We start from the raw sequence: 57,671 nt of genomic DNA, 5'->3' as shown, positions 1-57,671 counted from the left end.
CATGGTCAGGGAGGAGCCGCTGAGCGTGCCGTTTTCATCTACGCACAGTCCATTGCGGTAGTATATTGTTTTCCCGGCAAAAATGAACTGGTCAATATTCGCCCCCGCCGGCGCGGTGGCGTCGGTGACCAGGCACAGTTTGTCGCCTTTCAGGCGCTTGGCGTTACGTACGTTGGCATAATCGACATGCATCCCGTCGACAATAATACCGCAGTAGACATCCGGCTCGTCAAAAATCGCCCCGGCCAGGCCGGGTTCGCGGCCGGTAATGTACGGCATCGCGTTATAGAGGTGAGTGGCGAAGGTAATGCCGGCGCGGAAGCCCACTTTCGCCTCTTTCAGCGTGGCGTTGGAGTGACCGGCGGAGACGACGATCCCGGCGGCAACCAGTTTACGGATCACTTCCGGCTCAACGCGTTCAGGGGCGAGGGTCACCTTGGTGATCACATCGGCGTTATCGCAGAGGAAATCGACCAGCGCGGCGTCCGGTTTACGCACGTAGTCCGGGTTGTGGGTGCCTTTCTTGACGATATTCAGCCACGGTCCTTCCAGATGCAGACCCAGCGCCTGGTTCGGGTGTTTTTGCAGGTATTCACGCATCACGCGGATACCTTGCTTCATCAGATCGTCACTGGAGGTAATCAGCGTCGGCAGGAAGCTGGTGCAGCCTGAACGTTCGTTCGCCTTCTGCATGATCTCCAGCGTTTCAACGGTGACCGCTTCTGGGCTGTCGTTAAACTGCACGCCGCCGCAGCCGTTCAGCTGAACGTCGATAAAACCGGGGGCAATTATTGCGCCGTTGACCGAGCGCTGCTCCATGTCAGACGGCAAATCCGCCAGCGGACAGAGACGTTCGATTAGGCCATTGGCGATAACAACCGCATGGTCATCGAGAATTTCATGACCGGTATAAACCCGGCCCTGGGTTAATGCATACATTACGACCCCCGGTATATACGCCCCATCAGGTCAGCAATCGTTCATTTGCCGCCGGCCTGATGATGCATACAAAGAAAAAGAGGGTCCCGCGCAAGTCGCGGGACACGACTACATTACAGACCTTTAATATTTTCAGCTTCTAATTCGTTGAAATATTTCAGGGTTTTCACTTTCAGCTCCATGGTGGACGGCTCGTCGCAGACAATCACTGCTTTCGGATGCAACTGCAGACAGGTAATGGTCCACATATGGTTGACGTTACCTTCTACCGCCGCCTGCAGCGCCAGCGCTTTCTGATGACCCAGCACCAGAATCATCACTTCTTCTGCATCCAGCAGGGTGCCTACGCCCACGGTCAACGCGTATTTCGGCACCAGATCCACATCACCATCGAAGAAGCGGGAGTTCGCCACACGGGTGTCATGAGTCAGGGTCTTAATACGGGTACGGGACGCCAGAGAAGAGGCCGGTTCGTTGAACGCGATGTGGCCATCGTTGCCCACGCCGCCCATGAACAGGTGGATTTTACCGTAGGAACGAATTTTTTCTTCATAGCGACGGCATTCCGCATCGATATCCGGCGCGTTACCATTCAGCAGGTTGATATTTTCTGCCGGAATATCAACGTGGTCAAAGAAATTACGGTGCATGAAGCTATGATAGCTTTCCGGATGCTCTTTTGGCAGGCCGACATATTCGTCCATATTAAAGGTGACGACGTGTTTGAAGCTAACCTGGCCTGCTTTATGCATTTCAACCAGCGCTTTGTAGGCGGTCAGAGGAGTGCCACCGGTTGGCAGACCCAGCACGAACGGGCGGTCCGCAGTCGGTTTGAATGCATTAATACGGTTAACGATGTGGCGGGCAGCCCATTTACCGACCTGCTCAGCGGTTACCAGGGGGATCAGTCTCATTCTTCACCTCTATAGTTAAAGTAGATTCTGGCGGATTGGCGCCAGCACTCTGAGGAGAGTATTGCAGCAACTGCGCCGACCGGGGTCAATCCGTGTTGATTTTTTGAATGATAAAATAAGTTTTCGATGTTAGCCAGTGAAAGGGAGGGGGGAATACGATATTTGGTGATAATTATCACAAAAAATACCCGTTTAATTTGCGATACGAATTAATTTTTCACACACTTTGCCGGTAAGTGATAAAACCGACCTTGTTACACAATAAAAAAGTGGCTTAGTAAATGAGCCTCATCGGGGTCTCATAGGGGGAATAAGATGAATATTTTAGGTTTCTTTCAGCGACTGGGTAGGGCGTTGCAGCTCCCTATCGCAGTGCTGCCGGTCGCGGCATTACTGCTGCGTTTCGGGCAACCAGACCTGTTGAATGTACCCTTCATCGCGCAAGCGGGTGGGGCAATCTTCGACAATCTGGCGCTGATCTTCGCGATTGGTGTGGCATCAAGCTGGTCCAAGGATAACGCCGGTTCTGCGGCGCTGGCTGGCGCAGTAGGGTATTTCGTGATGACCAAAGCGATGGTCACCATCAACCCGGAAATAAACATGGGCGTGCTGGCCGGTATCATTACCGGTCTGGTGGCAGGGGCGGTGTACAACCGCTGGGCCGGCATCAAGCTGCCGGACTTCCTGAGCTTCTTCGGCGGCAAACGCTTCGTGCCGATCGCCACCGGCTTCTTCTGTCTGATCCTCGCCGCACTCTTCGGTTACGTCTGGCCGCCGGTACAGCATGCTATCCACGCTGGTGGCGAATGGATCGTCTCCGCTGGCGCGCTGGGTTCCGGTATCTTTGGCTTCATCAACCGTCTGCTGATCCCAACCGGTCTGCATCAGGTGCTGAACACCATCGCCTGGTTCCAGATTGGTGAGTTCACTAACGCCGCAGGCGCTGTGTTCCACGGCGACATCAACCGCTTCTACGCCGGCGACGGCACCGCGGGGATGTTCATGTCTGGCTTCTTCCCGATCATGATGTTTGGTCTGCCGGGTGCGGCGCTGGCGATGTATCTGGCGGCGCCGAAAGCGCGTCGTCCGATGGTCGGCGGTATGCTGCTGTCTGTTGCCATCACTGCGTTCCTGACCGGGGTAACCGAGCCGCTGGAATTCCTGTTCATGTTCCTGGCTCCGCTGCTGTACCTCCTGCACGCGGTGCTGACCGGTATCAGCCTGTTCATTGCAACAGCGCTGGGGATCCACGCGGGCTTCTCCTTCTCCGCGGGTGCAATCGACTACGTGTTGATGTACAGCCTGCCGGCCGCCAGCAAAAACGTCTGGATGCTGCTGGTGATGGGCGTGGTGTTCTTCTTTGTCTACTTCCTGCTGTTCAGCGCGGTTATCCGCATGTTCAACCTGAAAACGCCGGGTCGTGAAGACAAAGCCGACGACGTCGTCACTGAAGAAGCCAACAGCAACACCGAAGAGGGGCTGACCCAGCTGGCGACCAGCTATATCGCCGCGGTGGGCGGCACTGACAACCTGAAAGCGATTGATGCCTGTATCACCCGTCTGCGTCTGACCGTGGGCGATTCGGCGAAAGTGAACGACGCCGCCTGTAAACGTCTCGGCGCATCCGGGGTGGTGAAACTGAATAAGCAAACCATCCAGGTTATCGTCGGTGCGAAAGCAGAGTCTATCGGCGATGAGATGAAAAAAGTGGTTACCCGTGGCCCGGTAGCGGCAGCGGCAGCCGCAACGGCTGGCAATGTCGCCACCGCAGCGCCAGCGGCAAAACCGCAGGCGGTAGCGAACGCGAAGACCGTTGAGTCGCTGGTTTCACCGATTACCGGTGACGTAGTGGCCCTCGAGCAGGTGCCGGACGAAGCCTTCGCCAGCAAAGCCGTCGGCGACGGTATCGCGGTGAAACCGACCAGCAATATCGTGGTGGCCCCGGCCGCCGGTACCGTGGTGAAAATTTTCAACACTAACCACGCGTTCTGCCTCGAAACCAACAACGGCGCGGAAATCGTCGTCCACATGGGTATCGATACCGTGGCGCTGGAAGGCAAGGGCTTCAAACGTCTGGTTGAAGAGGGCACGGACGTGAAGGCCGGTGAGCCGATTCTGGAAATGGATCTGGACTTCCTCAACGCCAACGCGCGCTCGATGATCAGTCCGGTCGTCTGCAGCAACAGCGATGACTACAGCGCGCTGGTGATACTGGCGAGCGGTAAGGTTGTTGCCGGCCAGACGCCGCTGTATGAGATTAAAGGCAAGTAAGGCTCCTGAGTCGAGTTTATGCCTCAGCGGCGAAGGGAAACCTTCGCCGCTTTTTTTTCCAGCAATCGGCCCCATAATCCTCTTCTGATACCCATTTTACGTAACTAATAGTTGTCACTACGTCCTGCTTGTAAGATCATGTGCCGTTATACGTTGTTTACGCTTTGAGGAACCCGTGATGAGTGAGGCAGAAGCCCGCCCGACTAACTTTATCCGTCAGATCATTGATGAAGATCTGGCTACCGGTAAACATACCACCGTTCACACCCGCTTCCCGCCGGAGCCGAACGGTTATCTGCACATTGGCCATGCGAAATCCATCTGCCTGAACTTCGGCATCGCGCAGGATTATCAGGGCCAATGCAACCTGCGTTTCGATGACACCAACCCGGTGAAAGAAGATATCGAATACGTTGAGTCGATTAAAAACGACGTGCAGTGGTTAGGTTTCCACTGGTCCGGGGACGTTTGCTACTCGTCTGATTACTTTGATCAGCTGCATCAATATGCGGTTGAGCTGATCAACAAAGGTCTGGCCTATGTTGATGAACTTTCTCCTGATGAAATTCGCGAATACCGCGGCACCCTGAAAGCGCCGGGTAAAAACAGCCCGTATCGCGACCGCAGCGTGGAAGAAAACCTGGCGCTGTTCGAAAAAATGCGCAGCGGCGGCTTCGAAGAGGGCAAAGCCTGCCTGCGCGCGAAGATCGATATGGCGTCGCCGTTCATCGTGATGCGCGACCCGGTGCTGTACCGCATTAAGTTCGCTGAGCATCATCAGACCGGCAACAAGTGGTGCATCTACCCGATGTACGACTTTACCCACTGCATCAGCGATGCGCTGGAAGGCATCACCCACTCGCTGTGTACCCTGGAGTTCCAGGATAACCGTCGTCTGTACGACTGGGTGCTCGACAACATCAGTATTCCGGTTCATCCGCGTCAGTATGAATTCTCGCGCCTGAATCTCGAATACACCGTGATGTCCAAGCGTAAGCTGAATCAGCTGGTGACGGAAAAGCATGTGGAAGGCTGGGATGACCCGCGTATGCCGACTATTTCCGGTCTGCGCCGTCGCGGCTATACCGCTGAATCCATCCGCGAGTTCTGCAAACGCATCGGCGTGACCAAGCAGGACAACACCATTGAGATGGCGTCGCTGGAGTCGTGCATTCGTGAAGATCTGAATGAAAACGCCCCGCGCGCGATGGCGGTGATCGATCCGGTGAAACTGGTTATCGAGAACTATCCGCAGGGCGAAAGCGAAATGGTGGCGATGCCGAACCATCCGAACAAGCCGGAAATGGGCAGCCGCGAAGTGCCGTTCAGCGCCGAAATCTGGATCGACCGCGCTGACTTCCGCGAAGAAGCCAACAAACAGTACAAGCGTCTGGTGCTGGGTAAAGAAGTGCGTCTGCGCAATGCCTACGTGATCAAAGCGGAACGCGTGGAGAAAGATGCCGAAGGCAATATCACCACTATTTTCTGCACCTACGATGCCGATACCCTGAGTAAAGATCCGGCCGACGGTCGCAAGGTCAAAGGCGTGATTCACTGGGTGAGTGCGGCGCATGCGCTGCCGGTGGAGATCCGTCTCTACGATCGCCTGTTCAGCGTACCGAACCCGGGTGCGGAGGAAGATTTCCTCGCGGTGATCAATCCGCAATCACTGGTGATCAAGCAGGGATATGCGGAGCCGAGCCTGGCGCAGGCCGAAGCGGGCAAAGCTTACCAGTTTGAACGTGAAGGTTACTTCTGCCTCGACAGTCGCTATGCAACCGCAACCAGTCTGGTGTTCAACCGCACTGTCGGGCTGCGTGATACCTGGGCGAAAGTCGGCGAATAAATTTCCCTTCCTGTAAAAGCGCCGCACCTTGCGGCGCTTTTTTTTGTTTCAGAATCAGCTAATTAAACTTTTTATTTTCGCGATGCGAATTAATCCTGTTGCTGCACGGTAATAAATAGCGCTTCTGATGTTTCCCGTCACATACAAAAAACCAATGTAATCGCTTTCAATTCTCGCTTTTTTCCCTGATTTTGCAATGACTTCCATAACAAAATCATCAGAGATAAGACTGTAACAAAAAGACATAAATTATGTGCGCTTTGTCATAATCTTAAGCTTTGCCTCACGAAAAACATTGATAATTCGCGTCACGAAAAATAGTCTATCTACAGTGGTTTCGCGGCCTTTTTCACCGCCCCACATTTTGCAGTTTTATTTATTTTTTTAGCGAATGACCGTTGGTCTTCGCCTTTTAAAACGTCAAAGAGGATATGCACATGCGTACGTTTAGTGGCAAACGTAGTACGCTGGCGCTGGCTATTGCCGCCGTCACCGCGATGTCGGGCTGGGTTGTGATTCCGCAGGCCAGTGCAGCAGGATTTATCGATGATTCAACCTTAACCGGCGGTATCTATTACTGGCAGCGTGAGCGTGACCGTAAAGATGTGACCGACGGCGACAAATATAAAACCAACCTTTCACACTCCACCTGGAACGCCAACCTGGACTTCCAGTCCGGCTATGCCGCCGATATGTTTGGCCTTGATATTGCTGCATTTACCGCGATTGAAATGGCTGAGAACGGCGATAGTGGCCACCCGAACGAAATCGCCTTCTCGTCGCGCAACAAAGCCTATGACGAAGATTACTCTGGCGATAAGAGCGGCATCAGCCTGTATAAGGCCGCAGCAAAATTCAAATACGGTCCGACGTGGGCGCGCGCGGGCTATATCCAGCCAACCGGCCAGACTCTGCTGGCGCCGCACTGGAGCTTTATGCCAGGTACCTATCAGGGGGCGGAAGCCGGGGCTAACTTCGACTACGGTACTGCGGGCGCATTAAGTTTCTCCTATATGTGGACGAACGAGTATAAAGCGCCATGGCATATCGAGATGGACGACTTCTATCAGAACGACAAGAAAACCAAAGTCGATTATCTCCACTCCGTCGGTGCCAAATATGATTTCAAAAATGACCTGGTGCTGGAAGCGGCATTTGGTCAGGCACAAGGCTATATCGATCAGTACTTTGCAAAAGCCAGCTACAAATTTGACGTCGCTGGCGCGCCGTTGAGCACCAGCTACCAGTTCTATGGCACCCGCGATAAGGTCAGCAACGGCGGCATCAACGATATCTATGACGGCACCGCATGGCTGCAGGCACTGACCTTTGGCTATAAAGTGGCGGATGTGCTGGACCTGCGTCTGGAAGGTACCTGGGTGAAGGCCGAAGGCCAGCAGGGCTACTTCCTGCAGCGTATGACCCCAACCTACGCCTCTTCCAACGGCCGTCTTGATATCTGGTGGGATAACCGCTCCGACTTCAACGCCAACGACGAAAAAGCGGTCTTCTTCGGCGCGATGTATGACATGAAAAACTGGGACATGCCGGGCTGGGCGTTTGGCGCGTCTTATGTGTACGCCTGGGATGCGAAGCCGGGGAGAATGTCCTCACCGGATGCGTACTACGATCCGAACTATCGCCTGAAAGAGTCAGCTTACAGCCTGGATGCACTGTATACCGTGCAGGAAGGCCGGGCGAAGGGCACCCTGTTCAAACTGCACTTTACCCAGTACGACAACCATTCCGATATTCCGAGCTGGAGCGGCGGCTACGGCAACATCTTCCAGGATGAGCGCGACGTGAAGTTCATGGTTATCGCCCCGTTCACTATTTTCTGATGCCTGCGCGGCGGGCGTGAGCCTGCCGCACCTCTGGGAGAACAATGATGAAAAAAATGCTGCTTATTGCCATGATGGCATCGGGTTTGGTGGCCTGCGCCACGTCGCCAGCGCCAAAAGAAGACACCAAACTCAAAGATGCCTATAGCGCCTGTATTAATACGGCGGAAGGGAATCCGGACAAGATTGAAGCCTGTCAGAGCGTACTGAATGTGCTGAAAGAGGATAAACAGCACCAGCAGTTTGCCAACCAGGAGAGCGTTCGCGTGCTGGATTACCAGCAGTGTATTCAGGCCACTCGTACCGGCAACGATCAGGCGGTGAAAGCACGCTGCGACCAGATCTGGAAAGAGATCCGCAGCAATAATAATACCCCCCATTAAGTCAGACGGCTGTGGCAAACGGGCGGAGCGCATCTCCGCCCGTTTGTTTTTTTAGCGTTGACTCTCCGCCGGTTGATAGCCGCGGCTCAGGCGTACAAACAGTAGCGCGGTGGCAACGAATCCGCACAGCGCGGCGCACATCAGCCACCAGCCCGGTGAACTTTTATCACCGGTAAGCTCGACCAGGGCGGTAGAGATAGCCGGCGTCAGGCCGCCGAAAATGGCAGTAGCGAGACTAAAGGCCAGAGAGAAGCCCACGGTGCGGACGTACACTGGCATCACTTCGGTGAGCGCCGCCACCATCGCGCCGTTATACATACCAAAGAAGAACGAGAACCACAGCAGGACCAGCGTCATACGGGTGAAATCGGGCGCGGCGGTGAGCCAGTGCATCACCGGCCAGGTGGTGAGCAGCGCCAGCAGCGTAATGCCCATCAGCACCGGGCGACGGCCGATCCGGTCAGAGATCGCCCCGCCAATCGGTAACCAGATAAAATTAGAGATGCCCACCAGCATGGTCACCAGCAGGCTGTCGCGAGCGCTGAGGTTCAGCACGGCTCTGCCGTAGGTCGGCGTATAGACGGTGATAAAATAGAAGGTGGTGGTGGTCATCGCCACCAGTAACGTCCCCGCGGTAATAATGCGCCAGTTGCTGGCGATGGTGGTCAGGATCTCTTTGGTATCCGGGCGGTGTTTACGCTGCAGGAACTCTTCTGTCTCCTGCAGCGAGCGGCGCAGCACGAAAATCAGCGGAATGATCAGACAGCCAATAAAGAAGGGAATGCGCCAGCCCCAGTCAGCGATCTCCTCATGCTCCAGCGTGGCGTTCAGCGCATAGCCAATCAGCGCCGCCATGACGATAGCCACCTGCTGGCTGGCGGACTGCCAGCTGGTATAGAACCCTTTATTGCCCGGTGTGGCGATTTCCGACAGATAGACCGACACCCCGCCAAGCTCGACACCCGCGGAGAACCCCTGCAGCAAGCGGCCCACTAACACCAGGATCGGCGCCAGCACGCCGATGGTGTGGTAGCCAGGGACCAGGGCTATCAGAAGCGTCCCGCAGCCCATGATCGCCAGGGTGACCATCAGCCCTTTGCGGCGCCCGATTCTGTCGATATAGGCACCGAGTACCACCGCACCGATGGGGCGCATCAGGAAGCCCGAACCAAACACCGCAAAGGTCAGCATCAGCGCTGCGAACTCGCTCTCCGCCGGAAAGAAGGTGCGGGCGATATAGGTGGCATAAAAGCCAAACAGGAAAAAGTCGAACTGTTCAAGAAAATTACCGCTGGTCACGCGGAGGATAGCGCCGACGGTGCCGGCGCGCGTGGGTTGTTGCGTCATAGGGTGTGCTCTCCATTGTCTTTATCTTGTTGTTATTGGGTTCAGAGGGAGTGGGTCAGTCGCCGGCGACGCCCACCTGTTTTCCGCGCCGCTTCTCAATCGCCCACTTGAGTAACGCCGCACAGCGGTAAAATCCGTGGGCAAATTTTCCGTAGGGAAGGGTTAAAAACAGCGCCATCACCACCCCGAGATGAACAGCGAGCAGGATGCCCATCCACGAGGTATCTCGTCCCGCCAGCAGGGCCAGGCCGGTGAAACTGGTCAGCAGCAGCAGCAGGATAAAGCCGCGGTCCATCGGTTTTTGTCGCGCATCGCCGTGCAGTGGCGACCGGCGCAGGTTCAGCCACAGCAGGCCAGCCGGGCCGACCAGCAGGCCGATGCCGCCGAGGGTCCCCAGCAGCACCGGGACGCTGAAGAACGGGTAGGGGGCTTCCAGGCCGGCGAAATAGTGATAGCCCGTGGCCACCACGGTGGCGGCGAAGCAGAGCATAAAGCCGTAGAAGGTGAAGTGGTGGAAACGGCGGCGCATCAGCGTGAAGGCGTCATCGGCTTCGTTGCAGCCTTTGCCGTGCCCGCCGTCGAGATATTTCAGCGTCAACGCATCCTGTGAGGCCTTTGCGATATCAACAGGCTGCGGCTGGCCCGGGGAGATCTCGCGCCAGAAGCGGATCACCCCGGTCATCAGTAAGCCAAAGGCCAGCACGAAGACCGAACCAAACATCCACGCCAGCAGGTTATGCGGGAATATCTGATAGAAATCGCCGGCCAGAGGAGAGTGAAGCAGCGAGCCTTTAAGTCCCATCGCCAGCAGCAGAAAGAAAATCAGTCCGCCGACCAGCGCCAGCACGGTGGTCACGCCAGCCCGGCGGTACAGGCTGCCAAAGGCCGGAGGCTGGGCGTAGTGTTGATAGGTCTCGAGCCGGACTTCGGCCATCGCCTTCGGAACATTAATGGCAAACTCGTGCGGCGGCGCGTACTGGCAGGCGTGCAGGCAAGCGCCGCAGTTATGACACAGGTTAGCCAGATAGTTAATATCCGCTTTGCCAAAGGCCAGGCGTTGGGTCATCGCCGGAAATACGGCGCAAAACCCTTCACAGTAGCGGCAGGCGTTACACACCTGCATCACCCGTTCGACTTCCGCCTCCGGCTCGGTGATGATCTGCGCGTCAATGATCAGCTTCTCAAGCGACTTCATGGTGTTTCTCCTGCTGTGCCGCCCGGGCGGCTTGCTGGCCGGCGATGCGGCCGAAGGTAGTGCCAATCGACATCCCGACGCCGGCGGTGTAGCCCTTGCCCAGCACGTTGCCGGCCATCATTTCCCCGGCGACAAACAGATTACGGCTGGGTTTGCCGGCGAAGTGGACGGCGGCGGTTTTGTCGACGTAGAGCCCGAGGTAGGTGAAGGTGATCCCCGGACGGAGGGCGTAGCCGTAGTAGGGCGGCGTATCGAGGGGCCGCGCCCAGTGGGTCTTTGGCGGCGTCAGGCCTGCCGTCGCGCAGTTATCCAGGCGGGTATGATCGAACTGGCCCGGCGCGCAGGCGGCATTATATTCGGCGATGGTTTGCGTCAAGCGTTCGCTGTCCAGGCCGAGCTGGCGGGCCAGCTCGGGAAGGGTGTTGGCCTGAGCGCCGGGAAAGACGGGCGGCATAAAGTGGCCGATGGCTTTGCTGTCGATGATCGAGTAGCCGATCTGTTCGGGCTGGTGGGCGACCAGCCGGCCCCAGATGGCATAGCGTTTGGGCCAGAAATCTTCCCCTTCATCGTAAAAGCGGTCGGCATCGCGGTTGACCACTACCCCCAGCGACACGCAGTCGACGCGGGTGCAGATCCCGCCATCGTAGAGCGGCGCCCGGGCGTCAATGGCGACGCAGTGGGACTGCGAGGGATCGCCGATGATATCTGCCCCGGCGTCGATCATAAACTTGAGCAGCACCCCCTGGTTGAAGCGGGTGCCGCGGATGAGGAAGTTATCGGCGGGCCATTCACCGCGGTCATTTTGCCCCCAGGCCTCGCGCAGCCATTCGCGGTTGGATTCAAATCCGCCGGCGGCGAGGACGCAGCTTTTCGCAACAATCCGTTCCTCGCCCGCCAGCGCGGCGACGAATTCGCCGTTGCGCAGCTCGAGAGCCTGTACCGGGGTGTTGTAACGGATCTGCACCCCCATCTGCTCCGCGCTGCGGTAATAGGCATTGACCAGCGCTTTGCCGCCGCCCATAAAAAAGGCGTTGGTGCGGGCCACGTGCAGGGCGCCGGAGAGCGGTGGCTGAAAGTTCACGCCGTGCTGGCGCATCCAGTCCCGGCATTGTGACGAGGTGCGGATCACCAGTCGGGCCAGCGCTTCGTTGGTATTCCCCTCGGTGACGCGCAGCAGATCTTGCCAGTACTCTTCTTCCGGGTAGCTCTCGACCAGCACGTCCTGCGGCGCATCGTGCATACAGCGCAGGTTACGCGTGTGCTGCGAGTTGCCGCCGCGCCACTCCCGCGGCGCCGCCTCCAGCAGCAGCACCGAGGCGCCAGCTTCCCGGGCGGTTAAGGCGGCGCATAGCGCGGCATTGCCGCCGCCAATCACCAGTACATCCACCATTATCGGCTCCCTTACAATTTAATTAATTGTTAAATTTGTAATGGGAATGTAGGTGGTAACGACGACGTGGCGCTATGGCGTAGCGTTAAAGAGGGGTTTAGCGAGTGTAAAGGGTAGCGCCCGGCCAGCGGTCAGACTCCACCAGCTGACGCATGACTTTGCTGAGTATCACTCGAGCCGCAAGGCCTGCCGGAGTGAGTTCATCATCGGACAGACTGACCAGAAAGTTGGGGCGACTGAGTACCGGATTAACGACGTCGATCACCCTTAGCGCCTGATGGTCAAGATGGGAAATGGCGGCTCCGGGCTGTAGGGTGGCCCCCAGTCCGCTGCGCACGGCCTGCATCAGCAGAGCCAGACCGTCAATGTCCGCCACCACCTCAACGCTGAGATTGTGTTGCTGGCAAACCGCCTCCAGCCTGCCGCGCAGGCCGTGGCCCTGGCTTGGCATAATCAACGGCAGGGAGGTGAGCTGGTCAGGAGAGATGTGGTCCTCCTGCAGGGGGGCCAACAGCGTATGGGTGCCTATCAGGAACAGGCGCTCTTCCAGCACCGGTCTGGCGCTCCAGCGCAGGATCTTCTCCTGCTGGAAGACGATAGCTAAATCGAGCTGGCGGGTGTTGATCATCCGCTCCAGATTACCGGAGAGGCTTTCCACCAGATGCAGGCGTACGTCGGGATAGCTTTCGCGCATCGCATTGATGAACGGGACGCCGAGAACGGAGGCGGTGCTGGGGGCCATGCCGACGCTAACGTGGCCTGACAGGCGCGCCTCGCGGGCGGCGAGGATGGCATCATCGGCATGGCGCAGCGCCAGCTGTGCCTGCGAGTAGAAGGCGAGCCCCGCGCTGGTGGGCGTGACCCCGCGGGAGGTCCGCTGCAGCAGGCGAATGGCCAGTTCGTTTTCCAGGCGCGCGATCTGCTGGCTGAGCGCCGAGACGCCGATATTAAGATCAAGCGCGGCGCGTCCCATGCTGCCGGTTTCAACAATGCGCACAAAATAGCGTAGCTGGCGAAGTTCCATATCAACTCTCCGGACAAAACGGGGACGCGGGAAGGTCACCTTTGGGACGAGAGCGGGAAGGGCGGCAGAGGCGCCCATAAAAAAGCCAACCGGCAGGTTGGCTTTTCAGTCTCAGCGAAGCGGGAAATTATTTTTCCACCGCGTCGTGGGCGTGTTCGTCCTCGCGGCAATCACCTTCCGCACAGTGACCGTACAGATACAGACTGTGGTTGGTCAGGCGGATGCCGTGGCGGGAGGCAATTTCACGCTGGCGCAATTCGATCGAGTCATCGCTGAATTCGATCACTTTGCCGCAGTCGAGGCAAATCAGGTGATCGTGGTGATGCTGCTGGGTCAGTTCGAAAACGGATTTACCGCCTTCAAAATTATGACGAGTCACGATACCGGCATCATCAAACTGGTTGAGTACGCGGTAAACAGTCGCCAGACCGATCTCCTCGCCCATGTCGATCAGGCGTTTATATAAGTCTTCCGCACTGACATGATGGTTATCCGGTTCCTGCAGCACTTCAAGGATTTTCAGTCGAGGAAGTGTGACTTTCAGGCCAGCCTTCTTTAATGCGGTATTGTTGTCAGTCATGCGGAATCTGTCCTGTTGCTAAACGATCTACTTCCTTCAACGGAAGTCATACAGAAATTAACCCGACGTAATGCGTCTCATTATAGAACTGCCACTGGTAAATGAAAACTGCAAGCATCAGGCCTGGTTTGCTGTCAAAAACGAGGCACCAGCTACAAACTGCGTCACGTGCCTCGTAGAATCAGAGGACATTGTACAGATATGTGATTAAAAGTTAAAAACTTGTAGCTATTAGTTTGATTGCTTTTGTCTATTAATGCGACGCAACTCAATGATTGCGCCGCTTAATCATCAGGCGTTTTTGATTTCTTCGAGGTGCAGCTCTTCGGCAACCTGCTTCACCCATTTCTCAACGCGCTCGTTGGTCAGCTCCGGCTGGCGGTCTTCATCGATGGCGAGGCCGACGAAGTGGTCGTCATCCGCCAGGCCTTTGGAGGCCTCAAAATGATACCCGGCTGTCGGCCAGTGACCGACGATGGTCGCGCCGCGCGGCTCAATGATGTCGCGGATGGTGCCCAGCGCGTCGCAGAAGTATTCTGCGTAGTCTTCCTGGTCGCCACAGCCGAACAGCGCCACCAGTTTACCATTGAAGTCGATCTCTTCCAGCGTCGGGAAGAAGTCGTCCCAGTCACACTGCGCTTCCCCGTAGTACCAGGTGGGGATACCGAGCAGCAGAATGTCATGGGCTTCCAGGTCTTCTTTGCTGCTTTTGGCAATGTCGTGAACATCAGCAACATCTTTACCAAGCTGCTTTTGAATCATTTTTGCAATATTTTCGGTGTTGCCGGTGTCGCTGCCAAAAAAGATGCCGATGATTGCCATGAGTAAAATAACCTCTTGAAACTTAAATGATGTGGTAGGGACGCGATGCCCATAGATAACGGCAATCATAGCAGAACAGGCAAGGGCGCGGAAACAGCAATCACGCCCGACTGCACACTCTGCTACACGAATGCGGATTTTTCGCGGAAAGTTAGACTTTTCCCTGGCTGTGCAGGGCGTGCAATTGCGTCATCAGCATCTCTTCAATGAGATCGCTGCGGCTCATATTACGCGCTTCCGCCAGTTCATTGAGCGCATCGACCGCCTCGGCGTTGAGTTTTAACTCGACGCGCTTCAGCCCGCGAACCTTATCGCGTTTCAGCTGGTTACGTTTGTTGATGCGCAGTTGTTCATCGCGCGACAGCGGATTGGTTTTCGGTCTTCCCGGGCGACGCTCGTTTGCGAACAAATCTAATGTCGTACGGTCCGTTTGTTCTTTTGCCATGATTCTGAGTGACTTCGGGGAAACAAGCAGCCGGGCTCTAGCCGGCGCAGATAGCGCGCCATCATACATCAGGCGAACGGCTGCGCCAACGACCGCGGGCATTCTGCGGCGCGGTCGGGCATATTTTAGCCAATCAGGCGGCGATGCTCGTCAGATAGCGGCGGATGGCGCGTAACACCGCTTCGGGTTTCTCGGCATGCACCCAGTGTCCGGCGCCGGCGATGACGTGCGCCCGGGCCTGCGGGAACTGCGCCAGCAGCGCGTCGCGGTAGGCGTCGGTCACATAGGGCGAGTTGCCGCCGGGAATAAACTGCGTCGGATGCGGCCAGGCCGGAATCGTTTCCCAGCCGACGATATGCGGGTACTGGTCCCACAGCACCGGCACGTTAAAGCGCCATTCGCCGTCGACAAAAGATTTCAGCAGAAACTGAATCACGCCTTCTTCCCGCAGATGCTCGCGCATCACCTGCGCCGCCTGCTGGCGGCTGCTGGCGGGGGATTCGCTGACGGCGCGGATAGCGGTGAAGATCTCGTCATGGCGACGCACATGATAATCCACCGGCGCGATATCGATCGCCACCAGTCCGCTGATGCGTTCCGGCGCCAGCGCGGTGAGCGCCATCACCGCTTTCCCGCCCATCGAATGGCCGATAAAGGTGGCGCGCTCGATCTGGTGCGCGTCGAGCGTATCGAGCAGATCCTGCGCCATCGCGGGGTAGGTCATCTCTGGCGATCGCGGCGACAAACCGTGGTTGCGCATATCGACCTGCACAATATCGTGGTCGGCGATCAGGTCGCGGGCGAGGATGCCCAGGTTGTCCAGGCTGCCAAAAAGACCGTGGACCAGCACGATCGGGGAGTGGTTGTGCGGATTCTGTGCAGATTGCGCTCGGCTATTTAATTTCATGGCAAAGTTCTTTTTTTCGCTCCGTCGGGTTAGGGTATTATGTTGGACATTCTGCCATCCGGCTGCAAGACCCAGAAGTTTTCTGAGTTTTACCGCCATCCTGGTTTGACGCTATCCGCGGTTGGGATTTGAACTTATAATCCCAACGATTTGTATTCAGAAAAGATATCGCACTGGATTAAGATGAAAACAATTGAAGTTGATGATGAACTCTATCGCTATATTGCCAGCCACACTCTGCATATCGGCGAGAGCGCATCCGACATTTTACGGCGCATGCTGAAATTTTCCGCCGTTTCCCAACCGGCTACACCGGTCAGCAAAGCCGCGCCGGCACTGGCGCCAGCGCCTGCCGTTGAGGTGAAACCCGTTAACCCGGCGAAAGATAAAGTCCGCGCCATGCGCGAGCTGCTGTTATCTGATGAATACGCCGAGCAGAAGCGCGCGGTGAACCGTTTTATGCTGGTGTTGACGACCCTCTATTCCCTGGACAATAAAGCATTTGCCGAGGCGACTGAGTCTCTGCATGGCCGCACGCGCGTCTACTTCGCAGAAGATGCGCGTACGCTGCTGAAAAGCGGTAATCAGACCAAACCAAAACAGGTTCCTGGTACACCGTGGTGGGTTATCACTAATACCAATACCGGCCGTAAATGCAGCATGATTGAGCACATCATGCAGTCGATGCAGTTCCCTGCGGAGCTAATCGAAAAGGTTTGCGGCACGATCTAGCTTTTTAACATTTGCACCAGAAGGATCAGGCAATGGCAATCGATAAACGTGCGGGGCAGCCTGCGCAACAGAGTGATTTGATTAACGTCGCCCAACTGACTGCTCAGTACTACGTGCTGAAGCCTGAAGTCGGTAATGCGGAGCATGCGGTAAAATTCGGCACCTCTGGCCATCGCGGTAGCGCGGCGCGCCACAACTTCAACGAACCGCATATCCTGGCCATCGCCCAGGCCATTGCGGAAGATCGTGCGAAGAACGGGATCACCGGTCCGTGCTATGTCGGCAAAGATACCCACGCTCTCTCCGAGCCGGCGTTTATTTCGGTGCTGGAAGTGTTAACCGCCAACGGCGTTGACGTGATCGTGCAGGAAAACAACGGCTTCACTCCGACGCCGGCGGTCTCCAATGCGATTCTGGTGCATAACAAGAAAGGCGGTCCGCTGGCAGACGGCATTGTGATCACCCCGTCACACAACCCGCCGGAAGATGGTGGTATTAAGTACAACCCGCCAAACGGCGGCCCGGCTGATACCAACGTCACCAAAGTGGTGGAAAACCGCGCCAACGAACTGCTGGCCGCGGGCCTGCAGGGCGTGAAACGCATTTCTCTGGACGCGGCGCTGGCTTCTGGTCACGTTAAAGAACAGGATCTGGTGCAGCCGTTCATTGAGGGGCTGGCGGACATCGTCGACATGGCGGCGATCCAGAAAGCGGGCCTGACGCTGGGCGTCGATCCGCTGGGCGGGTCCGGTATCGAATACTGGAAACGCATTGGCGAATACTACAAGCTCAATCTGACCATTGTGAACGATCAGGTTGACCAGACTTTCCGCTTTATGCACCTCGATAAAGACGGCGCCATCCGTATGGACTGCTCCTCAGAGTGTGCGATGGCGGGCCTGCTGGCGCTGCGCGATAAGTTCGATCTGGCGTTTGCTAACGATCCGGATTACGACCGCCACGGGATTGTCACCCCAGCCGGGCTGATGAACCCGAACCACTACCTGGCGGTAGCGATCAACTACCTGTTCCAGCATCGTCCGCAGTGGGGCAAAGAGGTGGCGGTGGGTAAAACGCTGGTCTCCTCCGCGATGATTGACCGCGTGGTGAACGATCTGGGCCGCAAGCTGGTGGAAGTGCCAGTGGGCTTTAAATGGTTTGTCGACGGCCTGTTCGACGGCAGCTTCGGCTTCGGCGGCGAAGAGAGCGCCGGGGCCTCCTTCCTGCGCTTCGACGGCACGCCGTGGTCCACCGATAAAGACGGCATCATCATGTGCCTGCTGGCGGCGGAAATCACCGCGGTGACCGGGAAAAACCCGCAGGAGCATTATAACGAACTGGCTGAACGCTTCGGTGCGCCGAGCTATAACCGTTTGCAGGCTTCCGCAACTTCCGCGCAGAAAGCGGCGCTGTCCAAGCTCTCTCCGGAAATGGTCAGCGCTGACACGCTGGCGGGCGATCCGATCACTGCCCGTCTGACCGCGGCGCCGGGCAACGGGGCGGCGATTGGCGGTCTGAAGGTGATGACCGACAACGGCTGGTTCGCGGCGCGTCCGTCAGGCACCGAAGACGCCTATAAGATCTACTGCGAAAGCTTCCTCGGCGAAGAGCATCGCAAGCTGATTGAAAAAGAAGCGGTAGAGATTGTGAGTGAAGTGCTGAAGAACGCGTAACGTAGCCAAACATCAGGCCCCTTGAGGGCCTGATTTTTTTCGCAAGGATAGCGATGAAAATACAACGGAAGACCCTGTTTTTATTCTGGGCGTGGATGGATCTCTTTTTCGTCCTGCAATTCTTATGGTGGAATATTGCCCACCGCCGCCTCCCTTTTTACGACGATCTGCTGGCTTATCTCCAGTTGCTGCAGACTTACGGCTCCGCGGCGGCCTGGCTGTACCCGCTGAATGTTCTGCTGATTATCAGCATCCCGCTGTCGATGATCCTCTTTTTCCGCCAGAGCCGTTATGCGTTGTGGCTGGCCTGGGGGCAGGCGCCGCTCAGGCTGGTGTTTATGCAACCTTCGCTGTCACTGGGTCTGTGGCTGATTCAGGCTGCCGGCATCAGGCATGTAGCGATCCTGGCAGGTTTTCTGCTGCTCTCTGAAGGTCTGAAACTCGCCAGCCTCTGGTACTGCAGAGGCGGGATTCACGGCATAAAGCGATAGCCAATGCCGGTTTCGGTCAGCAGATGCTGCGGCCGTGCCGGATCGGCCTCCAGCTTTTGTCGCAGATGACCCATATAGATCCGCAGATAGTGGCTGTGCTCCACGGCGTTAGGCCCCCACACCTGATTTAGCAGCTGACGCTGGGTCAGTACTTTACCGGGATTATTCAACAACGCCGCCAGCAGGCGAAACTCGATGGGCGTCAGGTGGATCTCTTCGCTGCCGCGCAGGATGCGGCGGGCGGGGATATTGACCTCCAGGTCGGCGAAGCGAACCACTGGCTCATCGTCCTGCGCCGCGCCGTGGCGACGCAGCGCAACGCGCAGGCGGGCCTGCAACTCGCCGATGCCAAAGGGTTTACTTAAGTAGTCATCAGCGCCGGCATCCAGGGCGGCAATTTTGTCATGCTCTTCGCTACGCGCTGACAGGACGATAATCGGCATCTGGCTCCACTGGCGCAGATCGCGAATAAAATCAATGCCGTCACCATCCGGCAGGCCCAGATCGAGGATCACGAGGTCGGGCTTACGAGTGGCGGCTTCAATCAGCCCACGCTGCAGGGTTTCCGCTTCAAATACGCGCATGCCGTCGGCTTCCAGCGCGGTGCGCAGAAAGCGACGGATAGCGTGTTCGTCTTCGATAATCAGAACGTTAATCACAATTCCTCAGGTAGCTCTTCCAGTTCAGGGGGCGCTTCTCTCGGCAGTGTAACACGGAAAGAGGCACCGCCCTCGGGCCGGTTGCTGGCGGAGATGGTCCCGCCGTGGACGTCGACGATGGCCTGACAGATGGCAAGGCCCAGCCCGACGCCAGGGATCGCCGACTCTTTGTTGCCGCGGGCGAATTTATCAAAGATAGCCTGTTCCTGGCCCGTCGGGATCCCCGGACCATTATCCCATACTTCCAGCGACAGCTGCCTGGCGTCCGCCTCGGCGCGGATGCCGATGTCTGCCCGGGCGCCGGCATACTTATGGGCATTTTCCAGCAGGTTGATCAGCACCCGCTCGAACAGCGGCCCGTCGACATGCACCAGCTGGAGGGGATCGGGTAAATCCAGCTGAATGTGCTGGCCGCCGAGACTCGGTTCGAGCATGCGCAGCGCGCTGCCGACCACTTCCTCCAGCGTCAGCCACTCCTTATGCAGATTAAAGCCGCCGGACTGGATCCGCGCCATATCCAGCAGGTTGTTCACCAGTCGCGTGGTGTTGAGTACATGCTGGCGAATTTCGTTGGCCTGCGGAGCATGTTTTGAACCTTCGCTGGCCAGATCGAGAGTTAGGATTTCCGCCTGGCCAAACAGCACGGTCAGCGGAGTACGCAGATCGTGCGACAGGGCAGCGAGCAGCGAGTTACGCAGGCTTTCGCGCTCGCTGGTCAGCCGGGCCTGCTCTTCGCTGGCGGTCAGAGTGAGGCGCTCCAGGGCGCTGGCCACCAGCAGGGTGAAGGTCTCCAGCAGCCGCTGCTGCTCCGGGATCATCAGCTGGCGCAGATTCTCCGGTTCCACCACTAAGAGCCCCCAGGTTCGGACGGCGCTCTTCAGGGGTAAAATCTGGTACGGCACGCCCGGCAGGGTATCGGTGCCGGCGCCGGCAGGTTGGCCCTTATCAAAGCTCCAGCGGGCGATGGCGTCATCCCATGGGGTCAGCCCTGGCTGGTGGGTTAAGGGCAGCAGTTTTCCCTGGGCGTCCGGCAGCAGCAACTGGCTGCGGGCCTGAAAGGTGGAGGCGATAAACCGCTCGCTGGTGATGGCGATATCCAGTGGGCTGCGACCTACCGCCAGCGCTTTAGACATCTCATACAGGTGACGGGTACGGCGTTCACGGTAGCGCGCCACCCGTGCCTGGTAGCGCACGCCGGCGGTAAGGTTACCGATAAGCAGGCCCACGGTGAGCATCACGCCGAAAGTGAGCAGATACTGGACATCTGACACCGCCAGCGTCCCGCGCGGGGCGACAAAAAAGAGATCGAAGCTGATAACGTTGATCACCGTCGCCAGCACCGACGGCCAGCGGCCATAGACCAGGGCGATGATCACCACCCCCAGCAGATAGAGCATTACCAGGTTGGCGGCTTCGAAGGCCATCAACCACTGCATAGCCACCAGGGTAATGATGGCGCATAGCGCTACCGCCACCGCACAGCCCTGCAGCTGCAGACGCCACTTTTCCAGCGCCGTACGGCTGTCGTTGGCCCGGGCAGGGAGGGGGGACGGTTTTTCATCGAGGGCGATCACCACCAGATCGAGGTCCGGCGCATGGCGAGCCAGACGGTCGGCGAAGCCGCTGCGATCCCACCAGCGGCGTTTGCGCTGGCGGCCGATGACGATTTTGCCGAGGTTATGCTCGCGGGCGTAATGGAGGACCGCTTTCTCTTCCGACGGGTCGGAGAGGGTGGCGGTTTCGGCCCCCAGTTCCTGGGCCAGACGCAGCGCGGCGAGGATAGCCCGCCGCCGGGCTTCCGGCAGGCGGTGCAGGGAAGGGGTCTCGACATACACCGCATGCCAGACGCTGCCCAGGCGGGCGGCGAGCCGGGCGGCGGCGCGCACCAGCTTTTCGCTGCCGGTGTTGTGCCCGATACAGAGCAGGATCGCATCGCGGGTGTGCCAGACTTTCTCCTGGCCCTGGCGGTCGCGCCAGGCGCGCATCTGTTCATCGACGCGGTCGGCGGTGCGGCGGAGGGCCAGTTCGCGCAGCGCAATCAGGTTTCCTTTGCGGAAAAAGTTTTCGATGGCGCGCTCGGCCTGGCCGCCGATATAGACTTTGCCCTCATTGAGCCGCTGGCGCAGATCGTCAGGGGGGAGGTCCACCAGCACCACGTCGTCTGCGGCGTCAAAGAAGGGATCGGGGACGGTCTCCCGCACCTGAACGCCGGTGATCCCGCTGACGACGTCATTCAGGCTTTCCAGATGCTGGACGTTGACGGTGGTAAAGACATCAATCCCGGCATCCAGCAGTTCATCCACATCCTGCCAGCGCTTCGGATGGCGGGAGCCGGGCGCATTGCTGTGCGCCAGCTCATCCACCAGAATCAGCGCCGGACGGCGGGCGAGGGCGGCGTCGAGATCGAACTCATAGACGTACCGCCCACGATGAGCGAGTCGCCGCGGCGGCAGAGTGCTCAGGCCCTGCAGCATCGCGGCGGTCTCTTTTCGGCCGTGGGTCTCCGCCACGCCAATCAGAATATCCAGCCCCTGGGCGCGCAGCCGCTGCGCTTCCGCCAGCATCGCCCAGGTTTTCCCCACCCCGGCGCAGGCGCCGAAGAACACTTTCAGTTTGCCGCGATGCGGGGCGGCGGTGTGCTGCAGCAGGCGGTCAGGGTCCGGGCGCAGCGGCTCGTCACTCATTTACTTATCCTTCAGGGCATCCAGCGCCATATTGAGTTGCAGTATATTGACCACCGGCTGACCAAGGAAGCTCAGCAGCGGGGTTTGTGTGGCCTGATTCACCAGCAGGGTCACCTGCTCAACGCTCAGTTGGCGCGCTTTAGCCACCCGGGGCACCTGCCACAGTGCGGCGGCCGGGGTCAGGTTGTTATCGAGACCGCTCGCCGAGGTGGTGACCAGCTCGACTGGTACCTGCGGGTCGGCGTCCGGGTTAGCGGCGCGCAGAGCCTGTACGCGCTCGCTCACTGCTTTATCCAGCGCCGGGTTGCTGGCGGCGAGGTTGCTGCCGCCCGAGGCCATCGGATTATCCGCCGTCTCAGCGGTGGCCGACGGGCGGCCCTGGAAATAGCCAGCTGCGCTAAAGTTCTGGCCAATCAGTCCGGAGCCGCGCACCTCACCGTTCAGGCGGATCAGCGAGCCGTTGGCCTGTGAGTTAAACCACCATTGTCCTAGGCTGGTGGTCAGCAGAGGATAGACGCCGCCGGTGAGCAGCGTTAACAGAATAAATAGCACAAGTGCTGGACGAATCAATGACATAGTTTTTTCCTCACACCAGACCGCTCAGGGTCAGCAGCAGGTCAATGGCTTTAATACCGATAAAGGGCACCAGCAGACCGCCGAGGCCGTAGATCCACAAGTTGCGGCGCAGCATCGCCGACGCGGAGAGCGGACGATAGCTCACGCCTTTCAGGGCCAGCGGGATCAGGAAGACGATGATCAGCGCGTTAAAGATGACGGCGCTAAGGATCGCCGACGACGGCGAATGCAGGCCCATCACATTCAGCATGGCCAGCTGGGGATAGACCGCGGCAAACGCTGCCGGAATAATGGCGAAATATTTCGCCACGTCGTTGGCAATACTGAAGGTGGTCAGCGAGCCGCGCGTCATTAACATCTGTTTGCCGATATGGACCACCTCAATCAGCTTGGTGGGGTTGGAATCCAGGTCGACCATGTTGCCCGCTTCCTTCGCCGCCTGGGTGCCGGAGTTCATGGCCACCGCCACGTCGGCCTGAGCCAGCGCGGGCGCGTCGTTGGTGCCGTCGCCGGTCATCGCCACCAGCCGACCTTCCGACTGATACTGGCGGATCAAGGCCAGCTTGGCTTCCGGCGTCGCTTCGGCGAGGAAATCATCGACCCCGGCCTCGGCGGCGATCGCCGCGGCGGTCAGGCGGTTATCGCCGGTGATCATCACCGTTTTAATGCCCATTTTGCGCAGTTGGGCGAAACGTTCTTTGATACCGCCTTTGACGATATCTTTGAGTGAAATAATCCCCAGCACCTTTTCCCCTTCGGCGACCACCAGCGGCGTGGCCCCCTGGCGGGCGACCTCTTCCACCTGCTTATCGACATCGGCAGGGAAGTGGCCTCCATTGGCCTCCACGTGGCGGCGAATGGCGTCCACCGACCCTTTGCGGATCATGCGTTGATCGATATTGATGCCGCTCATCCGCGTTTGCGCGGTAAAGGGGACAAAGGTGGCGTGTAGCGACTGCAGATCGCGTTCGCGCAGGTTAAAGCGCTGTTTCGCCAGCACCACGATGCTGCGCCCCTCAGGGGTTTCATCCGCCAGCGAGGAGAGCTGGGCGGCGTCGGCGAGGGTTCGCTCTTCCACGCCGCGCGCCGGCAGGAAGGCAGAGGCCTGGCGGTTGCCGAGGGTAATAGTCCCGGTTTTATCCAGCAGCAGGACATCGACGTCGCCAGCGGCTTCCACCGCGCGGCCGCTGGTGGCAATCACGTTGGCGCCGAGCATACGACTCATCCCGGCGACGCCGATGGCCGACAGCAGCCCGCCGATGGTGGTCGGGATCAGGCACACCAGCAGGGCGACCAGCACGGTAACGCTGACCGCATTGCCGCTCCACGCCGAGAACGGCCAGATGGTGGCGGTGGCCAGCAGGAACACCAGCGTCAGGGCGATCAGCAGGATCGTCAGGGCGATCTCGTTCGGCGTTTTACGGCGCTGGGCGCCTTCCACCATGGCGATCATCCGGTCGAGGAAGGTTTCTCCCGGGTTCACGCTGCAGCGGATCACCAGCCAGTCGGAGAGAATGCGCGTCCCGCCGGTCACCGAGGCAAAATCGCCACCGGATTCACGGATCACCGGGGCAGACTCGCCGGTAATGGCGCTTTCGTCCACCGAGGCGCCGCCTTCGATGACTTCACCGTCGCAGGGGATAATATCCCCGGCTTCCACCAGCACCACGTCGCCCTTACGCAGGTCTTCCGCCGGCACGTGGTCGACCGTCGCGTCATGCTGCGGGGCGCGCAGTTTGCGGGCGAAGGCCGTTTTTTTCACCCCTTTCAGGCTGTTGGCCTGGGCTTTGCTACGGCCTTCCGCCATCGCTTCGGCAAAGTTGGCGAACAGCACGGTAAACCACAGCCAGATACTGACGGCAGCGGTAAAGGTGGCGCTACCGGTCAGGGCGCCGCCAGCCATCGCGATCGCCAGCAAGGTAGTTAACAGACTGCCCACCCAGACGATAAACATCACCGGATTGCGCCATTGCACCATCGGGCTGAGTTTTTTGACGGCATCCAGCAGCGCCTGGCGCACCAGCGTCGGCTCCAGCAGGGCTAATTGTTTGCGACTCATAACAGGGTGCTCCGCATCGCTCAAAGTAAGGTAAAGTGTTCAGCCAGCGGGCCAAGCGCCAGCGCAGGAATAAAGGTCAGGGCGCCCACCAGCAGCACGGTGCCGATCAGCAGACCGATAAACAGGGCGTCGTGGGTGGCCAGGGTGCCGGGACTGGCTGGTTGAATTTTCTTCACCACCAGCGAGCCGGCGATAGCCATCACCGGAATGATGACGGCGAAGCGGCCGACCAGCATGCAGAACGCCAACAGCAGGTTCCAGAACGGCGTCGCCGCCCCCAGGCCAGCGAAGGCGCTGCCGTTGTTATTGGCTGCCGAGGTGACGGCGTACAGCACCTCGCTAAAGCCGTGTGGCCCGGGGTTGAACATCCCGGCGCGGCCAGCTTCGGTCATCATCGCCAGTGCCGTGCCAAGCAGTACCAGCGTCGGGGTGACCAGAATGGCCAGGGCGATCATTTTCATTTCCCGGACATCGATTTTCTTCCCGAGGTACTCCGGGGTGCGGCCGACCATCAGTCCGGCGATAAACACCGCCAGCATGACGAACAGCAGCATGCCGTACAGGCCCGAGCCGACGCCGCCGAACACGACTTCGCCAATCTGCATCAGCCACATCGGCACCATGCCGCCCAGCGCGGTGAAGGAGTCATGCATGGCGTTGACCGCGCCGCAGGAGGCCGCAGTGGTGATCACCGCGAACAGGCTACTGGCGAGAATACCGAAGCGGCTCTCTTTACCTTCCATATTCAGGCTGCTGTCGGCGCCCAGCGTCAGCAGGTGTGGGTTACCGCGAGTTTCCGCCCACATCACCACGGCGACGCAGAGGATAAAGATCAGCGTCATTGCCCACAGGATGGCGCGCCCCTGGCGGCGATCGCTCACTACCTCGCCGAAGGCGAAGCACAGCGCCGCCGGGATAAGGAAGATCGCCAGCATCTGCACGAGATTGGTCAGCGCGGTCGGGTTTTCAAACGGGTGAGCGGAGTTGGCGTTAAAGAAACCGCCGCCGTTGGTGCCCAGCAGCTTAATCGCTTCCTGCGAGGCGACAGGCCCCATCGGCAGCAGCTGGTGTGCCCCTTCGAGGGTGGTAAAGGGCTGGTAGGCCAGCAGATTCTGCGGTACCCCTTGCTGAATAAAGAACAGAGCGACCAGCAAGGAGAGCGGCAGCAGCAGCCACAGGGTAATGCGTGTCAGGTCGACCCAGGCATTGCCAAGGGTGGACATTTTCTGCCGGGCAAAGGCACGGGTCAGGGCGAAGACCACGGCGATCCCGGTGGCGGCAGAGAGGAAATTCTGTACCGTCAGGCCAACCATCTGGCTGAGATAGCTCATGGTGCTTTCGCCGGCGTAAGCCTGCCAGTTGGTATTACTGACAAAGCTGATCGCCGTGTTGAGCGCCAGATCCCACGACAGCCCCGGCAGGTGCTGCGGGTTAAACGGCAGCACGCCCTGGAGCATCAGCAGGGCAAACAGCGCCAGGCCGCCGAGCGCGTTAAACAGCAGGATTGCCAGCAAATACTGCAGCCAGCCCATCTCCTCGGCGCGGATCCCGGCCACGCGCCACAGGACGCGCTCGACCCCGGCCAGGCCGGGAAGCGGGATATCGTTCACCATCCTCGCCAGACACGTCCCCAGCGGGCGCGCCAGCACCAGCAGCACCAGCAGGTAGCTGGCTAATAATAAAAATCCCTGGGCAGCCATCAGAATGCCTCCGCATGTATCAAGGCATAAACCAGATAAGCCAGTAACAGGAACACCAGCCCAACGCCAGTGAGTACGCCTGCAGTCACAATCCACCTCCGGGTGTCTTTTTGATTTACCAGGAGAATAGGAATTACGGCGCAAAGATTTTGCAAAAATCGGCGGGCACGGTGTAAAAAAAGTATAAAAATGGCAAAGGCACAATTTAACTGATGATTAGTATTAATTTAACTTTTTCGTAACTAATTTACGTGGTGAATGTAAATTAAGTATAAATACGTGCTTTTTAGTGGTCGGATGAGTAGTAAAATTACAACCAGAGCGGTATTATTTTGCTCAGACAAACATGGTTACTTTTACCGGCGCTGCTTGCCGGCCTGACAAAGGGGAGAGAAATGATGGCGTTGTACAAAGCTTATCCTGCTCATATTATTTTGCTGCGTCGTGCTTTCGCCGTCGTGGCTGGCGTCGCGGCGCTGCCGGTGATGCTGTTCTGGAAAGATCGCGCCCGCTTCTACAGCTGGCTGCACCGGGTGTGGTCGAAAACCAGCGAGCAGCCGGTGTGGATGGCGCAGGCGGAAAAAGCCGCTCACGATTTCTATTAATCCGCCCTGCTGCGACGCAGAACAATAACCGCCGGTTGCCCCCGGCGGTTTTTTTTCGTCGCTTGTCTACACTCGTTTTCATGCGCCGCAGTGGAATTGGCAGGTGCTTATTTTGCCGGAGCGCGCTATTTTTTCCGGCTTATATCATGAGATGAGTTTTGCTGACGGATATCGAGGAGTTATATGGCCACCCATCTGGTCTGGTTACGCACGGATTTACGCATTCACGATAACCTGGCGCTGGCCGCCGCCTGCCGCGATTCGCAGGCGCAGGTGCTGGCGCTGTATATCGCCACCCCGGGGCAGTGGCGTGAGCATCACCTGGCGCCGCGGCAGGCCGCGTTTATCGCCAGCCATTTGCACAGTCTGCACGCCGCGCTGGCGGAACGGGGCATACCGCTGTGGGTCGAAGAGGCGGACGATTTTACCGCCAGCGTCGAACGGCTGGCCCATTTCTGCCAGCAGCACCAGGTCAGTCACCTGTTCTACAACTATCAGTACGAATTCAATGAACGTCAGCGCGATGCCGCCGTTGAGAACACCTTGCGCGATGTCATTTGCCAGGGCTTTGACGACAGCGTCCTGTTGCCGCCCGGCAGCGTCATGACCGGCGGCGGCGAAATGTATAAAGTTTTCACGCCGTTTAAGAATGCGTTTATTCGCCGTCTGCGGGACGGGCTGCCGGCGTGCGTGGCGGCCCCGAAGCCGCGACAGGCACCTGCCCGCCAGGCGCCGCCGCTGCCTGAGCTCAACTATCCGCAAACGCCGTTCGATGGGCTGCTGTTTGCCGCGGATGAAAAAACGGCGCTGGCGCGACTGCGCGCGTTTTGTCAGCAACCGGCGGCGGAGTATGAGGAACAGCGTGACTTCCCCGCAGTGGAAGGGACCAGCCGCCTGTCGCCCTGCCTGGCTATCGGGGTACTGTCGCCGCGTCAGTGCCTGCATCGTCTGCTGACGGAACACCCCGCCGCGCTGGACGGCGGGGCAGGCGCCACCTGGCTTAATGAGCTGATCTGGCGCGAGTTTTACCGCCATCTGATGGTCTACTATCCGAAACTCTGTAAAGGACGCCCGTTTATCGCCTGGACCGATCAGGTCGCCTGGCGCGAAGATGATGCCGCCCTGCGGGCGTGGCAGCGCGGGGAGACCGGCTTTCCGATAGTCGATGCCGCGATGCGCCAGCTTAACGCCACCGGCTGGATGCATAACCGGTTGCGCATGATTGTCGCCAGCTTCCTGACGAAAGATCTGCGCCTCGACTGGCGGGCAGGGGAGCGTTACTTCATGAGTCAGCTGATTGATGGCGACCTGGCGGCGAACAACGGCGGCTGGCAGTGGGCGGCCTCGACGGGCACCGACGCCGCGCCCTACTTCCGCATATTTAATCCCATCACCCAGGGCGAGAAGTTTGATAAGCAGGGGGTGTTTATGCGTCGCTGGCTGCCTGAGCTGGCAAAGGTGCCGGAAAAAGCGCTGCATCAGCCGTGGGCGTGGGCGGATAAACAAGGGATCAAACTGGATTATCCGCGCCCGATAGTCGATCACAAACAGGCGCGGCAGGAGACGCTGGCGGCCTGGGAGGCCGCCAGAAAAGGAATTACTCCACCGCCAGACGGCGGGTCCTGACCTTCAGTGAGTGATACAGCCAGATGACCAGCACCACGCCAACGCAGGCCAGCGCGCCCCAGGTGATCTGGCTGAAAACCTTGATGTAGGCGTCAATGGAGTAGTTCACCGCCCCGGCGGCGTCGAATGACGCCTGCGAGGTCTGGTCGGCAATAACGCCGGCCAGATAGTTGGCGATGGCTCCGGAGAGCAGCATATAGATGCCGGTCAGCACCCCGGTGACACCCGGGATCTCAATGCGGGTGATTTGCGACATCGCGACCGGATCGATAAACAGTTCGGCAAAGCCCATCACCGCCAGACCCAGCACCATCAGCGGCATGGACGACTGGCCATAGGCCGCGGACCAGCGGGCGCTGAGGGTCAGGATGCAGAACCCGGCGCTCATCAGGCCCAGACCGAGGGCAAATTTCCCCCAGATGCGCACGGTGCGATTGCCACCGACGCTCTCTTTCACCAGCCACGCCAGCACCATCCCGCAGAGCATCACCGCGAAGGCGTTGACCGACTGGAACATGGCGGTAGGGACTTCGTAGCTCATGATATGGCGATTAACGAAGCGGTCAATATACAGGCTGATGGAGCTCCCGCCCTGCTGGGCGAAGGCCCAGAACAGCAGGCTAAACGCGGTGAGGACAACGATCAGGCGCAGATCCTTACGCTGTTTATCGGTTTCAGCGCGCAGGTAGATCCGCGCCAGCACCGCCAGGCCGATAACGGTGGCCACGATCAGGGCATACACCGACCACTCCTGCCAGAACAGCACGGCGATCAGCAGCGGGGCGGTAACCAGCAGCACCAGCAGCCAGCCCCAGTTCGGCAGCAGGAAGGTTCGCGCGCACAGCGCCTGGCGGTTGACGCCGGCGGTATGCTGGAAGTGACGGTTGCCGCAGAGAAAAATCACCAGTCCCGCCACCATGCCGATGGCCGCCAGGGCAAAGCCCATCGCCCAGCTATACTCCTCCTGTACGTAGCCGCAGGCGATAGGCGCGATAATCGAGCCGATATTGCCCGCGGCATACATCAGCGAGAAGCCGCCATCGCGACGCGGATCGGCAGGTTCGTAGAGTTCGCCCAGCAGACAGCTGACGTTGGATTTAAACAACCCGTAGCCGCAGACGATGATCGCCAGCGACAGGTAGAGGAAGACCGGGGCGGTTTCGCTGGCCCCGAGCACCAGATGGCCAATGGCCATCAGCAGCGCGCCGAGCATCACCGCCATCCGGTTGCCCAGCAGCTTATCGGCCAGATAGCCGCCGAGGATCGGCGTCACATAAACCAGCGAACAGTAGGCGCTGAACAGGGCGTAGGCGTGGTTATCGTCATATTTGAGCTGATTGGTGAGATAGAGGATCAGCAGGGCGCGCATGCCGTAGAAGCTAAAATATTCCCAGATTTGCAGCGCCACGACGTAGTAAATCGCCCGCGGTTGCGATGATGTTGTCTTCATGAGAAGTGTGGTTTCCTGGCGTAAAGCGAAAGTCGATCGTTCTGCATGAATAGCGCTTAATTAGTCATATTCATGGCTTGAGGGGCTTTCTGGTTATTTAATATGCTTTATTAGTGCATAAATATACACGAATGCGCGACGGGGTGGGTAGACAAAATGCGGGATCCGGTAAAAAGTCATGGTCGGTGCCGGTAGTGGACTATCGACGGCCCGAATGGATATGGTTATGTTATGCCTTTGTATACCCTGATTATCTGCTGGAGTGGCGATGAAAAATAGCGAACTGGAACAACTGATTAACGACAAGCTCAATAGTGCGGCCATCAGTGACTTCGCCCCTAACGGTTTGCAGGTGGAAGGACGCGACACGGTGCACAAGATTGTCACCGGGGTGACGGCCAGCCAGGCGCTGTTGGATGAAGCCGTTCGGCTGCAGGCGGATGCGGTGATCGTCCATCATGGCTATTTCTGGAAAAACGAGTCGCCAGTGATCCGTGGCATGAAGCGCCGCCGCCTGAAAACGCTGCTGGCCAACGATATCAATCTCTATGGCTGGCACCTGCCGCTGGATGCCCATCCGGAGCTGGGCAACAACGCGCAGCTGGCGCATCTGCTGGGGATTAACGTACTGGGTGAAATCGAACCGCTGGTGCCGTGGGGCGAACTGTCGATGCCGGTTTCCGGCCTCGAACTGGCCTCCTGGATCGAAGCGCGGTTGGGGCGCAAGCCGCTGTGGTGCGGCGATACCGGGCCGGACACCGTCAGCCGCATCGCCTGGTGTACCGGCGGCGGCCAGGGCTTTATTGACGCCGCGTCGCGCTTTGGGGTGGACGCGTTTATCACCGGCGAGGTGTCGGAACAAACCATTCACTCTGCCCGCGAGCAGGGGCTGCATTTTTATGCCGCTGGTCACCACGCCACCGAGCGCGGTGGCATTCGCGCCCTCAGCGAATGGCTGACGGAAACGACCGACCTGGATGTCACCTTTATTGATATTCCCAACCCTGCCTGACGGGAGAGAGAAAAGTGCAGCGAGCGCGTTGTTATCTGTTAGGAGAAACGGCCGTCGTGCTGGAGCTGGAGCCGCCGGTCACGCTCGAGAGCCAGCAACGGATATGGGGATTGGCCCAGCGTCTGTCTCACCACGAAGAGGTGGTTGACGCCATTCCCGGTATGAACAATATCACCGTAGTGCTCCGCCGTCCGCAGGAGATGGCGTGGGAGGCGATAGACCGTCTACAGCGCTGGTGGGAGGAGAGTCTTGCGCTGGCGCCGGAGTCGAGGTCATTAACCATCCCGGTGGTGTACGGCGGCGAGGCCGGGCCGGATCTCGGGGTGGTGGCGCAGCACAGCGGCCTGAGTGAAAAACAGGTTGTGGAGCTGCATGCTTCGGTGGAATACCTGGTCTGGTTTATTGGTTTTCAGCCGGGATTTCCCTACCTGGGCGGGCTGCCGCCGGCGCTGGCGACCCCGCGTCGCGCCGAACCGCGCGTACGGGTGCCGGCCGGTTCGGTGGGCATTGGCGGCGCGCAAACCGGCATCTATCCGCTGGCGACGCCTGGCGGCTGGCAGCTGCTGGGGCGGACCGCGTTGACGCTGTTTGACCCGGCGCGTAAGGAGCCTGCGCTGCTGCGCGTGGGCGATAAAATTCGCTTTGTGCCGCAAAAGGAGGGGGTATGTTGACCCTGATCCGCGCCGGTCTGTACACCTCGGTACAGGACGGTGGACGAGAAGGCCTGCGCCAGTCTGGCATCAGTCGCTGCGGCGCCCTGGATTATCCGGCGCTGGTGATTGCCAATCTGCTGGTTGGCAACGAGGCGAACGCCGCCGGGCTGGAGATAACCCTCGGCCAGGTGGAGATTGAATTTGCCCGCAGCGGCTGGTTCGCGCTGACCGGCGCCGCCTGCGAAGCGACGCTGGACGGCAAAGCGGTCTGGGTGGGCTGGCGTACCGCCTACCGGGCCGGGCAGCGGCTGGTGCTGAAAACGCCGCAGCATGGCATCCGCAGCTATCTGGCGGTGGCGGGCGGGATTGCGGTCCCGGTGGTGCTTGGCTCGCGCAGCACGGATCTTAAGGCGGGGATTGGCGGTCTGGAAGGACGCCGCCTGCAGGATGGCGACCAGCTGAAGCTCGGGAAAGCCGCCCGGCGCTTTACCACCTCGCGCGGCGTCAAGCAGCTGCCGCTGGACAATCGCATTCGCGCGCTGCCGGGCCCGGAGTATCACGAGTTTGATGCGGCCTCGCAGGCGTCGTTCTGGCGCTCTCCCTGGCAGCTCAGCCCGCAGAGCAACCGTATGGGTTACCGCCTGCAGGGGCAGCCGCTGAAACGGACCACCGATCGCGAAATGCTGTCGCACGGTCTGCTGCCTGGCGTGGTGCAGGTGCCGCACAACGGCCAGCCCATCGTGCTGATGAACGATGCGCAAACCACCGGCGGTTATCCGCGCATCGCCTGCATTATTGAGGCTGATATGTACCAGCTGGCGCAGATCCCGCTGGGGCAGCCGATCCACTTCGTCGCCTGCTCGCTGGAGGAGGCGCTGAAGGCGCGGGCCGATCGTCAGCGTTATCTTGAACAACTGGCCTGGAGACTCCACGATGATGATTGATCTCAATGCCGATCTCGGGGAAGGGGGCGCGAACGATAGCGCGCTGCTCCAGCTGGTGTCCTCGGCGAATATCGCCTGTGGTTTTCACGCCGGCGATGCCCGGCTGATGGTGCAGAGCGTGCGCGAGGCGCTGAAGTACGGCGTGGCGGTGGGCGCCCATCCGGGGTATCCCGACCGGGAAAATTTTGGTCGTACGGCGATGGATCTGCCGCCGGAAACGGTCTATGCCCAGACGCTGTATCAGATTGGCGCCCTGGCGGCGATCGTTCAGGCGCAGGGCGGCGAGCTGCAGCATGTGAAGCCGCACGGCATGCTTTATAACCAGGCGGCCAAATCGCCGCCGCTGGCGGACGCCATTGCCCGCGCGGTCCGTGATGTTAACCCGAAGCTGGTGCTGGTGGGGCTGGCGGGCAGCGAACTGATCCGTGCCGGGCATCACTATGGTCTGACGACGCGTCAGGAGGTGTTTGCTGACCGCGGCTACCTGGCCGACGGTAGCCTGGTGCCGCGTAGCCAGCCCAGCGCGCTGATTGACAGCGAAGAGCAGGCCCTGGCGCAAACCCTCGAGATGGTGCAACACCACCGGGTGCGCAGCATCAGCGGCGAGTGGGCCAACGTGGTGGCGCAGACGGTGTGTCTGCACGGCGATGGCCCGCACGCGCTGGATTTTGCCCGCCGTCTGCGGGCGGCGTTTGCCGGGCGCCATATTCTGGTCAGCGCGCAACTGGACGCTGAAGCGTGACAACCTGAATGACCGCTAAGGAGAGAATAATGGCAGGCGTGTTGTTAACCGGTTTTGAACCCTTTGATGGCGAGACGGTTAACCCTTCATGGGAAGTGGTGAAGCTGCTGGACGGGATGATGATTGCCGGGCAGCCGGTGATCGCCCGCCAGCTCCCCTGTGTGTTTGGCGAGGCGCTGTCGGTGCTCTACGCGGCGATAGAAGACCTGCAGCCGAGGCTGGTCATTGCTGTGGGGCAGGCCGGTGGTCGCGTCGATATCAGCGTTGAACGTGTGGCTATCAATGTCGATGATGCGCGCATTCCCGATAACAACGGCCAGCAGCCTGTCGACACGCCGATCGTCGACGGGGGGCCGGCGGCGTGGTTCAGCACCTTACCGATCAAAGCGATCGTCAGCGCGTTGCGCGATCGTGGGATCCCGGCTTCGGTCTCCCAAACCGCCGGCACCTTCGTCTGCAATCACGTGATGTATGGTTTGCTACATAAGCTGCAGGAGCAGGCTGGCGTCAGGGGCGGCTTTATCCATATTCCATGGCTACCGGTGCAGGCGGCGGCCCATCCCGGCGAACCGAGTATGGCGACCGCCACCGTGCGGGAGGCGCTGGAAACGGCCATTGCCGTGGCGCTGCGCCAGTCGGTGGATAGTAAACTGGGCGGCGGCGCCACCCATTAACAGAAGGATGACAGTATGCCGGAAGGTCCGGAGATCCGCCGCGCGGCGGATAAACTGGAGGCGGCAATCAAAGGCGAACCTTTAACCGACGTCTGGTTCGCCTTTCCCCAGTTGCAACCCTACCAAACCTCGCTGATGGGTCAGCGGGTTACCCATATTGACACCCGGGGGAAAGCCCTGCTGACCCACTTCTCCGGCGGGTTGACTCTGTACAGCCATAATCAGTTGTACGGTGTCTGGCGCGTGGTTGACGCCGGGGAACAGCCCGCCTCTAACCGGGTGCTGCGCGTCAGGCTGCAGACCGCACGCAAGGCGATTTTACTCTATAGCGCCTCGGACATTGAAATGCTCACGGCGGAGCAGGTTGCCCATCACCCGTTTTTACTGCGCGTCGGACCGGATGTACTGGATATGACGTTAACCGCGGAGGAGGTGAAAGCGCGGCTGCTGTCGACCAAATTCCGCCATCGTCAGTTTTCCGGCCTGCTGCTGGATCAGGCTTTTCTGGCCGGGCTCGGTAACTATCTGCGGGTGGAGATCCTCTGGCAGGTGGGATTAAGCGGAAAGCGTAAAGCCGCTGAACTGAGCGATAGTCAGCTGGATGCGCTGGCGCACGCGCTGCTGGATATCCCGCGGCTTTCTTATCGAACCCGCGGCCAGGCGAATGACAACAGGCATCACGGCGCGCTGTTTCGCTTTAAGGTCTTCCATCGTGACGGGGAGAGGTGCGAGCGCTGTGGGGGGGGGATTGAGAAGACGACACTCTCCTCACGGCCGTTTTACTGGTGTCCCGGATGCCAGCATTAAGCCGGCTGTCAGGGAGATAAAAAAACGCGCCAGTTGGCGCGTTTATTGTTATCCGGTACGACAAGATTACCGCTTAATGTCAGACTGGTAATCGCGTTTGGTGTAGCCGGTGTACAACTGACGCGGACGGGCGATCTTCATGCCATCGTTGTGCATTTCGTTCCAGTGCGCAATCCAGCCCACGGTACGCGCCATGGCGAAGATAACGGTAAACATGGAGGACGGAATACCCATCGCTTTCAGGATGATACCGGAGTAGAAGTCGACGTTCGGGTAAAGTTTCTTCTCGATGAAGTACGGGTCGTTCAGCGCGATATGCTCCAGCTCCATGGCCACCTGCAGCAGGTCGTCTTTAGTGCCCAGCTCTTTCAGCACTTCATGGCAGGTTTCACGCATCACAGTGGCGCGCGGGTCGTAGTTCTTGTAAACACGATGGCCGAAGCCCATCAGGCGGAAAGAGTCATTTTTGTCTTTCGCACGACGGACAAATTCCGGAATGTGTTCAACGGAGCTGATCTCTTCCAGCATTTTCAGCGCCGCTTCGTTGGCGCCGCCGTGTGCCGGTCCCCACAGGGAGGCGATACCCGCTGCGATACAAGCGAACGGGTTAGCGCCGGAGGAGCCGGCGGTACGTACCGTCGAGGTCGACGCGTTCTGCTCGTGATCGGCGTGCAGGATCAGAATACGATCCATCGCGCGCTCAAGCACCGGATTGACTTCATACTCTTCGCACGGTGTGGCGAACATCATGCGCAGGAAGTTGCCGGCGTAGGAGAGGTCGTTGCGCGGATAAACAAACGGCTGGCCGATAGAATACTTGTAACACATGGCTGCCATGGTTGGCATTTTGGACAGCAGACGGTAGGCAGCAATCTCGCGGTGACGCGGGTTATTCACGTCGAGGGAGTCATGATAGAAAGCCGCCAGGGCGCCAGTGATCCCGCACATCACCGCCATCGGGTGGGAATCGCGACGGAACGCATGGAACAGACGGGTGATCTGCTCATGAATCATGGTGTGGCGGGTGACGGTGGTTTTGAATTCGTCATATTCGGCCTGAGTCGGTTTTTCACCGTACAGCAGAATATAACAAACTTCGAGATAGTTAGATTCGGTCGCTAACTGGTCGATCGGGAAGCCGCGGTGCAGCAGGATCCCCTCGTCACCATCGATAAACGTAATTTTAGATTCACAAGAAGCGGTGGATGTGAAACCTGGGTCAAAAGTAAATACGCCTTTTGAACCAAGACTACGAATATCAATAACATCCTGACCGAGCGTGCCTTTTAGCACATCCAGTTCAATAGCAGTGTCACCACCCAGGGTGATTTTTGCTTTAGCATCAGACATTTATGGTCTCCTTAGCGCCTTTATTGCTTAAGACTGCCGGGTGGTGGATTTGCTTTCGGCCCGCGCCTGCATACGTTACCAGTTTGTTATGTTGCACACAGCTCTGCGTCAGCGAAAAGGGCAGGGTACAGAGCAACGGCGCTTGATGGTACGTCCTTCAGGGCTGCGGTGAAACAACAGCAAATCAGCGTTTTAGCAGTCCGAATATTAAAACCTATATACCACTAATAACTGTCCTGATTACATCGGTCAATACTGACACACTGTTACATAACTTATTCTCAGGTGAAAGAGTGACCCCATAACTTTTGAGCATTATTGCATTTAACTGGTAATGGTTGTAACAAGAATGTTTAATATTTGTCAAATCAGGTGATTAAAAATTAAAAAAATGTTGTTATCGTGACCTTGATCACTGTTCCGGAGAAAACCCAACAAACTATATGTAGGTTAATTGTAATGATTTTGTGAACGGCCTATACTGCGGCCAGGTCTCCGGAACACCCTGCAATCCCGAGCCACCCAGCGTTGTTTAGTGATGTTTTAATGCCTGAAAAGACGTTTTAACATGACTTCTGGTTATAGAAAGGACGCTGTCTGACCCGCAAGCAGACCGGAGGAAGGAAACAATAAGAACAGCATGTGGGCGTTATTCATGGTAAGAAATGTGAAAAAACAAAGACCTGTCAATCTGGATCTACAAACGATACGGTTCCCAATCACGGCGATAGCGTCCATTCTCCATCGCGTTTCCGGTGTCATCACCTTCGTGGCGGTCGGAATTCTGCTTTGGTTGCTGGGCACCAGCCTTTCCTCCCCTGAAGGTTTTCTGACGGCGGCCTCGATCATGGATAGCTTCTTTGTGAAGTTCATCATGTGGGGCATTCTCACCGCACTGGCCTATCATGTCGTTGTCGGTATCCGCCATCTGATGATGGACTTTGGCTACCTGGACGAAACCCTCGAAGCAGGGAAACGTTCCGCCAAAATCTCTTTTGTTATTACTGTCGTGCTTTCACTTCTCGCAGGAGTCCTCGTATGGTAAGCAACGCCTCAGCACTGGGACGCAACGGCGTACATGACTTTATTCTGGTCCGTGCTACCGCCATCGTTCTGACCCTCTACATCATCTACATGGTTGGCTTCTTCGCCACCACCGGTGAAATCTCATGGGAAGTGTGGACCGGATTCTTTGCCTCCGGTTTCACTAAAGTCTTCACTCTGCTGGCTCTCGTCTCCATTCTCATCCATGCCTGGATCGGGATGTGGCAGGTGTTAACGGACTACGTTAAACCACTGGCCCTGCGCCTGGTTCTGCAACTGGCTATCGTTGTGGCGCTGGTGGCTTACGTTCTTTATGGATTTGTTGTGGTGTGGGGTGTGTAATGAAATTGCCAGTCAGAGAGTTTGATGCTGTTGTTATCGGTGCCGGCGGCGCAGGCATGCGCGCGGCGCTACAAATTTCCCAGAGCGGACAGACCTGTGCACTGCTCTCCAAAGTGTTCCCTACCCGTTCCCATACCGTTTCTGCGCAGGGTGGTATCACCGTCGCGCTCGGTAACTCCCATGAAGATAACTGGGAATGGCATATGTACGACACCGTAAAAGGGTCGGACTATATTGGCGACCAGGACGCCATCGAATATATGTGTAAGACCGGCCCGGAAGCGATTCTTGAGCTGGAACATATGGGCCTGCCGTTCTCCCGTCTTGACGACGGCCGTATTTATCAGCGCCCGTTCGGCGGCCAGTCGAAAAACTTCGGCGGCGAGCAGGCGGCACGCACCGCGGCGGCGGCTGACCGTACCGGCCACGCGCTGTTGCACACCCTGTATCAGCAGAACCTGAAAAACCACACCACTATCTTCTCCGAATGGTATGCCCTCGATCTGGTGAAAAACCAGGACGGCGCGGTGGTCGGTTGTACCGCCCTGTGCATCGAGACCGGCGAAGTGGTCTACTTTAAAGCCCGCGCCACCGTGCTGGCGACCGGTGGCGCAGGCCGTATCTATCAGTCCACCACCAACGCCCACATCAACACCGGTGACGGCGTCGGGATGGCCATCCGCGCAGGCGTTCCTGTGCAGGATATGGAAATGTGGCAGTTCCACCCGACCGGTATCGCCGGGGCAGGGGTGCTGGTCACCGAAGGTTGCCGCGGCGAAGGCGGATACCTGCTGAACAAACACGGCGAGCGCTTTATGGAGCGTTATGCGCCGAACGCGAAAGACCTGGCGGGTCGTGACGTGGTGGCGCGTTCCATCATGATCGAAATTCGTGAAGGTCGCGGCTGCGATGGACCGTGGGGCCCGCATGCGAAACTGAAACTGGATCACCTGGGTAAAGAGGTTCTGGAATCTCGTCTGCCAGGTATCCTCGAGCTGTCCCGTACCTTTGCTCACGTCGATCCGGTTAAAGAGCCGATTCCGGTTATCCCAACCTGCCACTACATGATGGGCGGTATTCCGACCAAAGTCACCGGCCAGGCGCTGACCGTGAATGAGAAGGGCGAAGACGTGGTGATCCCGGGTCTGTTCGCGGTAGGCGAAATTGCCTGCGTATCGGTACACGGCGCCAACCGTCTGGGCGGCAACTCACTGCTGGACCTGGTGGTCTTCGGCCGCGCGGCGGGCCTGCATCTGCAGGAGTCCATCGCCGAGCAGGGCGCCCTGCGCGCAGCCAGCGAATCCGATGTCGAAGCCTCTCTGGACCGTCTCAACCGCTGGAACAACACCCGCTCCGGCGAAGACCCGGTTGCTATCCGCAAAGCGTTGCAGGAATGTATGCAACATAACTTCTCGGTATTCCGTGAAGGCGATGCGATGCACAAGGGCCTGGAGCAGCTGAAAGTGATCCGCGAGCGTCTGAAAAATGCGCGCCTGGACGATACTTCCAGCGAGTTCAACACCCAGCGCGTCGAGTGCCTGGAGCTGGATAACCTGATGGAAACCGCCTATTCAACGGCCGTATCCGCCAACTTCCGTACCGAAAGCCGTGGCGCCCACAGCCGCTTCGACTTCCCGGATCGTGATGATGAAAACTGGCTGTGCCATTCCCTGTATCTGCCAGAGTCGGAATCCATGACGCGTCGTAGCGTCAACATGGAACCGAAACTGCGTCCGGCATTCCCGCCGAAGATTCGTACTTACTAATGCGGAGACAGGAAAATGAAACTCGAGTTTTCAATTTATCGCTATAACCCGGATGTTGACGACGCTCCGCACATGCAGGATTACACCCTCGAAGCGGAAGAAGGTCGCGACATGATGCTGCTGGATGCGCTGATCCAGTTGAAAGAAAAAGATCCGTCGCTGTCGTTCCGCCGCTCCTGCCGTGAAGGGGTTTGCGGTTCCGATGGCCTGAACATGAACGGGAAAAACGGTCTGGCGTGCATCACGCCGATCTCCGCGCTGAATCAGCCGGGCAAGAAGATTGTTATCCGTCCGCTGCCAGGATTACCGGTTATCCGTGATTTGGTGGTAGACATGGGGCAATTCTATGCACAATATGAGAAGATTAAGCCTTACTTGTTGAATAATGGGCAAAATCCTCCGGCTCGCGAGCATCTGCAGATGCCCGAGCAGCGTGAGAAACTCGATGGTCTGTACGAGTGTATTCTGTGCGCATGTTGTTCAACCTCCTGCCCGTCGTTCTGGTGGAACCCGGACAAGTTCATCGGCCCGGCAGGCCTGTTGGCCGCGTATCGCTTCCTGATCGACAGTCGCGATACTGAAACCAGCGAGCGCCTGGACGGCCTGAGCGATGCTTTCAGCGTATTCCGCTGTCACAGCATTATGAACTGCGTCAGTGTGTGTCCTAAAGGGCTTAACCCGACGCGCGCCATCGGCCATATTAAGTCGATGCTGCTGCAGCGCAGCGCGTAAGCAACACGGTCTGTCCCGGATGGCGCTTGCGCTTATCCGGGCTACCAAAGCAGTAACCCCGGTAGCGTTTGTGCCACCGGGAAATGAATACCCTAAATAATTCGAGTTACAGGAAGGCGGCGACGCAGCGAATCCCCAGGAGCTTACTCAAGTAAGTGACTGGGGTGAGTGAGGAAAGCCAACGCACATGTAACTTGAAGTATGAAGGGGATAGCAGGAAATCTTTAAAAACCGCCACAAGATGTACCAGTAATCGAGGCGTTCAGTGCGAGGTAAGGCGGCAACTGAGCGCATCCCCGGGAGCATAGTGAACTATGTGACCGGGGTAAGCGAAGGCAGCCAACGCAACCGCAGCCTGAACGCTGAAGATTAATGGCAGTTTTTAAAGGTTCCTTAGCGGATCGAAACCACAACTCGTCCGCAAAAAGTGAACCCCGGCACGTGCACTCGGTGTGCGTGGTAGTTTCTACGGCGAAATAAGCATAAAAATGCTTAAGGGATCACGATGCAGAACGGCGCAATGAAAGCCTGGCTGGACTCTTCTTTCCTCTCTGGTTCGAACCAGAGCTGGATAGAACAGCTCTATGAAGACTTCTTAACCGATCCTGACTCTGTTGACGCCAACTGGCGTTCGATGTTCCAGCAGTTACCTGGCACCGGAGTTAAACCGGATCAATTCCATTCCAAAACACGTGATTATTTCCGTCGACTGGCGAAGGATGCCTCACGTTACACTTCTTCGATTTCCGACCCTGACACCAATGTGAAGCAGGTTAAAGTCCTGCAGCTCATCAACGCATACCGTTTCCGTGGCCACCAGCATGCGAATCTCGATCCGCTGGGGTTGTGGAAGCAAGAGAGAGTGGCGGATCTTGATCCGGCCTACCACGATCTGACCGAGGCCGATTTCCAGGATAGCTATAACGTAGGTTCATTTGCCATCGGTAAAGACACGATGAAGCTGGGCGAGTTGATTGCCGCCCTCAAGCAAACCTACTGCGGCTCTATCGGCGCGGAATACATGCATATCACCTCTACTGAGGAAAAACGCTGGATCCAGCAGCGTATTGAATCGGTAGCGGGTAAAGCGAGCTTCACCGCGGCAGAGAAAAAACGCTTCCTCAGTGAACTGACCGCTGCAGAAGGGCTGGAACGCTACCTCGGCGCTAAATTCCCGGGGGCGAAACGCTTCTCGCTGGAAGGCGGTGATGCCCTGATCCCGATGCTCAAAGAGATGATCCGCCATGCAGGCAAAAGCGGCACCCGAGAAGTGGTGCTGGGCATGGCACACCGCGGCCGTCTGAACGTGCTGGTCAACGTGCTGGGTAAAAAACCGCAGGACCTGTTCGACGAATTCGCGGGCAAACATAAAGAACACCTCGGCACCGGCGATGTGAAGTACCACATGGGCTTCTCTTCCGATATGGAAACCGAAGGCGGTCTGGTTCACCTGGCGCTGGCGTTTAACCCGTCGCACCTGGAAATCGTCAGCCCGGTGGTTATCGGTTCCGTACGCGCCCGTCTGGATCGTCTGGACGAGCCAAGCAGCAACAAAGTTCTGCCTATTACTATTCACGGCGACGCCGCCGTTACCGGCCAGGGCGTGGTTCAGGAAACCCTGAACATGTCGAAAGCCCGCGGTTACGAAGTCGGCGGTACCGTGCGCATCGTTATCAACAACCAGGTTGGCTTTACCACCTCCAACCCGCTGGATGCGCGTTCTACGCCATACTGTACCGATATCGGTAAGATGGTTCAGGCGCCGATTTTCCACGTTAACGCGGATGACCCGGAAGCCGTTGCTTTCGTTACCCGTCTGGCGCTGGATTTCCGTAATACCTTCAAACGCGATGTCTTCATCGACCTGGTGTGCTACCGCCGTCACGGCCACAACGAAGCCGACGAGCCGAGCGCTACCCAGCCGCTGATGTACCAGAAAATCAAAAAGCATCCGACCCCGCGCAAAATCTATGCTGACAAGCTGGAGCAGGACAAAGTCGCGACGCTGGAAGACGCGACCGAGCAGGTTAACCTTTACCGCGATGCGCTGGATGCCGGCGAGTGCGTGGTGGAGGAGTGGCGTCCGATGAATATGCACTCCTTTACCTGGTCTCCCTACCTTAACCACGAGTGGGATGAGAGCTATCCGGATAAAGTGGAGCCAAAACGTCTGCAAGAGCTGGCCAAACGCATCAGTACGGTGCCGGAAGGTATCGAAATGCAGTCTCGTGTGGCGAAAATCTACGGCGATCGCCAGCTGATGGCCGCCGGTGAGAAGATGTTCGATTGGGGCGGTGCCGAAAACCTGGCTTACGCCACTCTGGTTGACGAAGGCATTCCGGTGCGTCTGTCCGGCGAAGACTCCGGTCGTGGCACCTTCTTCCACCGTCATGCGGTTATTCATAACCAGAGCAACGGTTCTACCTATACCCCGCTGCAGCACGTGCACAACGGCCAGGGCCAGTTCCGCGTCTGGGACTCGGTGCTGTCTGAAGAAGCCGTGCTGGCGTTCGAATACGGTTACGCCACCGCAGAACCGCGTACGCTGACCATCTGGGAAGCGCAGTTCGGCGACTTCGCCAACGGCGCGCAGGTGGTCATTGATCAGTTCATCTCCTCTGGCGAACAGAAATGGGGCCGGATGTGTGGTCTGGTGATGCTGCTGCCGCACGGCTACGAAGGGCAGGGTCCGGAGCACTCCTCCGCGCGTCTGGAACGTTATCTGCAGCTGTGCGCTGAGCAGAACATGCAGGTTTGCGTCCCGTCCACCCCGGCACAGGTTTACCATATGCTGCGTCGTCAGGCACTGCGCGGTATGCGCCGTCCGCTGGTGGTGATGTCGCCGAAGTCTCTGCTGCGCCACCCGCTGGCGGTCTCCAGCATGGACGAACTGGCGAACGGCACCTTTATGCCGGCCATCGGCGAAATCGACGATCTCGATCCGCAAGCCGTGAAGCGCGTCGTACTGTGCTCTGGTAAGGTTTACTATGACCTGCTGGAACAGCGTCGCAAAAACGAGCAAAAAGATGTCGCCATCGTGCGTATCGAACAGCTCTACCCGTTCCCGCATCAGGCGGTGCAGGAAGCGCTGAAAGCTTACTCGCACGTACACGATTTTGTCTGGTGCCAGGAAGAGCCGCTCAACCAGGGCGCATGGTACTGCAGCCAGCACCACCTTCGTGAAGTAGTTCCATTTGGGGCCTCTCTGCGTTATGCAGGCCGCCCGGCCTCCGCCTCTCCGGCGGTAGGGTACATGTCCGTTCACCAGAAACAGCAACAAGATCTGGTCAATGACGCGCTGAACGTCGATTAATTAAAGGATACACAATGAGTAGCGTAGATATTCTGGTTCCCGACCTGCCTGAGTCCGTAGCTGACGCAACCGTCGCCACCTGGCATAAAAAACCGGGCGACGCGGTCGTCCGTGACGAAGTTCTGGTCGAAATCGAAACTGACAAAGTGGTACTGGAAGTACCGGCATCAGCGGACGGCATTCTGGATGCAGTGCTGGAAGACGAGGGCGCTACCGTCCTGTCTCGCCAGATCCTTGGCCGCCTGCGTGAAGGCAACAGCGCAGGTAAAGAAACCAGCGAAAAAGCGGACGCGAAAGCGTCCACCCCGGCGCAGCGCCAGCAAGCCTCTCTGGAAGAGCAGAACAATGACGCGCTCAGCCCGGCGATCCGTCGTCTGCTGGCGGAACACAACCTCGATGCCGCTGCCATCAAAGGCACCGGCGTGGGTGGACGTCTGACTCGTGAAGACGTCGAGAAGCATCTGGCGAAAGCCCCGGCGGCGGCTGAAGCCAAAGCGCCAGCGGCTACCGCGGCGGCAGCACCAGCGCCGCAGCTGGGTCACCGCTCAGAAAAACGCGTCCCGATGACCCGTCTGCGTAAACGCGTGGCCGAGCGTCTGCTGGAAGCGAAAAATTCCACCGCCATGCTGACGACCTTTAACGAAGTCAACATGAAGCCGATTATGGATCTGCGTAAGCAGTACGGCGATGCCTTCGAAAAACGTCACGGTATCCGTCTGGGCTTCATGTCCTTCTACGTGAAAGCGGTTGTTGAAGCGCTGAAACGCTACCCGGAAGTGAACGCTTCCATCGACGGCGACGACGTGGTTTACCACAACTACTTCGACGTCAGCATGGCAGTATCCACTCCGCGCGGCCTGGTAACCCCGGTTCTGCGTGACGTTGACCTGCTGGGCATGGCGGACATCGAAAAGAATATTAAAGAGCTGGCAGTGAAAGGCCGTGACGGCAAGCTGACCGTAGATGACCTGACCGGCGGTAACTTCACCATTACCAACGGCGGCGTTTTCGGTTCCCTGATGTCCACGCCGATCATCAACCCACCGCAGAGCGCCATTCTGGGTATGCATGCCATTAAAGACCGTCCGATGGCGGTGAATGGCAAGGTAGAGATCCTGCCGATGATGTACCTGGCGCTCTCCTACGACCACCGTCTGATCGATGGGCGTGAATCGGTTGGCTTCCTGGTGGCGATTAAAGAGCTGCTGGAAGATCCGACTCGTCTGCTGCTGGACGTGTAGTCAGTAATAGTATGACTTACCGTAGGCCGGATAAGGCATTTATATGCCGCCATCCGGCGTTGATGAGATGCCTGATGGCGACGCTAGCGCGTCTTATCAGGCCTACAGGTTTAAAGATAATTACACCCTGAAGGATGGACTGAACACATGAACTTACATGAATATCAGGCAAAACAACTTTTTGCCCGCTATGGCTTACCGGCGCCGGTGGGTTATGCCTGTACTACTCCGCGTGAAGCAGAAGAAGCCGCTTCAAAAATCGGTGCGGGTCCGTGGGTAGTGAAATGTCAGGTTCACGCTGGTGGCCGCGGTAAAGCGGGCGGTGTGAAAGTAGTTAAGAGCAAAGAAGAGATCCGCGCATTTGCTGAACACTGGCTGGGCAAACGCCTGGTGACCTACCAAACAGATGCCAATGGCCAGCCGGTAAACCAGATTCTGGTGGAAGCGGCGACCGATATCGATAAAGAACTGTACCTCGGCGCGGTCGTTGACCGTAGCTCCCGTCGCGTGGTGTTCATGGCGTCTACTGAAGGCGGTGTGGAAATCGAAAAAGTCGCGGAAGAAACCCCGCACCTGATCCACAAGATCGCTATCGATCCGCTGGCGGGCCCGATGCCTTACCAGGGGCGCGAACTGGCGTTCAAACTGGGTCTGGAAGGTAAACAGGTTCAGCAGTTCACCAAGATTTTCATGGGGCTGGCGACCATTTTCCTGGAGCGCGACCTGGCGCTGATCGAAATTAACCCGCTGGTTATCACCAAACAGGGCGACCTGATCTGCCTCGACGGTAAACTGGGCGCTGACGGCAACGCACTGTTCCGCCAGCCGGATCTGCGCGAAATGCGCGACCAGTCTCAGGAAGACCCGCGTGAAGCGCAGGCGGCACAGTGGGAACTGAACTATGTGGCACTGGATGGCAACATCGGCTGCATGGTTAACGGCGCAGGCCTGGCGATGGGCACCATGGACATCGTTAAGCTGCACGGCGGCGAACCGGCTAACTTCCTCGACGTAGGTGGCGGCGCGACCAAAGAGCGCGTGACTGAAGCGTTCAAAATCATCCTTTCTGATGACAATGTGAAAGCGGTGCTGGTTAACATCTTCGGCGGTATCGTACGTTGCGACCTGATCGCTGACGGTATCATCGGTGCGGTAGCGGAAGTTGGGGTTAACGTTCCGGTCGTGGTTCGTCTGGAAGGTAACAACGCCGAACTGGGCGCGAAAAAACTGGCTGACAGCGGCCTGAATATTATTGCAGCGAAAAGTCTGACGGACGCAGCACAGCAGGTTGTTGCCGCAGTGGAGGGGAAATAATGTCAGTTTTAATTAATAAAGATACCAAGGTTATCTGCCAGGGCTTCACCGGTAGCCAGGGGACCTTCCACTCTGAACAAGCGATCGCTTATGGTACGCAAATGGTTGGCGGCGTGACGCCAGGCAAAGGCGGCACCACCCATCTGGGTCTGCCGGTGTTCAACACCGTACGCGAAGCCGTTGAAGCGACCGGCGCCACCGCGACCGTTATCTACGTTCCGGCACCGTTCTGCAAAGACTCCATTCTGGAAGCAATCGACGCGGGCATTAAGCTGATTATCACCATCACCGAAGGTATCCCGACGCTGGATATGCTGACTGTGAAAGTGAAGCTGGACGAAGCGGGCGTACGCATGATTGGCCCGAACTGCCCAGGCGTTATCACCCCGGGCGAGTGCAAAATCGGCATCATGCCTGGCCACATTCACAAGCCGGGTAAAGTGGGCATCGTTTCCCGTTCCGGTACCCTGACTTATGAAGCGGTTAAGCAGACGACCGACTACGGTTTCGGCCAGTCTACCTGCGTCGGTATCGGCGGCGACCCGATCCCGGGCTCCAACTTCATCGATATCCTGAAGCTGTTCCAGGAAGATCCGCAGACCGAAGCGATCGTGATGATCGGTGAGATCGGCGGCAGCGCGGAAGAAGAAGCGGCAGCCTACATCAAAGAGCACGTGACCAAGCCGGTTGTCGGCTACATCGCGGGCGTGACCGCGCCGAAAGGCAAGCGTATGGGCCACGCTGGCGCCATCATCGCTGGCGGTAAAGGTACTGCTGATGAGAAATTTGCCGCTCTGGAAGCCGCCGGTGTGAAAACCGTTCGCAGCCTCGCCGATATCGGCGAAGCGCTGAAAGCTATCATCAAGTAAACCCTCTCTGCTTCTCCGCAAGCAGAAATCTGTCCGATTTCGACATGGTTGGCCACCGTCAGGTGGCCTTTTTTATGGGCGTTATCCGCCTTGCCGGGAAAGTCGCTGAACCGGCGGATTGTCTGTCCCGCGAAAAACCTTACCTATCATATTGATTTTATGAATTATTTCATGAATATTATCTCGGCAGTGTTGTCGCTGAAGAAAATAATTTCGCAGTGGCTGACAGGCAAGGGTTTGAGACAGAGAAAAAAACAGCAGGAGAGGGCGTAAGAAAACAGGAAAAATACTGTGAGCAGTCTAGCATTATTTAGATCGGCTCATTTTTTTTCATTTTTTTTCCTCGGCGTTAAATAATATTACCTATGATTCTCATATCTCTCTTTTCAGTAACCAATCAAGGCATACTTTAAACACAGCATTAACATTAAATTCACCAATATTCTTTATTGAGCTACATAATTAACACGTAGAGTAAAAATTGATTTATATCAATGCTTAATGCTTGGAAAAATCCTTCAAAAAACGTTAAATTGTCGCAAGTCAAATTGGCCTAAACCGGCCATCTTCGCTATATATTGATCACCGTCGAAAAATGTAAAACTGGAACAATAAAAACATATTTATTGTAAGGTTATTGCGGCGTAATATATTGGGGAATCAATTGGGTTTTCGTTAACGTATTTGTAACCTTATCGTGGCGTGGCTTCACTTTCAGTTGAAACGTGCTGCGGACGGGCAACAAATAACATTTGTATTGGGGCATGCGTATGAACCAGAGCTTCTCGGTTCATTTTCGGAGTCTTCATGCGATGAGCAAGGAGTCATGATGTTAGATATAGTCGAACTGTCGCGCTTACAGTTTGCCTTGACCGCGATGTACCACTTCCTTTTTGTGCCGCTAACGCTCGGTATGGCGTTCCTGCTGGCCATCATGGAAACGGTTTACGTCCTTTCCGGCAAACAGATTTATAAAGATATGACCAAGTTCTGGGGCAAGTTGTTTGGTATCAACTTTGCGCTGGGTGTGGCGACCGGTCTGACCATGGAGTTCCAGTTCGGGACTAACTGGTCGTATTACTCACACTACGTGGGCGATATCTTCGGTGCGCCGCTGGCCATTGAAGGTCTGATGGCCTTCTTCCTCGAATCCACCTTTGTAGGTCTGTTCTTCTTCGGTTGGGATCGTCTGGGTAAAGTTCAGCACATGGCGGTCACCTGGCTGGTCGCGCTGGGCTCCAACCTCTCCGCGCTGTGGATCCTTGTCGCCAACGGCTGGATGCAGAACCCTATCGCATCGGACTTCAACTTCGAAACCATGCGTATGGAGATGGTCAGCTTCTCTGAACTGGTGCTCAACCCGGTCGCCCAGGTGAAGTTCGTGCACACCGTGGCGTCTGGTTATGTCACCGGCGCGATGTTCATCCTGGCCATCAGCTCCTGGTATATGCTGAAAGGCCGCGACTTTGCCTTTGCTAAGCGCTCCTTTGCCATCGCCGCCAGCTTCGGTATGGCAGCGATCCTCTCCGTTATTGTGCTGGGTGACGAATCCGGTTACGAAATGGGTGACGTGCAGAAAACCAAACTGGCGGCTATCGAAGCAGAGTGGGAAACCCAGCCTGCGCCGGCGGCCTTTACCCTGTTTGGTATTCCCGATCAGAATGCGCAGACCAACCACTTCGCGATCCAAATCCCTTACGCGCTGGGCATCATCGCCACCCGCTCGGTGGATAAGCCGGTTATCGGCCTGAAGGATCTGATGGTTCAGCACGAAGAGCGTATCCGTAACGGGATGAAAGCGTACGCGCTGCTGGAGCAGCTGCGCGCCGGTTCGACCGACCAGGCCATTCGCGACCAGTTCAACAGCGTGAAGAAAGACCTCGGCTATGGCCTGCTACTGAAGCGCTATACTCCGAACGTTGCTGACGCCACGGAAGAGCAGATCGCCAAAGCGACCAAAGACTCTATTCCAAGCGTCGCACCGCTGTACTTCGCCTTCCGTATCATGGTGGCGTGCGGCATCCTGATGCTGTTGATTATCGGCGCCTCCTTCTGGAGCGTGATTCGTAACCGCATTGGCGAGAAAAAATGGCTGCTGCGCGCCGCGTTCTTTGGTCTGCCGCTGCCGTGGATTGCCGTGGAGTCAGGCTGGTTTGTTGCCGAATATGGCCGTCAGCCGTGGGCGATTGGTGAGGTCCTGCCGACGGCGGTGGCCAACTCGTCGCTGACCGCGGGCGATCTGATCTTCTCAATGTTGCTGATCTGCGGTCTGTACACGCTGTTCCTGGTGGCTGAACTGTTCCTGATGTTCAAGTTTGCCCGCAAAGGACCTAGCAGCCTGAAAACCGGCCGCTATCACTTTGAACAGTCCTCTGCGGCTATTCAGTCGGCACGCTAAGACAGGAGTCGTCAAATGATCGATTATGAAGTATTGCGTTTTATCTGGTGGCTGCTGATTGGCATTCTGCTGATTGGCTTCGCTGTCGCCGACGGGTTCGACATGGGGGTGGGCATGCTCACCCGTTTCCTCGGCCGTAACGACACCGAGCGTCGGATTATGATCAACGCCATCGCCCCGCACTGGGACGGTAACCAGGTGTGGCTCATCACCGCCGGCGGCGCGCTGTTCGCGGCGTGGCCGATGGTTTACGCCGCGGCGTTCTCTGGCTTCTATGTGGCGATGATTCTGGTACTGGCCTCGCTGTTCTTCCGTCCGGTAGGTTTTGACTACCGTTCCAAGATCGAGGACACCCGCTGGCGCAACATGTGGGACTGGGGCATCTTCATCGGTAGCTTCGTGCCGCCGCTGGTGATTGGTGTGGCCTTCGGCAACCTGCTGCAGGGCGTGCCGTTCCACGTCGATGAATACCTGCGTCTGTTCTATACCGGTAACTTCTTCCAGCTGCTGAATCCGTTTGGTCTGCTGGCCGGTATCGTCAGCGTGGCGATGATCCTGACTCAGGGCGCCACCTACCTGCAGATGCGTACCGTAGGCGAACTGCACCTGCGTACCCGCACCGTTTCCACGGTGGCGGCGCTGGTGACGCTGGTCTGCTTCGCGCTGGCGGGCGTGTGGGTCTACTACGGCATCGACGGCTATGTGGTCAAATCGGTAATGGATCATAGCGGCCCGTCTAACCCGCTGACTAAAGAAGTGGTGCGTGAAGCCGGTGCATGGATGGTGAACTTTAATAACATGCCAGCGCTGTGGGCCGTTCCTGCCCTGGGCGTGGTGCTGCCGCTGCTGACCGTCGTCTCGACTAAAGCGGATAAAGGCGCATGGGCATTCCTGTTCTCCTCGCTGACCCTGGCCTGCATCATTCTGACCGCCGGTATTGCGATGTTCCCGTTCATCATGCCGTCCAGCACCATGCTGAACGCCAGCCTGACGATGTGGGACGCGACTTCCAGCCAGCGGACGCTGAACCTGATGACCTACGTGGCGATTATCTTCGTGCCAATCATTCTGGCCTACACCAGCTGGTGTTACTGGAAGATGTTTGGCCGCATCACGCGCGAAGACATCGAAAAGAACACCCACTCGTTGTACTAAGGTAAGGAGCTATATATGTGGTACTTCGCATGGATTTTGGGAACGCTTCTTGCCTGTGCCTTTGGGGTGATTACCGCGCTGGCGCTTGAGCACGTGGAAGCCACCAAAGCAGGTAAAGAAGAACACTGATGAGTATTATCGTGATGCGATATACGAAATCATTCGGGTTGCATCGAGGCGGCAAGTCTGTGAATCCCCAGGAGCTTACACCAGTAAGTGACTGGGGTAAGCAGACGTAGCCAACAAAGAGGCGACGTGAATGATAAAGTATATGTATGCGATAATGGACAAGCGCCCGTTAAGGGCGCTTTCCTTATTGATGGCGCTGCTGCTGGCAGGCTGCATTTTCTGGGATCCGTCGCGCTTTGCGGCGAAGACCAGCGAGCTGGAAATCTGGCATGGTTTCTTGCTGATGTGGGCGGTTTGCAGCGGCGTTATTCACGGCGTGGGCTTCCGTCCGCGTGCCGTTCACTGGCAGGGGATTTTCTGTCCGCTTATCGCTGATATTGTGCTCGCTTTAGGTCTCTTCTTTTTCTTCTTTTGAATAAGAGATCTCTGTTAATGGTATGGGCTTGCATAAGCCCATAAAAATTTACGCCCCGTTTACTTTCCCCCATTCCAAACCACCTTTCCCGCGCGTATAGTAGCGAAGTTTGAAAGCTCTAACCTTTTTTTGCATTACCGGGATGTAAAGTGAATACAACGCTGTTTCGATGGCCGGTTCGGGTCTACTACGAAGATACCGACGCCGGTGGTGTGGTTTACCACGCCAGTTACGTCGCTTTTTATGAAAGAGCACGCACAGAGATGCTGCGCCACCATCACTTTAGTCAACAGGTTCTGTTGGCTGAACGCGTTGCCTTCGTGGTTCGCAAAATGACGCTGGAGTATTTTGCCCCCGCCAGACTCGACGACATGCTCGAAGTCCAGACGGAAATTACCTCGATGCGCGGCACCTCTTTGGTTTTCACGCAGCGAATCGTCAACGCCGAGAATACAGTGTTAAACGAAGCTGAGGTTCTCATTGTGTGCGTTGATCCACTCTTAATGAAGCCACGTGCGCTTCCCAAGTCTATTGTCGCGGAGTTTAAGCAGTGACTGACATGAATATCCTTGATTTGTTCCTGAAGGCGAGCCTTCTGGTTAAACTTATCATGTTGATTTTGATTGGTTTTTCTATCGCTTCCTGGGCTATCATTATTCAGAGAACGCGTATCCTCAACTCGGCCGTGCGTGAAGCTGAAGCGTTCGAGGACAAATTCTGGTCCGGGATCGAACTGTCCCGTTTGTATCAGGAGAGCCAGGGGCGTCGCGATAATCTGACCGGTTCGGAGCAAATCTTCTACAGCGGCTTCAAAGAGTTTGCGCGCCTGCATCGGGCCAACAGCCATGCGCCGGAAGCGATTGTCGAAGGGGCATCGCGCGCGATGCGTATTTCGATGAACCGCGAACTGGAAACGCTGGAGACGCATATCCCGTTCCTCGGCACCGTAGGTTCCATCAGCCCGTATATCGGTCTGTTTGGTACCGTCTGGGGGATCATGCACGCTTTTATCGCCCTTGGCGCGGTGAAGCAGGCCACCCTGCAGATGGTGGCACCGGGTATCGCCGAAGCGCTGATCGCCACCGCGATCGGTCTGTTCGCTGCTATCCCGGCGGTCATGGCGTATAACCGCCTGAACCAGCGCGTGAACAAACTGGAACTGAACTACGACAACTTTATGGAAGAGTTCACCGCCATTCTGCACCGTCAGGCCTTTACCACCAGCGAAAGCAATAAGGGGTAAGCCATGGCCAGAGCACGTGGACGCGGACGTCGCGAACTGAAGTCCGAGATCAACATCGTTCCGCTGCTGGATGTCCTGTTGGTGCTGTTGCTGATCTTTATGGCAACGGCGCCGATCATTACGCAGAGCGTGGAAGTCGATCTGCCGGACGCCACGGAATCGCAAGCGGTGAAAAGCAATGACGATCCGCCGGTGATTGTAGAAGTCTCCGGGGTAGGGCAGTACAGCGTGAAAGTGGGGCAGGAGACGCTGTCCCAGCTGCCGCCGGAGCAGGTGATTGCCGAAGCGAAGCGACGTCTTGAAGCCAATGAGAAAACGGTGTTCCTGATCGGCGGTGCGAAAGACGTCCCTTACGATGAAATTATTAAAGCGCTGAACCTGTTGCATAGTGCAGGGGTTAAATCGGTCGGCTTGATGACCAAACCTATTTAATCGCTTCAGGTATGTGCGTCCGCGCGGCGTCCGGTGGCGAGTATCGCTCGCCGTCGGTGCGTATCGCGGGTACAGGCGAACAGTTTTTGGGAACCGATAGTGTCAAAGGCAACCGAACAAAACGACAAGCTTAAACGAGCGATCATCATTTCAGTCGCGCTGCACATCATTCTGATCGCGCTGCTGATCTGGAGTTCGTTTGACGAGCATCTGGATGCCTCTGCCGGCGGCGGCGGGGGATCGTCCATTGATGCCGTCATGGTCGATCCCGGGGCGGTGGTAAATAACTATAACCGTCAGCAACAGCAGCAGGCCAGCGCACGTCGCGCCGCTGAACAGCGTGAAAAACAGGCGCAGCAGCAGGCGGAAGAGTTACGTGAGAAACAGGCGGCGGAACAGGAACGGCTGAAACAGCTCGAACAGGAGCGACTGCAGGCGCAGGAAGCGGCGAAAGAAGCGAAGGAGCAGCAGAAGCAGGCTGAGGAAGCGGCTGCCAAGGCCGCCGCGGCGGCGAAAGCCAAAGCGGATGCGCAGGCTAAAGAAGCGCAGGAAGCAGCAGCCAAAGCGGCTGCCGACGCAAAAGCGAAGGCGGATGCCCAGGCAAAAGCGGCTGAGCTGGCAGCGGCTAAAGCCGCCGCTGACGCGAAGAAACAGGCCGATGCCGCCGCCGCGAAAGCGGCAGCCGATGCGAAGAAACAGGCGGAAGCCGAAGCGGCGAAAGCCGCAGCAGAGGCGCAGAAGAAAGCGGAAGCGGCAGCGGCGAAGAAAGCGCAGCAGGAAGCAGAGAAGAAGGCCCAGCAGGAAGCGGCCAAGCAAGCCGCGGCTGAAAAAGCGGCTGCAGAAAAAGCCGCCGAAAAAGCCGCCGAAAAAGCAGCTGAGAAAGCCGCCGCTCAAAAAGCGGCCGCAGAGAAGGCCGCCGCCGAGAAAGCCGCCGCAGCTGAAAAAGCGGCGGCAGCCAAAGCGGCTGCGGCTGAGAAGGCAGCTGCCGATAAAGCGGCCAAAGCGGCAGCAGCAAAAGCGGCAGCAGCGAAGAAAGCGGCCGCTGCGAAAGAAGCGGACGGCGTTGATGACCTGCTCGGCGATCTGAGTTCGGGTAAGAATGCGCCTAAGACAGGCGGTGGGGCCAAAGGCAGTGGTCAGCCAGCGAAAGATAGCGGAACCTCTGGTGCCAACGGTGGCGCTACGGGAGCCGATATCAGTTCCTATGCGAAGCAAATACAAATGGCGATTCAAAGCCGCTTGTATGATGCAAGCCTCTATCAAGGCAAGCGTTGCGTATTGCATATTAACCTGGCTGCTGATGGTACGTTAAAGGACATAACGTCCGAAGGCGGCGACCCTGCTCTGTGTCAGGCAGCTTTAACGGCAGCCAAAACGGCGACTATTCCTAAACCGCCAAGTCAGGCTGTTTATGAGAAAATAAAAAATGCCACACTAGACTTTAAACTGTAATGATTTTTCCCCGAATAATCGGGGAAAACAATCTATCGTAGTCACAGGGTTTTGGTAGTTTTGTGTATTTGAGTTTGTTAACATTCTGCTAAATTATCGTGGGCTTTCCGCCCGGATAAGGGAGATATGATGAAGCAGGCATTACGAGTAGCATTTGGTTTTTTAATGCTGTGGGCAGCGGTGCTGCACGCAGAAGTACGTATCGAGATCACCCAGGGGGTGGACTCGGCACGCCCTATCGGCGTGGTACCGTTCCAGTGGGCTGGCCAGGGGGCTGCGCCTGAAGATGTCGGCGGTATCGTGGCAGCTGACCTGCGCAACAGCGGTAAATTCAACCCGCTGGATCGCTCGCGTCTGCCGCAGCAGCCGACCAGTGCCCAGGAAGTGCAGCCTGCTGCCTGGTCTGCGCTGGGTATTGACGCCGTGGTCGTCGGTCAGGTCACCTCAAACCCGGATGGTTCTTATCAGGTGGCGTATCAGCTGGTGGATACCGGCGGCGCGCCGGGCACAACGCTGGCACAAGGCTCTTTCAAAGTAACTAAACAGTATCTGCGCTATGCCGCGCATACTGCCAGTGACGCGGTATTTGAAAAGCTGACCGGTATTAAAGGCGCATTCCGTACTCGTATTGCCTACGTGGTGCAGACCAACGGTGGTCAGTTCCCGTACGAGCTGCGCGTCTCCGATTATGATGGCTACAACCAGTTCGTGGTTCACCGTTCCTCCCAGCCGCTGATGTCCCCGGCCTGGTCTCCGGACGGTTCTAAACTGGCTTACGTGACCTTTGAAAGCGGACGTTCTGCGCTGGTGGTGCAGACCTTGGCGAACGGCGCTGTGCGTCAGATCGCCTCCTTCCCGCAGCATAACGGCGCGCCGGCGTTCTCACCGGATGGTTCTAAACTGGCCTTCGCACTGTCGAAAACCGGTAGCCTGAACCTGTACGTGATGGATCTGGGCTCGGGTCAGATTCGTCAGGTGACTAACGGTCGCAGCAACAACACCGAACCTAGCTGGTTCCCGGACAGCCAGAACCTGGCCTTCACCTCTGACCAGGCCGGTCGTCCGCAGGTGTATAAAGTCAACATCAATGGCGGCACGCCGCAGCGTATCACCTGGGAAGGTTCACAGAACCAGGACGCCGACGTGAGCGCAGATGGTAAAACGATGGTAATGGTCAGCTCGGCCGGCGGTCAGCAGCACATTGCCAAACAAGATCTGGAAGCGGGTGGTGTACAGGTTCTGTCATCAACGTTTTTAGACGAAACGCCAAGTCTGGCACCTAACGGCACTATGGTAATCTACAGCTCTTCTCAGGGGATGGGATCCGTGCTGAATCTGGTTTCTACAGATGGGCGTTTCAAAGCGCGTCTTCCGGCAACTGATGGACAGGTAAAATCACCTGCCTGGTCGCCGTATCTGTAATAATAAATAATTGATTATTAAAGGAATCAAAGAAATGCAACTGAACAAAGTGCTGAAAGGGCTGATGATCGCTCTGCCGGTTATGGCAATCGCGGCATGTTCTTCTAACAAGAACGCCAGCAACGACCAGAGCGGTGAAGGCATGTTGGGTGCCGGCACTGGTATGGACGCTAACGGTAACGGCGGCAACATGTCTTCTGAAGAGCAAGCTCGTCTGCAGATGCAGCAGCTGCAGCAGAACAACATCGTTTACTTCGATCTGGACAAGTACGATATCCGTTCTGACTTCGCTGCCATGCTGGACGCGCACGCTAACTTCCTGCGTAGCAACCCGTCCTACAAAGTGACTGTAGAAGGTCACGCGGATGAGCGCGGTACACCGGAATACAACATCGCTCTGGGTGAGCGTCGTGCTAACGCCGTTAAGATGTATCTGCAGGGCAAAGGTGTTTCTGCCGATCAGATCTCCATCGTTTCTTACGGTAAAGAAAAACCAGCAGTACTGGGTCATGACGAAGCGGCATATGCCAAAAACCGTCGCGCCGTACTGGTTTACTAAGAGAATTGCATGAGCAGTAACTTCAGACATCATTTATTGAGTCTGTCGTTACTGGTTGGCATAGCGGCCCCCTGGGCCGCTTTTGCTCAGGCGCCAATCAGTAGTGTCGGCTCAGGCTCGGTCGAAGACCGCGTCACTCAACTCGAGCGTATTTCCAATGCTCACAGCCAGCTTTTAACCCAACTCCAGCAACAACTCTCTGATAACCAGACTGACATTGATTCTCTCCGTGGCCAGATCCAGGAGAACCAGTATCAGCTGAATCAGATCGTTGAGCGCCAGAAGCAGATTCTGCTGCAGATAGACAGTCTGAGCAGCGGTGGCGGCGCAGCGGCAGCATCAGGTGCGCAGGCTCCGTCGTCTTCTGGCGATCAGAGCGCGGCTGCCACCAGCGCAGCGCCAGCGGCCTCGTCAGGCGCCCCGGCGATGACGGGCGATGCGAACACCGATTACAATGCGGCGGTTGCCCTGGTGAAGGATGCTTCACGCCAGGATGACGCCATGGTGGCGTTTCAGAACTTCGTTAAAAAGTACCCGGATTCAACTTATCAGCCGAACGCCAACTACTGGCTCGGACAGTTGAACTACAACAAGGGGAAAAAAGACGATGCGGCGTTTTACTTCGCCTCGGTGGTGAAGAACTACCCGAAATCGCCTAAAGCGCCCGACGCCATGTTTAAGGTCGGCGTGATCATGCAGGACAAAGGTGATACCGCAAAAGCGAAAGCGGTTTACCAGCAAGTGATCAGTAAATTCCCCGGCACCGACGGTGCAAAACAAGCGCAAAAACGTCTCAATGCTCTTGGTTGATTACGGCATGACCAGAAATCGCGTTATTTCTGGTCTTGTCGCCTGAATCACCAGCAGTTAAGTGATCTTTATCGAAATTTTAGTTGCGCTGAATTCTGAAATCAGTAATATATGCCGCCGTTGCCAAGGGATATCAAACAAGCCCAAAGCGATGCCAGAGTGGGTCGTTAGCTCAGTTGGTAGAGCAGTTGACTTTTAATCAATTGGTCGCAGGTTCGAATCCTGCACGACCCACCAATCGTTCTGGTGGAACGCGATAGTAAAACGTGAAGGATAACGTTGCGACAGCAACGGCCCATAGGGCGAGGCGAAGCCGAGTCATCCTGCACGACCCACCATTTAGCAGTATCCAGCGTAGTATCGGGTGATTAGCTCAGCTGGGAGAGCACCTCCCTTACAAGGAGGGGGTCGGCGGTTCGATCCCGTCATCACCCACCACCGGGTCGTTAGCTCAGTTGGTAGAGCAGTTGACTTTTAATCAATTGGTCGCAGGTTCGAATCCTGCACGACCCACCAATCGTTCTGGTGGAACGCGATAGTAAAACGTGAAGGATAACGTTGCGACAGCAACGGCCCATAGGGCGAGGCGAAGCCGAGTCATCCTGCACGACCCACCATTTAGCAGTATCCAGCGTAGTATCGGGTGATTAGCTCAGCTGGGAGAGCACCTCCCTTACAAGGAGGGGGTCGGCGG

The 57,671-nt window shown here is 57.5% G+C and carries 53 protein-coding genes and 3 tRNA genes (1 of these 56 running past the window's edge); 37 read left to right on the top strand and 19 right to left on the bottom strand.

The genetic code is table 11. The features are described from left to right. Together nagA and nagB are read right to left on the bottom strand one after the other, a co-directional pair. A protein-coding gene (gene nagA, locus CWM61_RS16145; protein ID WP_074386533.1) for an N-acetylglucosamine-6-phosphate deacetylase crosses the window boundary here: on the bottom strand, positions 1-939 show its 5' portion. The gene continues 210 nt to the left of window position 1, outside the view; 939 of the gene's 1,149 nt are visible here — the first part of the coding sequence; the start codon lies at positions 937-939; its stop codon lies beyond the left edge, outside the window. 113 nt (positions 940-1,052) lie between these two features. Further along, positions 1,053-1,853, bottom strand: coding sequence for a glucosamine-6-phosphate deaminase (gene nagB / locus CWM61_RS16140; protein ID WP_012542446.1), 801 nt, complete (start codon positions 1,851-1,853; stop codon positions 1,053-1,055). A gap of 315 nt (positions 1,854-2,168) precedes the next feature. On the opposite strand from nagB, the gene nagE reads away from it, so the two are divergent. Continuing rightward, complete coding sequence (nagE, locus tag CWM61_RS16130; protein ID WP_074386531.1) at positions 2,169-4,124, top strand: PTS N-acetyl glucosamine transporter subunit IIABC; 1,956 nt, start codon at positions 2,169-2,171, stop codon at positions 4,122-4,124. A 178-nt stretch (positions 4,125-4,302) separates the two neighbouring features. Further along, positions 4,303-5,970, top strand: a complete 1,668-nt coding sequence (gene glnS, locus CWM61_RS16125; RefSeq protein ID WP_061155335.1) for a glutamine--tRNA ligase — start codon at positions 4,303-4,305, stop codon at positions 5,968-5,970. A 54-nt stretch (positions 5,971-6,024) separates the two neighbouring features. On the opposite strand, the gene CWM61_RS30180 is transcribed toward glnS, so the two are convergent. Continuing rightward, complete coding sequence (locus CWM61_RS30180) at positions 6,025-6,177, bottom strand: hypothetical protein (RefSeq protein WP_411550375.1); 153 nt, start codon at positions 6,175-6,177, stop codon at positions 6,025-6,027. Positions 6,178-6,407: 230 nt separating this feature from the next. Between CWM61_RS30180 and chiP the strand changes: the two genes are divergently transcribed. Further along, positions 6,408-7,811, top strand: a complete 1,404-nt coding sequence (chiP, locus tag CWM61_RS16115) for a chitoporin ChiP (protein ID WP_061155334.1) — start codon at positions 6,408-6,410, stop codon at positions 7,809-7,811. 47 nt (positions 7,812-7,858) lie between these two features. Next, positions 7,859-8,194, top strand: coding sequence for a ChiQ/YbfN family lipoprotein (gene chiQ, locus CWM61_RS16110; RefSeq protein ID WP_061156400.1), 336 nt, complete (start codon positions 7,859-7,861; stop codon positions 8,192-8,194). A 51-nt stretch (positions 8,195-8,245) separates the two neighbouring features. Here the strand turns inward: chiQ and CWM61_RS16105 are convergent, their stop codons facing one another. From CWM61_RS16105 to ybfF, 8 genes are all read right to left on the bottom strand, one after another. Beyond that, entirely contained in the window at positions 8,246-9,541 is a 1,296-nt protein-coding gene (locus tag CWM61_RS16105; protein ID WP_100631545.1) for an MFS transporter, read from the bottom strand. A 55-nt stretch (positions 9,542-9,596) separates the two neighbouring features. Then, positions 9,597-10,736, bottom strand: coding sequence for a tricarballylate utilization 4Fe-4S protein TcuB (gene tcuB, locus CWM61_RS16100; protein WP_100631544.1), 1,140 nt, complete (start codon positions 10,734-10,736; stop codon positions 9,597-9,599). Next, on the bottom strand, positions 10,723-12,126 hold the full coding sequence (gene tcuA, locus CWM61_RS16095; RefSeq protein ID WP_100631543.1) for an FAD-dependent tricarballylate dehydrogenase TcuA: 1,404 nt from the start codon (positions 12,124-12,126) through the stop codon (positions 10,723-10,725). The genes tcuB and tcuA overlap by 14 nt, the downstream gene beginning before the upstream one ends. Positions 12,127-12,223: 97 nt before the next feature. Beyond that, a complete protein-coding gene (gene tcuR, locus CWM61_RS16090; protein WP_074386526.1) occupies positions 12,224-13,150 on the bottom strand; it encodes a tricarballylate utilization LysR family transcriptional regulator TcuR in 927 nt (308 codons plus the stop codon). Between the two features lie 127 nt (positions 13,151-13,277). Further along, the gene (gene fur / locus CWM61_RS16085; RefSeq protein WP_002894761.1) at positions 13,278-13,730 is read right to left on the bottom strand and encodes a ferric iron uptake transcriptional regulator; all 453 of its coding nucleotides are present in this window, start codon (positions 13,728-13,730) and stop codon (positions 13,278-13,280) included. A gap of 291 nt (positions 13,731-14,021) precedes the next feature. Then, positions 14,022-14,552, bottom strand: a complete 531-nt coding sequence (gene fldA / locus CWM61_RS16080) for a flavodoxin FldA (RefSeq protein ID WP_002894765.1) — start codon at positions 14,550-14,552, stop codon at positions 14,022-14,024. Between the two features lie 151 nt (positions 14,553-14,703). Next, positions 14,704-14,997 carry a LexA regulated protein gene (ybfE, locus tag CWM61_RS16075; protein WP_074386525.1) on the bottom strand — a complete coding sequence of 98 codons (294 nt, stop codon included), beginning with the start codon at positions 14,995-14,997 and terminating at the stop codon, positions 14,704-14,706. Positions 14,998-15,130: 133 nt separating this feature from the next. Then, complete coding sequence (gene ybfF, locus CWM61_RS16070; protein WP_074386524.1) at positions 15,131-15,904, bottom strand: esterase; 774 nt, start codon at positions 15,902-15,904, stop codon at positions 15,131-15,133. Between the two features lie 183 nt (positions 15,905-16,087). Between ybfF and seqA the strand changes: the two genes are divergently transcribed. Genes seqA through CWM61_RS16055 form a run of 3 tightly spaced genes read left to right on the top strand, consistent with a single transcriptional unit; the run spans position 16,088 to position 18,800 of the window. Beyond that, positions 16,088-16,636, top strand: a complete 549-nt coding sequence (seqA, locus tag CWM61_RS16065; protein WP_100631542.1) for a replication initiation negative regulator SeqA — start codon at positions 16,088-16,090, stop codon at positions 16,634-16,636. Between the two features lie 32 nt (positions 16,637-16,668). Next, entirely contained in the window at positions 16,669-18,309 is a 1,641-nt protein-coding gene (gene pgm, locus CWM61_RS16060; protein WP_074386523.1) for a phosphoglucomutase (alpha-D-glucose-1,6-bisphosphate-dependent), read from the top strand. Positions 18,310-18,362: 53 nt separating this feature from the next. Continuing rightward, positions 18,363-18,800 (top strand): arginine:ornithine antiporter, encoded by a 438-nt coding sequence (locus tag CWM61_RS16055; protein WP_074386522.1) that lies wholly within the window; start codon positions 18,363-18,365, stop codon positions 18,798-18,800. Here CWM61_RS16055 and kdpE read toward each other — a convergent pair. From kdpE to kdpF, 6 genes are read right to left on the bottom strand one after another with little or no spacing between them, the layout of a single operon-like run. Continuing rightward, positions 18,782-19,459: a two-component system response regulator KdpE gene (gene kdpE, locus CWM61_RS16050; protein WP_061155327.1), complete on the bottom strand. Its 678-nt coding sequence runs from the start codon at positions 19,457-19,459 to the stop codon at positions 18,782-18,784. The two genes, CWM61_RS16055 and kdpE, sit on opposite strands and share 19 nt — an antisense overlap. Further along, entirely contained in the window at positions 19,456-22,143 is a 2,688-nt protein-coding gene (gene kdpD, locus CWM61_RS16045; protein ID WP_074386521.1) for a two-component system sensor histidine kinase KdpD, read from the bottom strand. Before kdpD ends, kdpE begins: the two co-directional genes overlap by 4 nt. Beyond that, complete coding sequence (gene kdpC, locus CWM61_RS16040) at positions 22,144-22,719, bottom strand: potassium-transporting ATPase subunit KdpC (RefSeq protein WP_100631541.1); 576 nt, start codon at positions 22,717-22,719, stop codon at positions 22,144-22,146. It lies immediately after the preceding gene. Positions 22,720-22,729: 10 nt separating this feature from the next. Then, on the bottom strand, positions 22,730-24,778 hold the full coding sequence (kdpB, locus tag CWM61_RS16035; RefSeq protein ID WP_008805672.1) for a potassium-transporting ATPase subunit KdpB: 2,049 nt from the start codon (positions 24,776-24,778) through the stop codon (positions 22,730-22,732). A gap of 20 nt (positions 24,779-24,798) precedes the next feature. Next, the gene (gene kdpA, locus CWM61_RS16030) at positions 24,799-26,478 is read right to left on the bottom strand and encodes a potassium-transporting ATPase subunit KdpA (protein WP_074386519.1); all 1,680 of its coding nucleotides are present in this window, start codon (positions 26,476-26,478) and stop codon (positions 24,799-24,801) included. Continuing rightward, positions 26,478-26,567 carry a K(+)-transporting ATPase subunit F gene (kdpF, locus tag CWM61_RS16025; protein ID WP_020323459.1) on the bottom strand — a complete coding sequence of 30 codons (90 nt, stop codon included), beginning with the start codon at positions 26,565-26,567 and terminating at the stop codon, positions 26,478-26,480. The genes kdpA and kdpF overlap by 1 nt, the downstream gene beginning before the upstream one ends. Before the next feature lie 306 nt (positions 26,568-26,873). Between kdpF and CWM61_RS16020 the strand changes: the two genes are divergently transcribed. Next, positions 26,874-27,083, top strand: coding sequence for a DUF2517 family protein (locus tag CWM61_RS16020; RefSeq protein ID WP_162677839.1), 210 nt, complete (start codon positions 26,874-26,876; stop codon positions 27,081-27,083). A gap of 183 nt (positions 27,084-27,266) precedes the next feature. Beyond that, positions 27,267-28,709, top strand: coding sequence for a deoxyribodipyrimidine photo-lyase (gene phrB / locus CWM61_RS16015; protein WP_074386517.1), 1,443 nt, complete (start codon positions 27,267-27,269; stop codon positions 28,707-28,709). On the opposite strand, the gene CWM61_RS16010 is transcribed toward phrB, so the two are convergent. Continuing rightward, on the bottom strand, positions 28,681-30,159 hold the full coding sequence (locus CWM61_RS16010) for an MFS transporter (RefSeq protein WP_100631540.1): 1,479 nt from the start codon (positions 30,157-30,159) through the stop codon (positions 28,681-28,683). The two genes, phrB and CWM61_RS16010, sit on opposite strands and share 29 nt — an antisense overlap. Before the next feature lie 268 nt (positions 30,160-30,427). Between CWM61_RS16010 and CWM61_RS16005 the strand changes: the two genes are divergently transcribed. From CWM61_RS16005 to nei, 6 genes are read left to right on the top strand one after another with little or no spacing between them, the layout of a single operon-like run. Then, on the top strand, positions 30,428-31,171 hold the full coding sequence (locus CWM61_RS16005; RefSeq protein ID WP_100631539.1) for a type 2 GTP cyclohydrolase I: 744 nt from the start codon (positions 30,428-30,430) through the stop codon (positions 31,169-31,171). A gap of 14 nt (positions 31,172-31,185) precedes the next feature. After that, entirely contained in the window at positions 31,186-31,842 is a 657-nt protein-coding gene (gene pxpB / locus CWM61_RS16000) for a 5-oxoprolinase subunit PxpB (protein WP_061155320.1), read from the top strand. Continuing rightward, the gene (pxpC, locus tag CWM61_RS15995; protein WP_061155319.1) at positions 31,836-32,768 is read left to right on the top strand and encodes a 5-oxoprolinase subunit PxpC; all 933 of its coding nucleotides are present in this window, start codon (positions 31,836-31,838) and stop codon (positions 32,766-32,768) included. The genes pxpB and pxpC overlap by 7 nt, the downstream gene beginning before the upstream one ends. Next, complete coding sequence (gene pxpA / locus CWM61_RS15990) at positions 32,758-33,510, top strand: 5-oxoprolinase subunit PxpA (protein ID WP_074386515.1); 753 nt, start codon at positions 32,758-32,760, stop codon at positions 33,508-33,510. The genes pxpC and pxpA overlap by 11 nt, the downstream gene beginning before the upstream one ends. Before the next feature lie 29 nt (positions 33,511-33,539). Beyond that, positions 33,540-34,184, top strand: coding sequence for a pyroglutamyl-peptidase I (pcp, locus tag CWM61_RS15985; protein ID WP_074386514.1), 645 nt, complete (start codon positions 33,540-33,542; stop codon positions 34,182-34,184). Positions 34,185-34,199: 15 nt separating this feature from the next. Beyond that, positions 34,200-34,991, top strand: a complete 792-nt coding sequence (gene nei / locus CWM61_RS15980; protein ID WP_074386513.1) for an endonuclease VIII — start codon at positions 34,200-34,202, stop codon at positions 34,989-34,991. A 66-nt stretch (positions 34,992-35,057) separates the two neighbouring features. Here the strand turns inward: nei and gltA are convergent, their stop codons facing one another. Further along, entirely contained in the window at positions 35,058-36,341 is a 1,284-nt protein-coding gene (gene gltA, locus CWM61_RS15975; RefSeq protein ID WP_061155315.1) for a citrate synthase, read from the bottom strand. 640 nt (positions 36,342-36,981) lie between these two features. On the opposite strand from gltA, the gene sdhC reads away from it, so the two are divergent. The 22 genes from sdhC (at position 36,982) to CWM61_RS15850 (ending at position 57,493) form a co-directional block, all read left to right on the top strand. Then, positions 36,982-37,386 (top strand): succinate dehydrogenase cytochrome b556 subunit, encoded by a 405-nt coding sequence (gene sdhC, locus CWM61_RS15960; protein WP_004142216.1) that lies wholly within the window; start codon positions 36,982-36,984, stop codon positions 37,384-37,386. After that, positions 37,380-37,727, top strand: a complete 348-nt coding sequence (sdhD, locus tag CWM61_RS15955) for a succinate dehydrogenase membrane anchor subunit (protein ID WP_002894949.1) — start codon at positions 37,380-37,382, stop codon at positions 37,725-37,727. The genes sdhC and sdhD overlap by 7 nt, the downstream gene beginning before the upstream one ends. After that, positions 37,727-39,493, top strand: a complete 1,767-nt coding sequence (gene sdhA, locus CWM61_RS15950; protein WP_061155313.1) for a succinate dehydrogenase flavoprotein subunit — start codon at positions 37,727-37,729, stop codon at positions 39,491-39,493. Before sdhD ends, sdhA begins: the two co-directional genes overlap by 1 nt. Positions 39,494-39,508: 15 nt before the next feature. Beyond that, entirely contained in the window at positions 39,509-40,225 is a 717-nt protein-coding gene (sdhB, locus tag CWM61_RS15945; protein WP_002894954.1) for a succinate dehydrogenase iron-sulfur subunit SdhB, read from the top strand. Positions 40,226-40,730: 505 nt separating this feature from the next. Further along, complete coding sequence (gene sucA, locus CWM61_RS15940; RefSeq protein WP_061155312.1) at positions 40,731-43,538, top strand: 2-oxoglutarate dehydrogenase E1 component; 2,808 nt, start codon at positions 40,731-40,733, stop codon at positions 43,536-43,538. Between the two features lie 14 nt (positions 43,539-43,552). Next, positions 43,553-44,779, top strand: a complete 1,227-nt coding sequence (gene odhB, locus CWM61_RS15935) for a 2-oxoglutarate dehydrogenase complex dihydrolipoyllysine-residue succinyltransferase (protein ID WP_061155311.1) — start codon at positions 43,553-43,555, stop codon at positions 44,777-44,779. Positions 44,780-44,926: 147 nt separating this feature from the next. Then, on the top strand, positions 44,927-46,093 hold the full coding sequence (gene sucC / locus CWM61_RS15930; protein ID WP_002895039.1) for an ADP-forming succinate--CoA ligase subunit beta: 1,167 nt from the start codon (positions 44,927-44,929) through the stop codon (positions 46,091-46,093). After that, positions 46,093-46,962, top strand: coding sequence for a succinate--CoA ligase subunit alpha (sucD, locus tag CWM61_RS15925; RefSeq protein ID WP_004885990.1), 870 nt, complete (start codon positions 46,093-46,095; stop codon positions 46,960-46,962). The genes sucC and sucD overlap by 1 nt, the downstream gene beginning before the upstream one ends. A gap of 829 nt (positions 46,963-47,791) precedes the next feature. Beyond that, entirely contained in the window at positions 47,792-49,360 is a 1,569-nt protein-coding gene (gene cydA / locus CWM61_RS15920) for a cytochrome ubiquinol oxidase subunit I (RefSeq protein WP_061155310.1), read from the top strand. Positions 49,361-49,375: 15 nt separating this feature from the next. Then, complete coding sequence (gene cydB / locus CWM61_RS15915; RefSeq protein ID WP_074386512.1) at positions 49,376-50,515, top strand: cytochrome d ubiquinol oxidase subunit II; 1,140 nt, start codon at positions 49,376-49,378, stop codon at positions 50,513-50,515. Positions 50,516-50,530: 15 nt separating this feature from the next. Further along, positions 50,531-50,644, top strand: a complete 114-nt coding sequence (gene cydX / locus CWM61_RS15910) for a cytochrome bd-I oxidase subunit CydX (RefSeq protein WP_004100325.1) — start codon at positions 50,531-50,533, stop codon at positions 50,642-50,644. A 130-nt stretch (positions 50,645-50,774) separates the two neighbouring features. Beyond that, on the top strand, positions 50,775-51,059 hold the full coding sequence (gene ybgE / locus CWM61_RS15900) for a cyd operon protein YbgE (protein WP_008805691.1): 285 nt from the start codon (positions 50,775-50,777) through the stop codon (positions 51,057-51,059). Positions 51,060-51,208: 149 nt separating this feature from the next. Continuing rightward, on the top strand, positions 51,209-51,613 hold the full coding sequence (gene ybgC / locus CWM61_RS15895; protein WP_002895056.1) for a tol-pal system-associated acyl-CoA thioesterase: 405 nt from the start codon (positions 51,209-51,211) through the stop codon (positions 51,611-51,613). After that, a complete protein-coding gene (gene tolQ, locus CWM61_RS15890) occupies positions 51,610-52,302 on the top strand; it encodes a Tol-Pal system protein TolQ (protein WP_074386511.1) in 693 nt (230 codons plus the stop codon). Before ybgC ends, tolQ begins: the two co-directional genes overlap by 4 nt. Positions 52,303-52,305: 3 nt before the next feature. Beyond that, positions 52,306-52,734: a colicin uptake protein TolR gene (tolR, locus tag CWM61_RS15885; protein ID WP_002895061.1), complete on the top strand. Its 429-nt coding sequence runs from the start codon at positions 52,306-52,308 to the stop codon at positions 52,732-52,734. Between the two features lie 99 nt (positions 52,735-52,833). Beyond that, complete coding sequence (gene tolA / locus CWM61_RS15880; protein ID WP_100631538.1) at positions 52,834-54,186, top strand: cell envelope integrity protein TolA; 1,353 nt, start codon at positions 52,834-52,836, stop codon at positions 54,184-54,186. A 129-nt stretch (positions 54,187-54,315) separates the two neighbouring features. Further along, a complete protein-coding gene (gene tolB, locus CWM61_RS15875; protein ID WP_023288877.1) occupies positions 54,316-55,608 on the top strand; it encodes a Tol-Pal system beta propeller repeat protein TolB in 1,293 nt (430 codons plus the stop codon). 34 nt (positions 55,609-55,642) lie between these two features. Further along, positions 55,643-56,167, top strand: a complete 525-nt coding sequence (gene pal / locus CWM61_RS15870; RefSeq protein ID WP_002895068.1) for a peptidoglycan-associated lipoprotein Pal — start codon at positions 55,643-55,645, stop codon at positions 56,165-56,167. A gap of 9 nt (positions 56,168-56,176) precedes the next feature. Continuing rightward, positions 56,177-56,977: a cell division protein CpoB gene (cpoB, locus tag CWM61_RS15865; protein WP_061155305.1), complete on the top strand. Its 801-nt coding sequence runs from the start codon at positions 56,177-56,179 to the stop codon at positions 56,975-56,977. Positions 56,978-57,138: 161 nt separating this feature from the next. Continuing rightward, a tRNA-Lys gene (locus tag CWM61_RS15860) sits at positions 57,139-57,214 on the top strand. A 125-nt stretch (positions 57,215-57,339) separates the two neighbouring features. Beyond that, positions 57,340-57,415: transfer RNA gene (locus tag CWM61_RS15855), tRNA-Val, on the top strand. 2 nt (positions 57,416-57,417) lie between these two features. Continuing rightward, positions 57,418-57,493: transfer RNA gene (locus tag CWM61_RS15850), tRNA-Lys, on the top strand. Positions 57,494-57,671: the final 178 nt, after the last annotated feature.

Origin of the sequence: Klebsiella sp. K-Nf6, assembly GCF_002806655.1 — a bacterium.
In the GTDB taxonomy this organism is placed as follows: Bacteria; Pseudomonadota; Gammaproteobacteria; order Enterobacterales; family Enterobacteriaceae; genus Klebsiella; species Klebsiella variicola.
This window is presented reverse-complemented; position numbering and strand designations above follow the sequence as displayed.

Bases quoted from the DNA above. Each gene is read 5' to 3' on its own strand.
- nagB (WP_012542446.1), bottom strand. From the start codon at position 1,853: ATGAGACTGATCCCCCTGGTAACCGCTGAGCAGGTCGGTAAATGGGCT.
- nagE (WP_074386531.1), top strand. From the start codon at position 2,169: ATGAATATTTTAGGTTTCTTTCAGCGACTGGGTAGGGCGTTGCAGCTC.
- glnS (WP_061155335.1), top strand. From the start codon at position 4,303: ATGAGTGAGGCAGAAGCCCGCCCGACTAACTTTATCCGTCAGATCATT.
- CWM61_RS30180 (WP_411550375.1), bottom strand. From the start codon at position 6,177: ATGGAAGTCATTGCAAAATCAGGGAAAAAAGCGAGAATTGAAAGCGAT.
- chiP (WP_061155334.1), top strand. From the start codon at position 6,408: ATGCGTACGTTTAGTGGCAAACGTAGTACGCTGGCGCTGGCTATTGCC.
- chiQ (WP_061156400.1), top strand. From the start codon at position 7,859: ATGAAAAAAATGCTGCTTATTGCCATGATGGCATCGGGTTTGGTGGCC.
- CWM61_RS16105 (WP_100631545.1), bottom strand. From the start codon at position 9,541: ATGACGCAACAACCCACGCGCGCCGGCACCGTCGGCGCTATCCTCCGC.
- tcuB (WP_100631544.1), bottom strand. From the start codon at position 10,736: ATGAAGTCGCTTGAGAAGCTGATCATTGACGCGCAGATCATCACCGAG.
- tcuA (WP_100631543.1), bottom strand. From the start codon at position 12,126: ATGGTGGATGTACTGGTGATTGGCGGCGGCAATGCCGCGCTATGCGCC.
- tcuR (WP_074386526.1), bottom strand. From the start codon at position 13,150: ATGGAACTTCGCCAGCTACGCTATTTTGTGCGCATTGTTGAAACCGGC.
- fur (WP_002894761.1), bottom strand. From the start codon at position 13,730: ATGACTGACAACAATACCGCATTAAAGAAGGCTGGCCTGAAAGTCACA.
- fldA (WP_002894765.1), bottom strand. From the start codon at position 14,552: ATGGCAATCATCGGCATCTTTTTTGGCAGCGACACCGGCAACACCGAA.
- ybfE (WP_074386525.1), bottom strand. From the start codon at position 14,997: ATGGCAAAAGAACAAACGGACCGTACGACATTAGATTTGTTCGCAAAC.
- ybfF (WP_074386524.1), bottom strand. From the start codon at position 15,904: ATGAAATTAAATAGCCGAGCGCAATCTGCACAGAATCCGCACAACCAC.
- seqA (WP_100631542.1), top strand. From the start codon at position 16,088: ATGAAAACAATTGAAGTTGATGATGAACTCTATCGCTATATTGCCAGC.
- pgm (WP_074386523.1), top strand. From the start codon at position 16,669: ATGGCAATCGATAAACGTGCGGGGCAGCCTGCGCAACAGAGTGATTTG.
- CWM61_RS16055 (WP_074386522.1), top strand. From the start codon at position 18,363: ATGAAAATACAACGGAAGACCCTGTTTTTATTCTGGGCGTGGATGGAT.
- kdpD (WP_074386521.1), bottom strand. From the start codon at position 22,143: ATGAGTGACGAGCCGCTGCGCCCGGACCCTGACCGCCTGCTGCAGCAC.
- kdpC (WP_100631541.1), bottom strand. From the start codon at position 22,719: ATGTCATTGATTCGTCCAGCACTTGTGCTATTTATTCTGTTAACGCTG.
- kdpB (WP_008805672.1), bottom strand. From the start codon at position 24,778: ATGAGTCGCAAACAATTAGCCCTGCTGGAGCCGACGCTGGTGCGCCAG.
- kdpA (WP_074386519.1), bottom strand. From the start codon at position 26,478: ATGGCTGCCCAGGGATTTTTATTATTAGCCAGCTACCTGCTGGTGCTG.
- CWM61_RS16020 (WP_162677839.1), top strand. From the start codon at position 26,874: ATGATGGCGTTGTACAAAGCTTATCCTGCTCATATTATTTTGCTGCGT.
- phrB (WP_074386517.1), top strand. From the start codon at position 27,267: ATGGCCACCCATCTGGTCTGGTTACGCACGGATTTACGCATTCACGAT.
- CWM61_RS16010 (WP_100631540.1), bottom strand. From the start codon at position 30,159: ATGAAGACAACATCATCGCAACCGCGGGCGATTTACTACGTCGTGGCG.
- CWM61_RS16005 (WP_100631539.1), top strand. From the start codon at position 30,428: ATGAAAAATAGCGAACTGGAACAACTGATTAACGACAAGCTCAATAGT.
- pxpC (WP_061155319.1), top strand. From the start codon at position 31,836: ATGTTGACCCTGATCCGCGCCGGTCTGTACACCTCGGTACAGGACGGT.
- pxpA (WP_074386515.1), top strand. From the start codon at position 32,758: ATGATGATTGATCTCAATGCCGATCTCGGGGAAGGGGGCGCGAACGAT.
- pcp (WP_074386514.1), top strand. From the start codon at position 33,540: ATGGCAGGCGTGTTGTTAACCGGTTTTGAACCCTTTGATGGCGAGACG.
- nei (WP_074386513.1), top strand. From the start codon at position 34,200: ATGCCGGAAGGTCCGGAGATCCGCCGCGCGGCGGATAAACTGGAGGCG.
- gltA (WP_061155315.1), bottom strand. From the start codon at position 36,341: ATGTCTGATGCTAAAGCAAAAATCACCCTGGGTGGTGACACTGCTATT.
- sdhC (WP_004142216.1), top strand. From the start codon at position 36,982: ATGTGGGCGTTATTCATGGTAAGAAATGTGAAAAAACAAAGACCTGTC.
- sdhD (WP_002894949.1), top strand. From the start codon at position 37,380: ATGGTAAGCAACGCCTCAGCACTGGGACGCAACGGCGTACATGACTTT.
- sdhA (WP_061155313.1), top strand. From the start codon at position 37,727: ATGAAATTGCCAGTCAGAGAGTTTGATGCTGTTGTTATCGGTGCCGGC.
- sdhB (WP_002894954.1), top strand. From the start codon at position 39,509: ATGAAACTCGAGTTTTCAATTTATCGCTATAACCCGGATGTTGACGAC.
- sucA (WP_061155312.1), top strand. From the start codon at position 40,731: ATGCAGAACGGCGCAATGAAAGCCTGGCTGGACTCTTCTTTCCTCTCT.
- odhB (WP_061155311.1), top strand. From the start codon at position 43,553: ATGAGTAGCGTAGATATTCTGGTTCCCGACCTGCCTGAGTCCGTAGCT.
- sucC (WP_002895039.1), top strand. From the start codon at position 44,927: ATGAACTTACATGAATATCAGGCAAAACAACTTTTTGCCCGCTATGGC.
- sucD (WP_004885990.1), top strand. From the start codon at position 46,093: ATGTCAGTTTTAATTAATAAAGATACCAAGGTTATCTGCCAGGGCTTC.
- cydA (WP_061155310.1), top strand. From the start codon at position 47,792: ATGTTAGATATAGTCGAACTGTCGCGCTTACAGTTTGCCTTGACCGCG.
- cydB (WP_074386512.1), top strand. From the start codon at position 49,376: ATGATCGATTATGAAGTATTGCGTTTTATCTGGTGGCTGCTGATTGGC.
- cydX (WP_004100325.1), top strand. From the start codon at position 50,531: ATGTGGTACTTCGCATGGATTTTGGGAACGCTTCTTGCCTGTGCCTTT.
- ybgE (WP_008805691.1), top strand. From the start codon at position 50,775: ATGATAAAGTATATGTATGCGATAATGGACAAGCGCCCGTTAAGGGCG.
- tolR (WP_002895061.1), top strand. From the start codon at position 52,306: ATGGCCAGAGCACGTGGACGCGGACGTCGCGAACTGAAGTCCGAGATC.
- tolB (WP_023288877.1), top strand. From the start codon at position 54,316: ATGAAGCAGGCATTACGAGTAGCATTTGGTTTTTTAATGCTGTGGGCA.
- pal (WP_002895068.1), top strand. From the start codon at position 55,643: ATGCAACTGAACAAAGTGCTGAAAGGGCTGATGATCGCTCTGCCGGTT.
- cpoB (WP_061155305.1), top strand. From the start codon at position 56,177: ATGAGCAGTAACTTCAGACATCATTTATTGAGTCTGTCGTTACTGGTT.